General features: G+C 43.7%; 62 protein-coding genes (1 of these 62 running past the window's edge). 43 read left to right on the top strand and 19 right to left on the bottom strand.

What is annotated here, in order from left to right; all coding sequences use genetic code 11:
• The 3 genes in view from AC58QC_RS25240 to AC58QC_RS25230 are tightly spaced (at most 4 nt apart) and all read left to right on the top strand, a layout consistent with a single transcriptional unit that may run on beyond the window.
• Positions 1–144 carry the final stretch of a histidine kinase gene (locus tag AC58QC_RS25240; protein ID WP_497417805.1) on the top strand. 2,160 nt of this gene lie to the left of the window's left edge, so only the last 144 of its 2,304 coding nucleotides appear in the window; the start codon falls outside the window, past its left edge; it ends in the stop codon at positions 142–144.
• Positions 145–148: 4 nt separating this feature from the next.
• Positions 149–1,720, top strand: coding sequence for a DUF4118 domain-containing protein (locus AC58QC_RS25235; protein ID WP_497417804.1), 1,572 nt, complete (start codon positions 149–151; stop codon positions 1,718–1,720).
• Entirely contained in the window at positions 1,686–2,384 is a 699-nt protein-coding gene (locus AC58QC_RS25230; RefSeq protein WP_497417803.1) for a response regulator, read from the top strand. The genes AC58QC_RS25235 and AC58QC_RS25230 overlap by 35 nt, the downstream gene beginning before the upstream one ends.
• Before the next feature lie 68 nt (positions 2,385–2,452).
• Here AC58QC_RS25230 and AC58QC_RS25225 read toward each other — a convergent pair whose 3' ends face one another.
• Positions 2,453–2,935 carry a collagen-like protein gene (locus AC58QC_RS25225; protein ID WP_497417861.1) on the bottom strand — a complete coding sequence of 161 codons (483 nt, stop codon included), beginning with the start codon at positions 2,933–2,935 and terminating at the stop codon, positions 2,453–2,455.
• A 467-nt stretch (positions 2,936–3,402) separates the two neighbouring features.
• Here AC58QC_RS25225 and AC58QC_RS25220 point away from each other — a divergent pair, with 467 nt between their 5' ends.
• From AC58QC_RS25220 to AC58QC_RS25200, 5 genes are all read left to right on the top strand, one after another.
• Entirely contained in the window at positions 3,403–4,425 is a 1,023-nt protein-coding gene (locus AC58QC_RS25220) for an HD-GYP domain-containing protein (RefSeq protein ID WP_497417802.1), read from the top strand.
• Positions 4,422–4,724 (top strand): helix-turn-helix domain-containing protein, encoded by a 303-nt coding sequence (locus AC58QC_RS25215; protein WP_497417801.1) that lies wholly within the window; start codon positions 4,422–4,424, stop codon positions 4,722–4,724. The genes AC58QC_RS25220 and AC58QC_RS25215 overlap by 4 nt, the downstream gene beginning before the upstream one ends.
• Positions 4,725–4,924: 200 nt before the next feature.
• Complete coding sequence (locus AC58QC_RS25210; protein WP_497417860.1) at positions 4,925–7,009, top strand: right-handed parallel beta-helix repeat-containing protein; 2,085 nt, start codon at positions 4,925–4,927, stop codon at positions 7,007–7,009.
• A gap of 353 nt (positions 7,010–7,362) precedes the next feature.
• Complete coding sequence (locus tag AC58QC_RS25205; RefSeq protein ID WP_497417800.1) at positions 7,363–8,373, top strand: LCP family protein; 1,011 nt, start codon at positions 7,363–7,365, stop codon at positions 8,371–8,373.
• A 28-nt stretch (positions 8,374–8,401) separates the two neighbouring features.
• Positions 8,402–8,920: a tyrosine-type recombinase/integrase gene (locus AC58QC_RS25200; RefSeq protein WP_497417799.1), complete on the top strand. Its 519-nt coding sequence runs from the start codon at positions 8,402–8,404 to the stop codon at positions 8,918–8,920.
• Between the two features lie 195 nt (positions 8,921–9,115).
• Here the strand turns inward: AC58QC_RS25200 and AC58QC_RS25195 are convergent, their stop codons facing one another.
• Positions 9,116–9,487, bottom strand: a complete 372-nt coding sequence (locus tag AC58QC_RS25195) for a helix-turn-helix domain-containing protein (protein WP_497417798.1) — start codon at positions 9,485–9,487, stop codon at positions 9,116–9,118.
• 233 nt (positions 9,488–9,720) lie between these two features.
• On the opposite strand from AC58QC_RS25195, the gene AC58QC_RS25190 reads away from it, so the two are divergent.
• From AC58QC_RS25190 to AC58QC_RS25100, 19 genes are all read left to right on the top strand, one after another.
• Positions 9,721–10,752: an NAD-dependent epimerase gene (locus tag AC58QC_RS25190; protein WP_497417797.1), complete on the top strand. Its 1,032-nt coding sequence runs from the start codon at positions 9,721–9,723 to the stop codon at positions 10,750–10,752.
• A gap of 18 nt (positions 10,753–10,770) precedes the next feature.
• The gene (locus tag AC58QC_RS25185; RefSeq protein WP_497417796.1) at positions 10,771–12,117 is read left to right on the top strand and encodes a UDP-glucose dehydrogenase family protein; all 1,347 of its coding nucleotides are present in this window, start codon (positions 10,771–10,773) and stop codon (positions 12,115–12,117) included.
• A gap of 101 nt (positions 12,118–12,218) precedes the next feature.
• Complete coding sequence (gene galU / locus AC58QC_RS25180; protein WP_497417795.1) at positions 12,219–13,121, top strand: UTP--glucose-1-phosphate uridylyltransferase GalU; 903 nt, start codon at positions 12,219–12,221, stop codon at positions 13,119–13,121.
• A gap of 69 nt (positions 13,122–13,190) precedes the next feature.
• On the top strand, positions 13,191–14,153 hold the full coding sequence (locus AC58QC_RS25175) for an NAD-dependent epimerase/dehydratase family protein (RefSeq protein WP_497417794.1): 963 nt from the start codon (positions 13,191–13,193) through the stop codon (positions 14,151–14,153).
• Positions 14,154–14,200: 47 nt separating this feature from the next.
• Positions 14,201–15,304 carry an acyltransferase family protein gene (locus AC58QC_RS25170; protein ID WP_497417793.1) on the top strand — a complete coding sequence of 368 codons (1,104 nt, stop codon included), beginning with the start codon at positions 14,201–14,203 and terminating at the stop codon, positions 15,302–15,304.
• 133 nt (positions 15,305–15,437) lie between these two features.
• The gene (locus AC58QC_RS25165) at positions 15,438–16,181 is read left to right on the top strand and encodes a YveK family protein (RefSeq protein WP_497417792.1); all 744 of its coding nucleotides are present in this window, start codon (positions 15,438–15,440) and stop codon (positions 16,179–16,181) included.
• Positions 16,162–16,815, top strand: coding sequence for a CpsD/CapB family tyrosine-protein kinase (locus AC58QC_RS25160; protein ID WP_497417791.1), 654 nt, complete (start codon positions 16,162–16,164; stop codon positions 16,813–16,815). Before AC58QC_RS25165 ends, AC58QC_RS25160 begins: the two co-directional genes overlap by 20 nt.
• Before the next feature lie 191 nt (positions 16,816–17,006).
• Entirely contained in the window at positions 17,007–18,350 is a 1,344-nt protein-coding gene (locus AC58QC_RS25155; protein ID WP_497417790.1) for a lipopolysaccharide biosynthesis protein, read from the top strand.
• On the top strand, positions 18,340–19,599 hold the full coding sequence (locus AC58QC_RS25150; RefSeq protein ID WP_497417789.1) for an O-antigen ligase family protein: 1,260 nt from the start codon (positions 18,340–18,342) through the stop codon (positions 19,597–19,599). The genes AC58QC_RS25155 and AC58QC_RS25150 overlap by 11 nt, the downstream gene beginning before the upstream one ends.
• Before the next feature lie 19 nt (positions 19,600–19,618).
• The gene (locus AC58QC_RS25145) at positions 19,619–20,710 is read left to right on the top strand and encodes a glycosyltransferase (protein ID WP_497417788.1); all 1,092 of its coding nucleotides are present in this window, start codon (positions 19,619–19,621) and stop codon (positions 20,708–20,710) included.
• Between the two features lie 15 nt (positions 20,711–20,725).
• Positions 20,726–21,367: a sugar transferase gene (locus AC58QC_RS25140; protein WP_497417787.1), complete on the top strand. Its 642-nt coding sequence runs from the start codon at positions 20,726–20,728 to the stop codon at positions 21,365–21,367.
• A 26-nt stretch (positions 21,368–21,393) separates the two neighbouring features.
• Positions 21,394–22,359: a hypothetical protein gene (locus AC58QC_RS25135; RefSeq protein WP_497417786.1), complete on the top strand. Its 966-nt coding sequence runs from the start codon at positions 21,394–21,396 to the stop codon at positions 22,357–22,359.
• An 86-nt stretch (positions 22,360–22,445) separates the two neighbouring features.
• On the top strand, positions 22,446–22,922 hold the full coding sequence (locus AC58QC_RS25130) for a YdcF family protein (protein WP_497417785.1): 477 nt from the start codon (positions 22,446–22,448) through the stop codon (positions 22,920–22,922).
• A 48-nt stretch (positions 22,923–22,970) separates the two neighbouring features.
• A complete protein-coding gene (locus AC58QC_RS25125; RefSeq protein WP_497417784.1) occupies positions 22,971–24,332 on the top strand; it encodes a phenylacetate--CoA ligase family protein in 1,362 nt (453 codons plus the stop codon).
• Between the two features lie 34 nt (positions 24,333–24,366).
• Entirely contained in the window at positions 24,367–25,389 is a 1,023-nt protein-coding gene (locus AC58QC_RS25120; protein ID WP_497417783.1) for a polysaccharide deacetylase family protein, read from the top strand.
• A gap of 21 nt (positions 25,390–25,410) precedes the next feature.
• On the top strand, positions 25,411–26,553 hold the full coding sequence (locus tag AC58QC_RS25115) for a glycosyltransferase (protein ID WP_497417782.1): 1,143 nt from the start codon (positions 25,411–25,413) through the stop codon (positions 26,551–26,553).
• Between the two features lies 1 nt (position 26,554).
• Positions 26,555–27,718 (top strand): glycosyltransferase family 4 protein, encoded by a 1,164-nt coding sequence (locus AC58QC_RS25110; protein ID WP_497417781.1) that lies wholly within the window; start codon positions 26,555–26,557, stop codon positions 27,716–27,718.
• A 181-nt stretch (positions 27,719–27,899) separates the two neighbouring features.
• Complete coding sequence (locus AC58QC_RS25105) at positions 27,900–28,130, top strand: hypothetical protein (protein WP_497417780.1); 231 nt, start codon at positions 27,900–27,902, stop codon at positions 28,128–28,130.
• A gap of 59 nt (positions 28,131–28,189) precedes the next feature.
• Positions 28,190–29,092 (top strand): ATP-grasp fold amidoligase family protein, encoded by a 903-nt coding sequence (locus AC58QC_RS25100; RefSeq protein ID WP_497417779.1) that lies wholly within the window; start codon positions 28,190–28,192, stop codon positions 29,090–29,092.
• A gap of 146 nt (positions 29,093–29,238) precedes the next feature.
• Here the strand turns inward: AC58QC_RS25100 and AC58QC_RS25095 are convergent, their stop codons facing one another.
• Positions 29,239–29,667: a DUF2621 domain-containing protein gene (locus tag AC58QC_RS25095; protein ID WP_497417778.1), complete on the bottom strand. Its 429-nt coding sequence runs from the start codon at positions 29,665–29,667 to the stop codon at positions 29,239–29,241.
• A gap of 122 nt (positions 29,668–29,789) precedes the next feature.
• Here AC58QC_RS25095 and AC58QC_RS25090 point away from each other — a divergent pair, with 122 nt between their 5' ends.
• From AC58QC_RS25090 to ppnP, 4 genes are all read left to right on the top strand, one after another.
• Entirely contained in the window at positions 29,790–30,917 is a 1,128-nt protein-coding gene (locus AC58QC_RS25090; RefSeq protein WP_497417777.1) for a deoxyribonuclease IV, read from the top strand.
• Positions 30,918–30,952: 35 nt separating this feature from the next.
• Positions 30,953–31,852 carry a formyltetrahydrofolate deformylase gene (gene purU, locus AC58QC_RS25085; protein WP_497417776.1) on the top strand — a complete coding sequence of 300 codons (900 nt, stop codon included), beginning with the start codon at positions 30,953–30,955 and terminating at the stop codon, positions 31,850–31,852.
• A gap of 186 nt (positions 31,853–32,038) precedes the next feature.
• Entirely contained in the window at positions 32,039–34,060 is a 2,022-nt protein-coding gene (gene tkt, locus AC58QC_RS25080; protein ID WP_497417775.1) for a transketolase, read from the top strand.
• Between the two features lie 154 nt (positions 34,061–34,214).
• On the top strand, positions 34,215–34,532 hold the full coding sequence (ppnP, locus tag AC58QC_RS25075; protein WP_497417774.1) for a pyrimidine/purine nucleoside phosphorylase: 318 nt from the start codon (positions 34,215–34,217) through the stop codon (positions 34,530–34,532).
• Between the two features lie 492 nt (positions 34,533–35,024).
• On the opposite strand, the gene AC58QC_RS25070 is transcribed toward ppnP, so the two are convergent.
• Positions 35,025–35,690 (bottom strand): DNA-binding response regulator, encoded by a 666-nt coding sequence (locus AC58QC_RS25070; protein ID WP_497417773.1) that lies wholly within the window; start codon positions 35,688–35,690, stop codon positions 35,025–35,027.
• 103 nt (positions 35,691–35,793) lie between these two features.
• Positions 35,794–37,101 carry an NAD(P)-binding domain-containing protein gene (locus AC58QC_RS25065; protein WP_497417772.1) on the bottom strand — a complete coding sequence of 436 codons (1,308 nt, stop codon included), beginning with the start codon at positions 37,099–37,101 and terminating at the stop codon, positions 35,794–35,796.
• A 183-nt stretch (positions 37,102–37,284) separates the two neighbouring features.
• Here AC58QC_RS25065 and AC58QC_RS25060 point away from each other — a divergent pair, with 183 nt between their 5' ends.
• The 4 genes from AC58QC_RS25060 to AC58QC_RS25045 all read left to right on the top strand — a co-directional run bounded on the left by AC58QC_RS25060 (position 37,285) and on the right by AC58QC_RS25045 (position 40,510).
• Positions 37,285–38,640 (top strand): glucose-6-phosphate isomerase, encoded by a 1,356-nt coding sequence (locus AC58QC_RS25060; RefSeq protein ID WP_497347368.1) that lies wholly within the window; start codon positions 37,285–37,287, stop codon positions 38,638–38,640.
• 164 nt (positions 38,641–38,804) lie between these two features.
• Positions 38,805–39,446, top strand: a complete 642-nt coding sequence (locus tag AC58QC_RS25055) for a YigZ family protein (protein ID WP_497417771.1) — start codon at positions 38,805–38,807, stop codon at positions 39,444–39,446.
• A 57-nt stretch (positions 39,447–39,503) separates the two neighbouring features.
• The gene (locus AC58QC_RS25050; RefSeq protein ID WP_497417770.1) at positions 39,504–40,160 is read left to right on the top strand and encodes a TetR/AcrR family transcriptional regulator; all 657 of its coding nucleotides are present in this window, start codon (positions 39,504–39,506) and stop codon (positions 40,158–40,160) included.
• Positions 40,161–40,285: 125 nt separating this feature from the next.
• Positions 40,286–40,510, top strand: a complete 225-nt coding sequence (locus tag AC58QC_RS25045) for a DUF1128 domain-containing protein (RefSeq protein WP_497347364.1) — start codon at positions 40,286–40,288, stop codon at positions 40,508–40,510.
• A gap of 34 nt (positions 40,511–40,544) precedes the next feature.
• Here the strand turns inward: AC58QC_RS25045 and AC58QC_RS25040 are convergent, their stop codons facing one another.
• Together AC58QC_RS25040 and AC58QC_RS25035 are read right to left on the bottom strand one after the other, a co-directional pair.
• On the bottom strand, positions 40,545–40,898 hold the full coding sequence (locus AC58QC_RS25040; RefSeq protein WP_497417769.1) for a hypothetical protein: 354 nt from the start codon (positions 40,896–40,898) through the stop codon (positions 40,545–40,547).
• A gap of 15 nt (positions 40,899–40,913) precedes the next feature.
• Positions 40,914–41,438 (bottom strand): GNAT family N-acetyltransferase, encoded by a 525-nt coding sequence (locus AC58QC_RS25035; RefSeq protein WP_497417768.1) that lies wholly within the window; start codon positions 41,436–41,438, stop codon positions 40,914–40,916.
• A 166-nt stretch (positions 41,439–41,604) separates the two neighbouring features.
• Here AC58QC_RS25035 and AC58QC_RS25030 point away from each other — a divergent pair, with 166 nt between their 5' ends.
• From AC58QC_RS25030 to AC58QC_RS25015, 4 genes are all read left to right on the top strand, one after another.
• Positions 41,605–43,152 carry an FAD-dependent oxidoreductase gene (locus AC58QC_RS25030; RefSeq protein ID WP_497417767.1) on the top strand — a complete coding sequence of 516 codons (1,548 nt, stop codon included), beginning with the start codon at positions 41,605–41,607 and terminating at the stop codon, positions 43,150–43,152.
• Positions 43,153–43,275: 123 nt separating this feature from the next.
• A complete protein-coding gene (locus AC58QC_RS25025) occupies positions 43,276–43,599 on the top strand; it encodes a hypothetical protein (protein WP_497417766.1) in 324 nt (107 codons plus the stop codon).
• Positions 43,600–43,779: 180 nt separating this feature from the next.
• Positions 43,780–44,022 (top strand): spore germination protein, encoded by a 243-nt coding sequence (locus AC58QC_RS25020; RefSeq protein ID WP_477587652.1) that lies wholly within the window; start codon positions 43,780–43,782, stop codon positions 44,020–44,022.
• 17 nt (positions 44,023–44,039) lie between these two features.
• Positions 44,040–44,303: a hypothetical protein gene (locus AC58QC_RS25015; RefSeq protein ID WP_497417765.1), complete on the top strand. Its 264-nt coding sequence runs from the start codon at positions 44,040–44,042 to the stop codon at positions 44,301–44,303.
• A gap of 20 nt (positions 44,304–44,323) precedes the next feature.
• On the opposite strand, the gene AC58QC_RS25010 is transcribed toward AC58QC_RS25015, so the two are convergent.
• The 8 genes from AC58QC_RS25010 to AC58QC_RS24975 form a co-directional block, all read right to left on the bottom strand.
• Positions 44,324–44,668, bottom strand: a complete 345-nt coding sequence (locus tag AC58QC_RS25010) for a hypothetical protein (RefSeq protein ID WP_497417764.1) — start codon at positions 44,666–44,668, stop codon at positions 44,324–44,326.
• A 29-nt stretch (positions 44,669–44,697) separates the two neighbouring features.
• Positions 44,698–45,186, bottom strand: coding sequence for a hypothetical protein (locus AC58QC_RS25005; RefSeq protein ID WP_497417763.1), 489 nt, complete (start codon positions 45,184–45,186; stop codon positions 44,698–44,700).
• An 8-nt stretch (positions 45,187–45,194) separates the two neighbouring features.
• A complete protein-coding gene (locus AC58QC_RS25000) occupies positions 45,195–45,413 on the bottom strand; it encodes a hypothetical protein (protein ID WP_497417762.1) in 219 nt (72 codons plus the stop codon).
• Between the two features lie 136 nt (positions 45,414–45,549).
• Positions 45,550–45,993, bottom strand: coding sequence for an Hsp20/alpha crystallin family protein (locus AC58QC_RS24995; RefSeq protein ID WP_171631165.1), 444 nt, complete (start codon positions 45,991–45,993; stop codon positions 45,550–45,552).
• 112 nt (positions 45,994–46,105) lie between these two features.
• A complete protein-coding gene (locus AC58QC_RS24990) occupies positions 46,106–46,396 on the bottom strand; it encodes an alpha/beta-type small acid-soluble spore protein (RefSeq protein WP_497270294.1) in 291 nt (96 codons plus the stop codon).
• 20 nt (positions 46,397–46,416) lie between these two features.
• Complete coding sequence (locus AC58QC_RS24985) at positions 46,417–46,863, bottom strand: GtrA family protein (protein ID WP_497417761.1); 447 nt, start codon at positions 46,861–46,863, stop codon at positions 46,417–46,419.
• Positions 46,864–46,866: 3 nt separating this feature from the next.
• Positions 46,867–47,877 (bottom strand): glycosyltransferase family 2 protein, encoded by a 1,011-nt coding sequence (locus AC58QC_RS24980; RefSeq protein WP_497417760.1) that lies wholly within the window; start codon positions 47,875–47,877, stop codon positions 46,867–46,869.
• Between the two features lie 135 nt (positions 47,878–48,012).
• A complete protein-coding gene (locus AC58QC_RS24975; protein WP_497417759.1) occupies positions 48,013–48,111 on the bottom strand; it encodes a YjcZ family sporulation protein in 99 nt (32 codons plus the stop codon).
• 227 nt (positions 48,112–48,338) lie between these two features.
• On the opposite strand from AC58QC_RS24975, the gene AC58QC_RS24970 reads away from it, so the two are divergent.
• On the top strand, positions 48,339–49,172 hold the full coding sequence (locus tag AC58QC_RS24970) for an AraC family transcriptional regulator (RefSeq protein ID WP_497417758.1): 834 nt from the start codon (positions 48,339–48,341) through the stop codon (positions 49,170–49,172).
• A 157-nt stretch (positions 49,173–49,329) separates the two neighbouring features.
• On the opposite strand, the gene AC58QC_RS24965 is transcribed toward AC58QC_RS24970, so the two are convergent.
• Entirely contained in the window at positions 49,330–49,935 is a 606-nt protein-coding gene (locus tag AC58QC_RS24965) for a DUF2087 domain-containing protein (protein WP_497417757.1), read from the bottom strand.
• Between the two features lie 145 nt (positions 49,936–50,080).
• On the opposite strand from AC58QC_RS24965, the gene AC58QC_RS24960 reads away from it, so the two are divergent.
• The gene (locus AC58QC_RS24960) at positions 50,081–50,719 is read left to right on the top strand and encodes a futalosine hydrolase (protein ID WP_497417756.1); all 639 of its coding nucleotides are present in this window, start codon (positions 50,081–50,083) and stop codon (positions 50,717–50,719) included.
• Between the two features lies 1 nt (position 50,720).
• Positions 50,721–51,563: a 1,4-dihydroxy-6-naphtoate synthase gene (locus AC58QC_RS24955; protein ID WP_497417755.1), complete on the top strand. Its 843-nt coding sequence runs from the start codon at positions 50,721–50,723 to the stop codon at positions 51,561–51,563.
• 359 nt (positions 51,564–51,922) lie between these two features.
• Here the strand turns inward: AC58QC_RS24955 and AC58QC_RS24950 are convergent, their stop codons facing one another.
• The 3 genes from AC58QC_RS24950 to AC58QC_RS24940 form a co-directional block, all read right to left on the bottom strand.
• On the bottom strand, positions 51,923–52,879 hold the full coding sequence (locus tag AC58QC_RS24950) for a D-2-hydroxyacid dehydrogenase (protein WP_497417754.1): 957 nt from the start codon (positions 52,877–52,879) through the stop codon (positions 51,923–51,925).
• A 75-nt stretch (positions 52,880–52,954) separates the two neighbouring features.
• Positions 52,955–53,959, bottom strand: a complete 1,005-nt coding sequence (locus AC58QC_RS24945) for an RluA family pseudouridine synthase (protein ID WP_497417753.1) — start codon at positions 53,957–53,959, stop codon at positions 52,955–52,957.
• A gap of 202 nt (positions 53,960–54,161) precedes the next feature.
• Positions 54,162–55,193, bottom strand: a complete 1,032-nt coding sequence (locus tag AC58QC_RS24940) for a LacI family DNA-binding transcriptional regulator (protein ID WP_497417752.1) — start codon at positions 55,191–55,193, stop codon at positions 54,162–54,164.
• A gap of 160 nt (positions 55,194–55,353) precedes the next feature.
• Here AC58QC_RS24940 and AC58QC_RS24935 point away from each other — a divergent pair, with 160 nt between their 5' ends.
• Positions 55,354–56,697, top strand: coding sequence for an FAD-dependent oxidoreductase (locus AC58QC_RS24935; RefSeq protein WP_497417751.1), 1,344 nt, complete (start codon positions 55,354–55,356; stop codon positions 56,695–56,697).
• The last annotated feature ends 974 nt before the right edge of the window (positions 56,698–57,671 follow it).

Below are 57,671 nucleotides of genomic sequence, written 5' to 3'. Positions count from 1 at the left end.
AAAGCAAGTAACGCCGGAGCTACGCAAATCATCGTTTGGAAAGACGATATCGTCAAAAAGCTTTTGCCTCATGCAAGCACAATGGATGTGCTCATTGTTGCCGATTATGACTCGTGGCAAACTTCGAGAAATAAGGTAAAATAAGCCTATGGAAACTCAAAAAAGTGAAAATGCAAACTGGCAATCGTATGGTGTGACTGCTCTTTTTATCGTCCTGTTGACGATATTTTTAAAAGGTTTTGAATTTTTCTTCGACCTGGTCAATATATCGCTTCTTTACTTATTCCCTGTTTTGTTTAGTGCTGTTCGATGGGGGAGGGGGCCCTCTTTCTTTGCTGCGGGACTAGGTGTGTTGGCATTTGACTTCTTTTTTGTCCCACCTACCCTCAGTCTAACGGTTACTGATTTGCGTTATGTCCTAACCTTTGTTGTGTTCTTATGCGTGGCTGGCCTTACATCAAGCCTTGCTTCAAAGCTTCGTAGTCAGTTCCATCAAGCGCATCAGAAAGAAGCGAATACCGCTGCCCTGTATGCGTTAAGTCGCAAGATTACAGCGATTTCAGATTTAGACATTTTGCTGGAGCAGATTGTTCAACATGTTTCCGATACGCTTGATGCGAAGGCTGCTATCATTTTGCCAAACCAAGACGGTGAACAGCAGGTAGAAGCTTTTTCGAAGGCTAGTGGAGATTGGGCTAGCGATGAAGCCCACCTAACTATCGCCGGATGGGTGAATCGTAACAATACGATTGCGGGTCGAGGGACTCGAACTTTGAGTGAATCATCGGATCTGCATGTCCCCTTAGCTACAGACCAGCAGGTACATGGTGTGCTCGCTGTACAAGTTGGCGATCGATTAATGTCCGATATGCCAGAGCTTATTCGGATCATCGAAGCGCTCTCAGATCTTGTGGCTGTTGCAATATCTCGGGTTAAGCTTGCGGATGAGGCCAAAGTAGCGCAATTGACGGCCGAGTCTGAGAAGCTGCGCACAGCCTTGCTAGATTCGCTCTCTCATGAATTGCGCACGCCGCTGGCTACGATTATTGGCTCGGTCACGGGTTTACTCGAGGGAGAGGACGTCTTTAGTCCAGATGATCGACGAGAGTTGCTGCTGACGATTCGTGAGGGTTCCACACGGATGAATAGACTCGTTGGGAATTTGCTCGGTATGGTTCGAATTGAAAGCGGTATGTTACGTTTAAATAAGATGTGGTGCGGAATCGAGGATGTTGTAGGTGTTGCTTTAACACAATTGAAAGATTCTCTGCAGAATCGAGTAGTGAGCATAGCACTTGATCCGGAACTTCCATCCGTACCGTTGGATGAAGTACTTATTGAGCAAGTACTGATTAATGTGATTAGTAATGCCATCAAGTATTCGCCTGAAGGAAGCGAAATCCGTATTCAGGCGGTGGTGAAGGATGGCGTTATGCTGAGTCTAACAATTGCAGATGAAGGTATGGGCATTATTCCAGCCGATAGGGAGCGGATATTCGAGAAATTCTATCGGGGAAATCGTACCAAGCATATCCCCGGTACAGGGCTTGGACTCGCCATCTGCAAGAGCATCGTAGAAGCGCATGGCGGTTCGATTATCGCAGGTGCGAGGAGTGACGGTAAACAGGGTACCGTTATTGAACTAAGCTTGCCTTTACAATTCGCTGAGAAAGACGGGGAAAACCATGACAACCACAGGGGCGAAAATTTTAGTCATTGATGACGAGGCACAAATACGGAAATTGCTGCGAGTCACCTTAACCGCACACGGATTTGAGACGTCGGAGGCGGCAACAGGCCAGGAAGGCCTGCTGCAGGCTGCGATGTTCCGGCCAGATCTGATTGTTCTAGATTTGGGGCTGCCGGATATGACCGGCATGGAAGTGCTGGATGGGATTCGGGAGTGGTCGCAGGTTCCCATCATCATTCTGACCGCGCAAGATCAGGAGACGGAGAAAGTCTCCGCCCTAGACCGCGGCGCGGACGACTACGTGACGAAACCGTTCGGCATGGGCGAGCTCATGGCTCGGATGCGTGTTGCCCTTCGGCATATCGCCAAAGCACCTGATGAGCCTGTGCTGAAGCTCGGGCAATTGGTCATTGATTTGGCGAAACGCAGCGTCGAGCTCCAAGGTGAGAAGCTGAAGCTAACGCCAACGGAATATGATTTGTTGAAAGTGCTCAGCGTCAATGCGGGCCGTGTCATGACGCACAAACAGCTGCTCAAGCAGGTTTGGGGCGGTCAGCAATATGAATCTGACAGCCAATACCTTCGGGTGTATGTTGGACATTTGAGGAAGAAGATCGAGACAGATCCGACGAGACCTCAGTATATTTTGACGGAGCCGGGGATTGGGTATCGATTTGCTTGGCAGGAAAATTGAAGTCGAGGAGCGCCAAAAAGCTTCCAACCCCACGATGGCGTGGGTTGGAAGCTTTTTGGTATGCGGAATTAACAAGTAAACGAGTCGATAAAGCGTAAATCAACGCCAAAGAACATCCAAGAGAATCCAGTCCAACGGAAGCCAGCAATCGAGGTCCGCCCAACGAACACTGGATAATACCAGTATTGTTGTCCGTTGCTTTGCCATATATACGTGAATCTGAATAAGCAACGAGAGATGCCGCCTGGATCTACAGCGTATACACCTGGCGCTTTAAGCGGCTTTTGCGGTGTGTGTCCTGGTGGCGCAGAAGTTGGCGGTTGATATCCGCCAGGCCCTGGTCCGGGACCACCTGGGAAACCACCAGGTCCGCCCGGGAACCCTGGTCCACCTGGGAAACCGCCTGGTCCGCCTGGTCCGCCTGGAAATCCTGGGCCACCTGGGAAGCCGCCCGGTCCGCCCGGCATACCCGGCATACCCGGCATACCCGGCATGCCCGGGAAACCGCCCGGTCCACCGAAACCACCTTGTTGACCCGGGAAGCCGGGCATCATGCCGCCAGGGAAGCCGGGGATACCAAGACCGCCCAAGCCGCGTGGATCATAGGCAGGCACCCAACCGTAATATTGCGGTACTGGATAGCCGTAAGGGTATGGCGTATTTTGCGGATAATATGCAGTTGGGTAGTCCGAGTCCGTTGCCGCGCTTTGTGAAATCGCATTATCAAGCTCTACGTCGCGCAGTTCTTGTTTTTTATTCGAAGCCATTCGTGAAGTCCTCCTTAGGTAAAAGCGGATAGTCGATACTTACTATATGCAGAGGGGTAGACGGATGTCACGAATTGCAAATAACAAAAGTAAGAGGAGCTAGACCTATAAGAAATGATATATCAAGAGTGTCTGGGAAATTTAACCTAGATAAATTGTCGAAATATAGGTTAAATATCCCATATAAATGAAGAGATATGTCGTATATAATTGAAAATGGAACGATTTTGAAATTATTGGAGCGGGATTTCTTGAGAGACCTACTGGGTAAAAGATTAAGATATGATGTGACAACAAGCTATGGGCTAGTCTTAGTCCCCAATCATACCGTTCTCAATCAAGAGCACTTGGATTTATTTAAGCAGCATCGCATTGATCCCATGGATATCGTAACAACGAGCATGTCTGATCACCAGATTGAACCCGCACCCTCTCAAGACGCTAATCGTCTTGTTCAAAAAGCGACACAATATGCCAAAGACTTATTCGAGCGTATTCAGACGCAAAAGAAAATACCGCTGCTTGAGATCAAGAACGAATTAATCCCAATCGTCCAACAGGCGGCCGAGAACCCTGATCTATTTCAATTATTTCAAGCCGTCAAAGCCAAAGATGAATATACCCATCAACATAATATCGGCGTAGGCATACTATCGACACTGATTGGTAAATGGATGGAATTAGCGGATGCAGAAGTAGCTTTATTATCCTTAGCAGCTACCATGCATGATGTGGGTAAAATCAAGGTTTCCCAAGAAATCCTAATGAAGCCAGGGAAATTAACGACGGTAGAGTACGAAGAAATTAAAAAGCACACCATTCTTGGTTATAATATGCTGCGTGAGACAGTAGGCATTAACTATCGCGTTGCTCTGGTTGCCCTTCAGCATCATGAACGAGCAGACGGCACCGGATATCCCCTGCAACTACAAGATAGTCAACTGGACAAAATGAGTCGGATCGTCGCTGTTGCAAATGTCTTCCACGCGATGTCATCCAAACGTCCCTATCAGGAAATGCTGCCTTTTCACGAGGTAGTTAGCCGCTTAAGGAAAGGTTTCTTCGGAGAATTAGATCCACATATTGTTTCCGTCTTTTTACAAAATATCATCTACAATCTAGTAGGCCGGCAAGTGCTACTTACGGATGGTCGTTGGGGCGAAGTCGTCTATATTAATCCAACAGATGATACGAATCCACTTGTGAAAATCGAAAATTCCTTTCTTGATCTCAGTCGAGAGAGACACATTCATATAAAGGAAGTTGTCATATGAAGCCAATGATCTCAGATAAGCCAGATGTATTACTTCAATTTTATTCCAATTACGGTCTAACCCAACGTGAAACAGAAATTCTTTCGTTACTAGCGACATATGGATACACGAACAAGGAAATTGCCGAAAATTGCTGTATTAGTGAGAAGACAGTGAAAATACACCTTGCCAATATCATGAGTAAAATCGGCATTGGCTCCATGCGAAAGCTGCTAGCTTTGCTGTTGCAGCAGGCGCTGTTGGTCTCTAGGCTGGGTGCGAGTGAGTCTGTTCGAGTTGCGTCGGTGGGGATTAGGTAGGGAGTGTGGAAGATAAGAGGAAGGCCTTCTAATCATAGGAGGTCTTTTTTTATTTGGACAGCGAACAAGGAAATGATAAAAATAATATGATTGGATATACGAGAGAGGGTATTGAACCCTTACAAAATTTGTTGTCTATGCATATTTTATATTATTTGATAATCAATAAGTTCAAATAGAATATAGGAGGAGTGAATAGAATGGTTTTTAATCCCAATATACCCATGAAACGAGATTCGGCTGGGAACCTTATCCCACAATTTTGGAATGATGCAATTCAAGATTGGGAAGTAACGCAAGGATCAGACGGTGCTTTAAGAGTGTTGATTGCAGGGGCACCAGGCTCACAAGGACCAACTGGGCCAACTGGACCTATCGGACCAACCGGCCCCCAAGGAATTCAAGGATTAAAAGGTAGTACAGGTTCTACCGGACCACAAGGAATAAAGGGTGACCAAGGAACTGTTGGACCGCAAGGAATAAAGGGTGACCCAGGAGCCGTTGGACCGCAAGGAATAAAGGGTGACCCAGGAGCCGTTGGACCACAGGGAGCAAAGGGTGACCCTGGAGCTACTGGACCTCAAGGAGCAAAAGGTGATACAGGAGCTAACGGTTTACAAGGGCCACAAGGTATCTCTGGTAAAACGGGAGCGACCGGACCAATGGGGCCAACTGGTCCATCGAGCTCTCAAAGTGATTCAAGTGTGATCAATGTTAAGAATTATGGGGCTGTTGGAAATGGAACAACAGACGATACAGCCGCTATTCAGCGAGCAATTGATGCTGTTCCAGCCACAGGTGGCACGGTTTATGTACCAGATGGTACTTATTTGATCACCGTTGCAAATCCATATACATCTAATCCTGGTAGTTTACGTCTTAAGAGTAATATGACATTTAGAATGAGTAAGAACGCGATTCTTAAAGCAATTACAAATGCGCTAGATAACTATGATATTTTAAGGGTTAGAGCCATCGACAATGTTAATATTGAAGGTGGTATATTGGTCGGCGAGAGGTATACGCATACGGGGAATCCAGCAGGTCAATGTGGCGTTGGGATTTGGCTAGAAGGTGCATCGAATGTTCGCATTATGGGGATTACTTGCAAAGAATTTTGGGGAGATGGCATTTATACAAGATATCATGACACACTAGGGAATAATGAAAATATTTGGATCTCAGGCGTTCTAGCTATTGATAATCGCAGACAAGGCATCTCAATATGTGCTGTCGATAAGATGACAGTTACCAATAGTATTTTCGAGAATACGCAAGGTACCGACCCTGCAGCCGGTATCGATATTGAGCCAGAGCTTGGAGGCTCCGTTTCAAATCTAACGATCTCTGGATGTGTATTCTCTGGTAATAAAATTGGTATACAGGGACTTGGTATTGCATCCTCAACCATAGTGGGTAACACATTTGCAAACAATACAACATATGGTATATACCTTGGAACTTCTCAATACTACACTATAACAGGAAATATTATTTACGGAAGCGGGTCGCATGGCATTTATCTCAATTTTGCTACGGATAACATAATTGCAGATAATGTCATACATGATAATGTTATGCATGGTATATACCTCTTAAACAGCTGTTTTAGAAACTCTATTACCGGAAACAGATGTGCGAAAAATGGTGGGAAAGGGATACTACTTGAAAAAGCACATAACAACGCGGTAGGAGAGAATCACTGTACAGAAAATAGCAGCAGCGGAATTAGTACGGAGAATTGTAATAATACCAATGTAGTAAATAACCATAGCTGTAATAACATACAAAACGGACTTTATATCTATGGAGGAAAGTTAAATAATGTATCAGGTAATCTCTGCAACCAAAATGGTCAACATGGTATACGTTTAACGGATAGTAACGACGCTCAAATTAATAATAATTTTTGTTCGGAAAATAGCCAAACGACAACTGTAACGTATGATAATATTTTTATCTCTGGTGCTAGTAACAACTGTGTTGTCCAGACGAATACTTGTAGAAAGGGAACAACAACTAAATTACCGCGATATGGAATCCGAATTGATTCAACAAGCGTAATTGGTACACTACTTCAAGATAATGATCTCAGAAGCGGTGGACAGACTGCTGATTTAAATGATCTTGGTACAAACACAATTGTGCCAACAAAAACGGGAACAGTGGCACCAACTGCAAGCGCTAACTTCATTGGACAAGAATATATTGATACTAAGTTAAAGAAGATCTATATAGCAACAGCGCTAGGTACTGGTGCAGCTGATTGGACGGTAATCAATTAAATCGTGTTCCATTTATTAAAAAAGAATAAGTGCCATCAGGTTCTCCATTTACCAACAGATAATTATGTTGCAGGAGATCCTGATGGTTTTTTGCATTTAGAAATGATATTACATAGTTAAATCTGAGATGAAGGAAAAATAAATTTTAAAGTATTGACAAAATACATTTTGTATCATAGATTATTAAAATAGATACATATTGTATCTATTGCTTGCTTGTTAAATTAAACGAATTCTAAAAATAGAGAGGGAGTGATAGCTAAAATATATATGAGTTCCAAAGTACGCTAAGATTTCATTTTTGATTACTTTATAACGGAAGACAGCAAAGGAAACCTTAAGGATGTGTCTGCATGAATCGTTGGACCATTTACGTGACAGGTTTCATCCTCGTTGGATTGATTAGTGTAGGCGGTTATTTATATTTGAAATTCGAGCCTAAACATCATTTCAGTCAATTGGAAGTACCTGTTTTGAGTGAACCACTTCCTAGCACGGAACAAATACTGAAAACAAGTGAGAAAAGCGCTGTAGAAGAGCAAACCGAACAGAAATCAACCTCTGCTCAAGATAAGGTTTTTAAAGCTTTTAACGTTCTGGTTCTTGGCATTGACGCGAGAGGTAAAGAAAACTCTAGGACAGATGTCATGATGGTTCTTCATATTATACCGTCGGAACGTAAGGTCAATATCATTTCAATACCAAGAGATACGCGGGTCCATATTGATGGTGTAGGTTATACAAAAATTAATCATGCTCATATATTGGGCGAAATGAAGGGAGGGAATGAAGAGGGAACAAAAGCTGCAATCGATGCCGTGAGTAATTTCTTAAATGTACCTATTAATTATTATATGAAAACAAATTTCGAAGGATTCGAGAACTTTATTGACACGATTGGCGGCGTAGATGTTCAGGTAATGAATGATATGTATTTGTCCGATAGTCAAGAAACAATTCCTAAAGGGTTACAGCATATTAACGGAAAACTAGCACTGAGCTTGGTGAGGGAGCGTTATTCCAATCCAGATGGGGATTTTGGTCGTCAATCAGAGCAATCTCAAATATTAAAAAATGTAGCTCAACAAATATTGAAACCAGAAAATATTGGAGAAATTGCTAACCTGCTTACCAAAGTGAAAAATGATATCGTGGATACGAACTTTCGTGACGATGATCTGATAAGTCTAGCTTGGCTATTTAAAGGAATGAGTATGGATGAGTTTATCTATAAACAAATTCCTGGACAAAGTGGCTATGAGTTGGATCCGCTTGTTCAAATGCGCTTATATTACTGGATCCCTGATAAAGATGAAGTGAAAAGGTTAAGCGATTATCTACTGAAAGATATACCTAGAAATTAATATGTATTCGCAAAGGAGCGTTGTCGTAATGCAAGTTGTTCAGCCTATTCGCGATCAAGATAAAATTGAGCAAATGCAGGACATATTAATTAGACAATCCCACAGAGATTGGCTCTTATTCACAATCGGAATTAATTCAGGGCTGCACTTGAGTGATTTACTTACCCTAAGAGTGCAGGACTTAAAAGGAAAACATAGGGTTACATTGAAGGAAGAAAAGACGGGGAAAGAAAAAACGTTCACTCTCCATAATCAATTAATGGAGTCCATTTTTGAATATGTTAAGTATATGAATGATGAAGATTATGTATTCCGTTCGCAAAGAACCGGTAAACCGATCAAGCGCATTCGCGTTTATCGTATATTAAATGAAGCAGCGAAACAGGCGGGGCTTAACGATATCGGGACACATACACTTCGAAAGACATTTGGGTATCACTATTATCAAAGAACAAAAAATATATCAGTGCTTCGTGATTTATTTAATCATTCTGCTCCATCTGTAACTTTGAGATATATTGGTGTGAATTCGGTAAAGCCAGGTTAGATGTGATACATTTTGTATCTAAAATGTAATGGCAAAAAGATCATGCTGTGAAGCAAACATGACCTAGAAAGGAGTTATTTATGGAGAAGAAATTACCAATCTCGCTTGAGATTTTAACAATTCTTAAACAAGTAGGAATCGATCCAGACAAATTTTCATTTAGGAATAAACACCATGTAGAGGTGGAGTCGTTTTCTAGTCAAGAGAACGTTCAGCCCTAACAAAAGCGATAAAGCGCCGTGCTTCTTCAGAAGATAACTTCTTTCCGTCAATGGTCAAAGCAAATTTCTCTAAAATCTTTTCGTCGGATAGTTCTAAATTATCTACGAAATCTCTAATTTCCTCATCTAGTGTTTTTTCAAATTCATTCGTTCGACCCAGCAAATAGTCTATAGAAACGCGGAAAAATGAAGCGATTTTATTGATTGTATTGTAATCCGGTTCTCTGCGAGAAGTCTCATAGTGAGATAATGCAGCTCTTGAAATCCCCAGCTTGTTGGCTAGATCTTCTTGGGTAAGTGCATGCTTTTCCCTCAGAAAGGCAATTCTGTCCCCGTGTTTAGTCATTTAAATTCCTCGCAATTCAATAAGAATATTAATATTATTACCTTTAATCATGATGTTAGACCTATTATAACAGTGTTCCGCTAGATATGAAATGCTAAATACCAAGATTGAATTCGTTTTCATAACTTCTCGTAGATTCGAATTAGAAATTCAGCTTGACATGTTACAAAACGTATCGTAAATTAAAGATACAAAACGTATCTAACATTAGAGGGACGGAGCGTGAAGAATGAATGCGTATCCTAATAACTGGCTCCGCTGGTTTTATAGGCTTCCATTTAAGTAATAAGCTCTTGGATCTGGGTTACACCGTCGTAGGTGTAGACAATCTAAATGCCTATTACGATGTAGAGCTGAAGAAGGCTCGGCTTAATTTATTAACCCAACGTGATCAGTTTCATTTTGTGAAGGAGTCGCTTGAAAATCGTGTAAAACTGGAAGAGATATTTGCGGAACATGAATTTGATGTTGTTATTAATTTAGCAGCACAAGCTGGTGTTCGGTACAGTCTGGAATATCCCCAAACTTACATCGATTCAAATGTGACAGGGTTCCTCAACATCTTAGAATTATGCAGAACGTATCAAGTCAAACATCTTCTTTACGCATCATCAAGTTCAGTCTATGGTGCAAATCGTAAAGTGCCTTTCTCAGTTGACGATACTTCCGATCACCCTGTTAGTCTGTACGCGGCTACCAAAAAAGCAAATGAAATGATGGCACACGCTTATAGTCATATTTATCGTCTACCGGTGACGGGACTAAGGTTCTTCACCGTTTACGGACCGTTCGGTCGTCCAGATATGGCTTATTATTCTTTTACACAATCTATTATGGAAGATAAGCCGATTAAGGTATTTAATGAAGGAGAAATGTGGCGTGACTTTACATATGTTGATGACGTTGTGAATTCAATCGTTCATTTAATTCCGCTAGCACCAACGGTTGATGAGACCTGGAATGGATTGGATCCTGTTTCTGGTAGCAGTAACGCACCGTATCGGATACATAATATTGGAAATCATCAGCCAGTCAAATTAACTGATATGATTGATCTCCTTGAACGATATTTAGGTAAAAAAGCACGCATTGAATATCGTCCGATGCACCCTGGGGATGTGGAAGTAACATATGCGGATACTATGTCATTGGAGAAGCTTGTTGGATTCCGGCCGGAAACGACGTTAGACTCAGGCTTACTCTCATTTGTGGCATGGTATAAGGAGTATTATGTGAAATCAACAATGAGTACCGTACATGGATGAAAATAGAGGGGATAGAATATGAGTAAAATTGCCATGATTGGTACGGGGTATGTTGGACTTGTGAACGGCACGTGCTTGGCACATATTGGTCATAACGTACAATGCTGTGATGTGAACAGAGACAAAATTGAACTGCTTCAACAAGGCAGAATTCCCATCTATGAACCGGGTTTGTCGGAGTTAGTTCTAGAAAATGTGGATGCTGGCAAATTGACATTTACATCTGATCTCCCATCAGCCATAGAGGAGTCTGATCTATTATTTATAGCTGTTGGTACCCCTATGGCACCGACTGGAGCAGCAGATCTAAGCTATGTTCAAGCAGTAGCAGAATGCATTGGCCGTCACTTAACAAGTGACAAGACTATTGTCATTAAAAGTACTGTTCCTGTTGGTACTGGACAAATGGTGGACACTTGGATTAGATCACATATGCATGATCCCAATATCAAATTTGAGGTTGTGTCTAATCCTGAATTTTTAAGAGAAGGCTCGGCAGTTTCTGATTTTATGAACATGGAGCGATGCATTGTTGGATCGACAGATGCTGAGGCTGCCCAGAAAGTAGCTGTTTGTTATGAAGCACTTGGGATGAAAACGTTCATAACAAGTCGTGAAAGCGCCGAGATGATTAAATATGCTGCGAATGCATTTCTTGCAACAAAGATTTCATTTATCAATTCGGTCGCTAATTTATGCGAGAGATTTGGTGCAGATATAGAGGACGTGGCCGAGGGGATTGGCTCGGACAGTCGGATTGGTCGAGCATTCCTGCGAGCAGGCATCGGTTACGGGGGATCATGTTTCCCGAAAGATACACACGCGTTAAGTTGGATGTCGGAGCAAGCAGGTTACGACTTTGCTTTGCTGAAAGAGGTTATGAACACAAATGAAGAGCAGAAATATGTGATATTACGCAAATTGTCTCATGTACTAGGAGATTTGTGTGATAAAACGATTGCTGTATTAGGTTTGTCTTTTAAACCAAACACGGATGATATGCGTGATGCGCCTTCACTAGCCATCATTCCAGCCATGATTAGCTCAGGGGCAAATGTACGGGTATACGATCCCGTTGCTATGTCCGAAGCTCATAAATGGTTTGGAAGTAAGGTGACTTACGGTGACGGGATTATAGATACAATTATGGGCAGCGATGCATGCGTCATTTTAACAGAATGGCTAGAGTTTGTTTCAATTGATTTAGTTAAATTAAGACAATTACTAAAACGACCGATTGTTATTGATGGCCGAAATTGTTTCGACTTGGAACGCATGCGACAACATGGATTTGAATATCATTCCATTGGCAGGGCTGCCGTATGTATGACGGAGCAATCTAATCAGCACTATTTAGTAAAGTAGTTTTGGATGGAAAGTATCTAAAGTGATGTAATTATTGATACAAAACGTAACACTCACTAGTTTCAATCATACTGTGATTGTCAAAAAGGAGATATACGATTATGCAAGTAAAAAAAGCAATTATTCCGGCTGCGGGACTAGGCACTCGTTTTCTACCAGCTACTAAGGCTCAGCCAAAAGAAATGTTACCGATTGTTGATAAGCCAGCCATTCAGTATATCATCGAAGAAGCTGTCCGGTCAGGTATTGAGGACATCATGATTGTAACGGGTAGGAGTAAACGGGCTATTGAAGATCATTTTGACCGTTCGCTTGAATTAGAAGAAGCGCTGCTCTCAAAAGACAAACGAGCGGAATATAACGAGATTCGTCGAATTTCCGATCTTGCCAATTTACATTACATTCGTCAAGGAGAGCCTCTCGGTCTCGGCCATGCCATTTGGTGCGCAAGAAAGTTTATCGGCAATGAACCATTTGCTGTACTCCTAGGCGATGACATCGTGAAATCGGATATTCCATGCTTAAAACAGCTAACAGATGCCTATGAAAAATATGGAACGTCTATTGTTGGCGTACAGAAAGTTCCAGAGAAGGATCTTTCAAAATATGGGGTTATTGCACCGGTAAAACACATACGGCATCTCCATGAAGCGATGAAAATTCAGGATCTAGTCGAGAAACCACCACTGGGCACTGAACCTTCCTCTTATGCAATAATGGGACGCTATGTTTTGGAGCCAGAAATATTCGGGCATATTGAAAAGTTAAGGCCTAGACCTGGCGAGGAAGTTCAGCTCACGGAGGCTCTGCGTTTATTAAATCAGGAAAAGTCGTTACTGGCATATCCATTTAAGGGTGTACGCTATGATGTTGGCGATAAAATTGGATTCTTGAGAGCAACCGTCGATTTCGCTCTCGATCGCAAGGACCTACGAGACGAGACACTTGTATTGCTACAAGAAGTCTGGCAAAGAGAAGATGTTGCGAAGAGAACATGGGTATGAATCTATTTTCAAGTTACGTAATTCTATGCCAAGTTGGCTTAATACGAAAGAGAGAGGTTGTAGAAACACATGAATCCTAAAAAAGTTCTTGTCTCAGGAGGAGCTGGCTTTATCGGCTCACATATCGTAGAACGATGCTTAATGAAAGGTTGGGAAACCATTGTTGTCGATAATTTATCGAATGGAAAAATTGAGAACGTACCTATCGGTGCCAAGTTCTATCAGGCGGATATTAGTTCGCACGAAATGGAATTAATTATCGCCAAGGAACAACCAGATATCATTGTGCACCAAGCTGCACAGACTGACGTTCAATACTCCCTTCATGAACCGCTTAATGATGCAAATACGAACATCCTATCTACAATTCGATTGCTTGATCTCTCCGTGCAGTATGGTGTTCAAAAGTTTGTATATGCATCCTCTGCAGCTATCTATGGCATGCCAGAAGAAGTTCCAATTGTTGAATCTCATCCCAAAAAACCAATGTCATGCTATGGCATATCTAAGTATGTTCCCGAGATTTATATTCAGACCTATGCGAAATTGTATGGTTTGAAGTATAGCATTTTACGCTACGCGAATGTATATGGGCCGCGACAAGCCTGTGATGGAGAGGGAGGGGTTGTGGCAATATTCGTCGATCGCATGCTGCGTGAAGAGAAATTAGTCATTTATGGCGACGGGGAACAAACGCGGGATTTTATATTTGTCGAAGATGTAGCTGATGCCAATATTGCGGCCATCCTTGCAAAGCAGAATGTGTTGGCAAATGTAGGTACGAGGAATCCTCTAACCGTTAACGCACTTGTGGCAACACTCAATGATTGCTGCGATGTAAAGGTTATGGTTGAGTACCGTCCGGCTCGGTCAGGTGATATTATGCACAGTTGCTTGGATAACAGACAGGCGATTGAAGTGTTGGAATGGGAACCCAAAGTTCGAATGGAAGAGGGGCTCTGGAAAACATACGCTTATCGATTATCACTTATGACCCAAGAACGTGGACTCAAACCCGCAGCACATAGTTGAAATTTCTAAGCTAGTGAAATAGACAAACAAACGCAAGGGTGAGAGCGATGAAGGATCAGTCCAAAGTAATCAAAGAGGTGTTCATATTAAGAAGTATTGCATGTCTTGGCATTGTATTGTTCAATTCACTGGATACAGCAGCAGCTCACTTCAATCTATCAGCTTCAGCAGGATCGGTGACATCAGAAGTCATTCATACCATTCAGATGCTTCTGTTATTCTCGACACCCCTGTTTGTGTTTATCTCCGAATTAATACTAGCAAGATCGTACAAGGATCAGGTATCAAGTGGATTTATTAAAAAGAGAGCTAAATTTATATTAATCCCTTATGTTACAATGGCAATTTTGTTTTCAATTGTTGATGTATATGCCGAAAGCTCATCTCCTACCCTTAAACTCTATTTCATTGAATTCGTTAAAAATTTATTGCTTGCTGATTTTTTCGGGTATTTTCTCTTGGTGATATTTCAATTTTATTTACTACATGTATGGTTTATCAGGTATGTATACAACAGATTTAATATGAAAACAGTGCTTGCATGGTCCCTCGCTATTAATCTCATCTACCTCAGTTTGTTTAATGTATTTGACCTCTCATCACTGCCATTTGCGAATTATTATTTCATTAATTTTCTGAATAAGGTACCCGTATTTGCATGGGTTTTCTATTTTACAATGGCGCTATATGCGGGTAGAAATTATGAAAGTTTTGTAGCGTATCTTAACAAAAACATTAAATGGGTGTTTGTACTGGTCATTCTCTCGGCAATTGTGGAGTTGACATTATACCATACAGGTATATTAGACCATATGTACTCAAAGCGAATGGATGTTTTATTTTATACGACTGGTGTCATCTCAACGATGCTTTATTTTTTTAATAAAATTCAAAAGGTACCAAAGGTACTTGTTATAATAAGTCAGTACTCCTTTGGGATTTTCTTGCTCACACGATTTGTTTTATTCGGAGTCAGTAAATTGGCTCCAGCCGAGTACTCGCCTTTACATTTATTTGTGTTTATCGTCGGAGCATTCAGTGTTGCTATTGTTGGATCCATTGTAGTTATTCATTGGTTAAATAAATTCCGATGGGGCCCTTTTATCGTTGGCAGGATCGGAATTGGTGTTGAAGATCGACAATCACGGTAAGCGAAAGTGATTGTAATCAACGGAAGAAAGGAAAAAAGTTGCGATTGACAAGATACGTTTTGTATCATAATATTTAAATGTAGGGACAATTAGTTACCTTTTGTAACATATGACGGTTGAAAAGAGGATATCTATGGAACTCAAACAAGTACTTAAAGTGCTCAAGTCAAGAATTTGGTTCATGATCATTTTCATATTACTGGGAACGACAGCAGTAGGAGTGTTAAGTGTATATTTCATAAAACCTGTCTATGAAGCATCAGCAAAATTAATTTTGAAGTCTAATGGAGCAGTTGACGGTAAATTAATTAACTATGATGCACTCTTGGCAAATGTCATGTTGATAGAAACGTATCGTGATATTGTAAAAACGCCAGGGCTTATGGAAAAAGTTGTAGAGTCCTATCCAGAGTTAAAAGTGACACCGGAACAGTTGATTTTAAAAGTGAAGGTAAACTCCTCGAATAATCAAATTATGTCAGTTGTTGTAAAAGATGATTCTTATGACAAGGCCGTACAAATCGCAAATGCAGTTTCGAATATCATGGTTCAAGAAATACCCAAAATCATGAATATTAATAACGTATCCATTCTAGATAAAGCAGCTACAATAGATAAACCAGTACCCGTCACTCCTAATCATGTAGTCAACTTATCTATTGGCTTTATCGTTTCGTTTTTACTAAGTATTTCGCTGGTGCTAATCGCAGAATTCCTGAATGATACAATGAAGTCAGAAGAAGTTATTGAGCGTGATCTGGGACTTTCTGTCTTGGCAGTTATCCCTAAGATGAAGAAAGAAGAGGTACTTCCAATGGTAAGCGTGATATCGGAAGAGAGAGTAGGTGAGCGTTCTTATGTCGCAATTAAACAATAAAAAAGCAAATAACAGACAAACATCACCTATATTCGAAGCTTGTTGGAAAATTAGAACAAGAATTGAATATTTCATGTCAAGTGAAGCATGCCAGGTACTGACCATCACGTCAGCAGGAAAGTCTGAAGGTAAGACGACAACTGCGGTGAACTTAGCTTGTTCCTATGCTCAAAAAAATAAGAAAGTGCTACTCATTGACGCAAATCTCAGAAAGCCTACCCTACATAAGATATTTGGTTTATCTAATGGAAGTGGACTATCGAACGTATTGACCGATCGTTATGAAAAAAATGATCTTGTCCAATATACCATGATCGCTAATTTGTTCTTGATTTCATCTGGTGCGAATACAGTTAATCCAATCGAGCTGCTCACGTCAAACCAAATAATCTACTTCCTTGAGAAGCTCAAAAAGGAATTCGATCTGATCATCATAGATACGCCCCCGGCCTTAGATTGGTCTGATGCGCAGATCCTATCATCGTTGAGCGATGGCGTGTTGTTGGTTATCAAGGATGGGAAAGTTAAAAAGGAACAGGCTATGAAACTTAAACAGGTGATTGAGCAGGTCAATGCAAAAATTGTTGGTGCGGTACTAAATGACGTCAATCGTCGCAAAGTAGCACGATACTAAATGTAAGCAGCATGATTTGCAACGTGGGAAATGGAATTATTGCGCCACTAATGATACATTTCGTAACTTAATAAAACATAATGTATCAGGGTAATGTCTACTGAACCCGTATAACTGTAGGCACTCGACCATGCTGTGGGAAGGTCATCCTTAGACATTAATCGTCAAGGGTGTGGTGTGAGGAAGGGTTAATGCCAATCATCATAAACATTGAGGAAGAGAATATGAAAATAATGCGGTCCGCGACTAATCCACTTAAACATGGATTATTAAAAAATGAATTTATTCGAAATGTGTCTGTTGTGATGTCTGGAACGGCAATTGCACAAGTGATAGCCATGATCATAGTGCCCATTTTAAGCCGATTGTATAATCCTGGGGAGTTGGGTGTATTTTCACTCTATGTATCCATCGTTACATTATTTTCTGTAATAGCAGCATTTAGATATGAGGTAGCCATCGTATTACCCAAGGAAGAAGATGAAGCAACACGTATTTTTATCATCGGCTGCATCATTATTTTTCTATTAAGTTTCATTCTGTTCGTCATGAGTCTCATTTTTGATGATGCCATTGCTCTTTTACTTGGTTCACCTGAGTTAAAGCCTTGGTTGATTTGGGTACCATTAAGTGTTTGTGCGACTGGTATTTATCAATGCCTAAATTATTGGAGTACAAGACAGCAGATGTATAAAAGAATGTCGGTGTCATTAGTTGTACGTTCAAGCAGTGTAGCAACAACGCAAATAGCAGCGGGGTCTTCTGGTTTGATGTCAACTGGTTTGATAGGAGGTCAGATTGTTGGCCAGCTCCTTGCATCCTTCATATGGTCTATTAGGACCTGGAAAGAGAATGCAACGATGTTTAAACAGAATTTCAAGCTAGACGAGTTGAAACAAACGGCTAGAAGATATTCGGAATTTCCCACGTATAGTACACCTCAGACATTAGTGAATTCATTGTCTCAAAATTTGCCCATTTTTATGTTGAGTTATTTCTATGGTTCTGCCGTAATTGGTCTCTATGCGCTGGGATTAAGGTTAATCCAATTTCCAGTCACCTTAGTTGCTCAATCCGTGAGACAAGTTCTTCTCCAACGGATTAGCGAGGCTAATCAAGGTGAGATCAACCTAAATAACATGTATAAAAAATTTACCGTTACACTAGCTTTGATTGCATTAATACCATCACTTATTATCATTTTTTTCGGGCCTCAATTATTTGAAATCATTCTTGGTGCTGAATGGATGGAAGCCGGCATTTATGCCAGTTGGATGGTCGTATGGATGTTTATGTCATTTATTAGTGCACCTGCTTTGGTATTAATGACAGTATTCGGGTTGCAAAAGAGGTTATTAATCTATGAAACTTTACTATTGGTGGGTAGATTCGGCGCTTTGTATTTAGGAGGCTCTTATTTTTCAGTAGTGGAGTGCATAGCCATATTTACTATGGTAGGTGTCATATTCAATGTGTATTTAATCGCATCCATGCTTAAAGCGAGCAAAGAGAGAGTGAGGAAATATGGAGGCTAATCTTCAAGCAAATATGAAAGTTCATTTAATTTTCACAAATATTTTTCTGGCCATATTTGTTTTCACTATTATTTTATTTTCTTTCAATCCTAGTTTGACCTGGATTCCACAAGGTTGTGCATTGTTATTGGTTACCACGTTTGCATATGAGGTTCTCCTAAAAAAGGGGGATTTTAAGTTTATAGTGCCACTTCCCTTGATCATTTATCTTGTATTCATCATCTATGCTTCGTTAAGTTTACTTTGGACGAATCAGAGTGTCGACATGATGTCCACCTTACTTCAGCTGTTCTTTATCTCATTTATTATGATCAATATTGTTAATTACCAGGGTCATTTTTATGCAATTACATATGGTTTTTTGGCTGCATTATTAGTAGCTACCATTGATTTGTGGAAAGAAATGGGGGGGCTTGTAAATACAAATGAATCCATTCGAGTAACGTCGTTTTTAGGTAATCCGAATACATTTGCTATCGCGTTATTTATTGGCATGCTGCTTGCAATGGAAGGTTTGCTCAAAAAATCAACTGGTAGCCGAATTTCAATTGGGGGAAAAATTATCAAAGTCTTTTTAGCTGTTCTATTACTACTTTTCTCCTATGAGATTATTTTTTTGACAGGCTCTCGCAAAGCAATGTTATCCGTATTCATGTTAGGATTCATGATTTTTTTGAAATATCTAACTAAAGTGAAGTTCTTACAAAAAATCATGATTATCGGATGTGGCATTGGATTATTAACAGAGCTGTTCTTTCTATTAAAAGAATCGGTTTTTTTCGTAAGATTACAAAGAGTATTCGACATGTTAGCAGGAAAAGATGTTCGAGACGGTAGTTTAAGTGAAAGATCGAGCATGATCAGTGATGGGTGGGCTCTATGGAAAGAAAAACCTGTAACTGGTTGGGGAACGGATCAATTTAGATACCTCACAGATTATCAAACGTATTCACATAACAATTTTGTGGAGCTATTAAGTAACAATGGTCTTATTGGGTTGATGCTTTATTATTCCATATTTATCATCATGTTAATTGCTGGGATCAAATTGTTGTTGAGCAGCAAAGACGAAGAGAAGCATACTGGCTTTTTTAGCGTAGCTACACTTCTAATTTTTATTTTTTGGGACTTGGCACATGTATCTTATTACAGTAAATTTCATTGGATCATGTTATCCATTCTTATGGGGATCACCTGTTACATCAAATCAAATCCGGTACTGAAGCAAACCAAGGTTGCAAAACAGTAGAGCGAAAGGGGTGAAGTTAGTGAAAACTAAGCTGATGTTGATGACGCCTAACTTACTGGGAGGCGGGGCAGAAAAGGTTATGGTTAATTTATTAAATCATTTTGATAGGGAACGAATTGAGCCCGTATTTATCACAGCAAATTTGGTTGGGCCTTATACTAAATTGTTGCCTAAAGATGTCGAGGTCATTGATCTTGGTGTAACTAGAGTGCGATATGTCATCCCTAAGCTATTGGGTGAGATTAATAAAATCAAACCAGATGTTATCTTGTCTACGTTAGAAAGATTAAATTTTGCCTTGCTACTTGCCAAGCCATTCATCCACAAGAAAACTAAAATTGCAATTAGAGAAGCAAACCTCCCTTCCAAAACAATCGACTTATATCCTTCTTATCAAAAATTCATTTACCAAAACATGTATAGAAAACTATATCCTCATGCTGATCATATCATTACACAATCAGATCGGATGAGACAAGAAATATTGGATTTAACAGGTGTCCAAGAGGAAAGAGTAATTACGATTAACAATCCAATTGATGTCTCGTTAATTACAGATTTAGCGAGTAAGTTTCACCCATTTGTTGGGGCTAACGGGAAAACGATAGTTTCAGTGGGAAGATTAGAGTATCAGAAGGGATTCGATATTCTAATAAACGCATTCAAACTTGTAAATAACCGCTATCCAGACTCGAATTTGTATATTTTGGGCGAAGGCAGTTTGCAGGATGAATTACTTCATCTAGCTAGATCCTTGGATATTGCAAATCAAATACATTTTATTGGTTTTCAGGAGAATCCGTATCCATATATGAAGCATGCGGATCTATTTGTTTTATCATCGCGTTTTGAAGGATTTCCTAACGTGTTATTGGAGGCCTTAGCGTGCAACGCAAAGATTATCGCTACGGATTGCCAAAGTGGTCCAAGAGACATATTGATTAAGCCGGAGTATGGTTTGCTTGTAGCTGTGGAAAATATTCAAAACTTAGCTAATGGAATGTTACGAGGATTAAATGACACAGTGCTTGGAAGTAAAGGGTATACCAGAGCTTTGGATTTTGATTGCCGAAAGATTACTGATTTATACGAAAAAGTTCTTATTAGCTGATGAGGTGAATAATCGATGATGAGCGAAGAAGTTGTAAACAATCTGTTTGTACTCTCAGGTACACGTTATAAGCAAAATTTATATTACCAATATGTAAAAAGAGTTTTGGATGTTCTAATCGCGGTATTTGGATTAATTCTTACGTTACCGGCTTTAATCATTTTCGCTCTAGCGGTCATCATCGAGACACCAGGCTCTGCTTTTTACCTGCAGGAAAGAGTGGGGTTAATGGGAAGAAGTTTTAATGTCATCAAATTGCGGTCTATGGTCACGAATGCAGAAGCAAATGGGTTGCAATGGGCTGTGAAGAATGATTCGAGAGTTACGAAAGTTGGCGCATTCATAAGAAAAACAAGAATTGATGAACTTCCTCAACTTTTGAATGTCTTAAAAGGTGAAATGAGCATCATAGGACCTAGACCCGAAAGATCATATTTTACTTATCAATTTGACAATGAAATACCTGGTTTTGTGAATCGATTGGTTGTGAAACCTGGCCTAACAGGTTGGGCACAAGTAAATGGCGGTTATGATATTACGCCAAAGCAAAAGTTAGAGTTGGATATGCAGTATATAGAAAAACTATCCTGGTGGTTTGATATCAAAATATTATTGAAAACAGTGAAAGTCGTTATTACCGGTGAGGGTGCCAGATAAAAAAACGAATTCAGCGGAGCGGAAATATGAATAAGAAAAGAAAATATCTGGGAGCATTTATTATCATCATTGCCATCATCATTGTATATTTTCAATTACAAACCCGCGACAATGAGGCAGCATCTACAAAGCCCAATGATAATGGCGCAAAGACATGGAGTCCAATTGAGAGTAATGATACGGGGAATCATATCGGAATTGATATACAAAGTTTAATTGACCAAACCGCAGCACAAGGTGGGGGAGATGTTAATATTCCTTCGGGTAAATATTATTTGACCAAAACGATTATCGTAAAACCAACGATTACCTTAAAACTAAACTCTGGTGCAATGTTAATCCCAACTAAGGATATAAACGTAATTGAGCTAAAAAGAAACTCGGCAATAAATGGAGGCATTATCTATACCTATGATTTTGAAGGATACACCCAATCAGCCATTTACCTGGATGGATCTGAACAATTTTCTGGAACGCTAAAAACGGCGGCTATTTCTGATATTAAAATTGTTGGTCGACAGGGCTTTGGGAATGGTGTTTATTTACATGCTGCCAAGGGAAATGACCATGTTAGTTGGGTAGAAGCTCATAATCTAAACATTACCGGTTTCGAGAAATCTATTTATTTCAAAACGGAGTCTGTAGATAAACCAAGTAAAATATGGATCAACGGTAATAACTTTTCCCAAATTTTCCTGAAGGACTCTTATTATGGAATCTATCTGGATGGGCATAGTGATTTGCCTAACGAAATTTCTGGAAACAATTTTACTAGCGTACAAATTCAAACTTCTGAGAAGACAAAGCAAGCTATCTACGTAAAAGGAACAAAAAACTACATTCAAGCGATGATATGGGATTATCATCTAGGTGCAGAGGCTATTCATTTCGATAAAGATTCCCTTCGTAACCAAATCCAATCGAATGTCTCGGTTAGTGATCGTGCTTTTATTGATAAAGGTAAAGACAATTTGTCTGTTTCGGCCGAATAATTATGGCTAAAAAGATCATTGTTATCCTGCTGATCTTCATCTTAGTGCTAATCATTGTTATATGTTTTTTTGGAAGATTTCTCGTCGTGAACGAAACACCTCATAAAGCCGATGTCATTATTCTGTTGAGTGGTGACGAAGGCAGATTGGAAAAAGGTGTTGATTTAATGAATGAGGGTTATGCGAACCGTATGATCGTAACGAGAACTAATGGTCGAGGGTACGGAGAAATTAAGTTAGGCTCGGTCATAAAAGCGGGTGTCCCATTGTCATCGATTATTCCGGAATATCAAGCAACAAGTACATACACCAATGCTGTGTTTTCTAAAGAAATTATGTTACAGCAAGGATTTAAAACAGCAATTGTCGTTTCTAGCAACTACCATATGCGCCGAGTTAAATATATTTTCCAGAAAATATTTAAACAAACGGACATTCACTTAACATATTCATCCGCGCAAAGTCCAAACTTTGATCCCGTCTATTGGTGGAGCCAAAGGAAGTATACCCAATATGCCATTTCAGAATATATCAAATTAATTGGTTACATGATCAAATACTAAAGCAACAGTAGGATTTGTGCTTGTAAATGTATAGATGGGAGAAAAAAGATGATTAATATTAAGCGGAAAGCTTGGGAATTAGAGTTAATGGTTAAGGGGAATACATTAAAATATAAGCAGAAATTAGATGAATGGCAGTGGCTGAATAGAGAAGGTATTTTGAATCTGCAAAATAATAAGCTTAAGGCTTTATTACAGCACGCTTATAATCATGTTCCGTATTATCGGAATATTTTGAAAGAGTCAGGGACAATAGATAGAAATGGAAATATCCATTTGGAGCATTTTACAAAGATTCCTTTGCTGGATAAAGAAAAGATCAAGTTACATTATGAATCGTTAAAGTCAGATGATTTACATTCACGTTCCTGGTTTGAAGAATCATCAGGCGGGTCAACAGGCGCACCCATTACGCTTATTCAAGATAAGGAGTTTATGGATTGGAGCAGCGCTGTAAAGATCCTAGATGATGAATGGACAGGCTTGACGATGGGCTGCAGACGAGCATATGTATGGGGGTCTGTCAGAGATACTTTGGTCGGCAAAGAGACGGTAAAGACGAATCTAGGAAGATGGATTAGAAACGAACGTTGGTTAAATTCCTTTCGAATGACACAGGATCGCATGGAAGAGTTTGTGAATGAACTTAATGAGTTTAAACCTGTCCAAATTACGGCATTTGCAGAGAATTTGTTTGATTTGGCTAAATTCATCGAGGAAAGAAGATTGTTTATTTACACACCCAAATCAGTGTTGACCTCAGCTGGTGTACTTTATCCTCATATGCGAGAAATTATTCAGCGCGTTTTTAAAGCGCCGGTTTTCAACCGCTACGGATCTCGAGAAGTTGGAGATATTGCCTGTGAGTGTGAACATCACAAAGGTCTTCACCTTTCAGCTGCGACTCATTATATCGAAATACTTAATGAAAACGGTTTGCCTGTTCAGCCTGGTGAATATGGAGAAATTGCTATTACATTGCTGACGAATTACTCAATGCCTTTAATTCGGTATCGGATTGGTGACTTGGGAGTTATGTCAGAAGAGGATTGTACATGTGGTAGGGGAATGCCATTAATACTAGATTTAATTGGTAGAACTACGGATATTTTCATTAATAAAAATGGTGATCGGATTGATGGAAGGATGTTTATCCGTTTGTTAATGGCATGCTCTTTTATTAAGAAGTTCCAGGTTAAACAATACGAATACGAGAAAATAAAGATTATCGTTGAACCGGCGGTAAAAGAGATAGATCATTATAAGGTTTATATGAGAGAAATAACGGATTTGATTGCAGATTCCAAAATTATTATGGGTGGTCAATGTGAAGTTGAATTCGAATTTGTTGAGTACATCGAAACAACGGCCTCAGGCAAATATCGATTTACCATTTCACAAGTACATTAAGTTGATAAATATTAGAAAAAGGATGAATTCAAGTATGACCACTAAAGGCCATTTTATTATTTCACTTGATTTTGAACTATATTGGGGAGTCAGGGATCTGTATCCGATTAGTTACTATCGTAAACAAATGTCCGATGAAAAGAAGGTCATCCCCAAGCTGTTGAAACTGCTAGAGGAACATAGTATACATGCAACTTGGGCAGTTGTAGGACTAATGTTTTTTGAGACTGTGGAAGAGATGAAGGACGGAATCCCCGATGTACAACCAGAGTACATAAATACGAATTTATCACCTTATCCCTATATTGTGAGTGGCAAGATGGGGGAAGATAGGTCAGAAATTTCTGATTTCTTTGCCCCAAAATTAATTAAAGATATCCAAATGACCAAATTCCAACAAGTCTCTACACATACATTTTCACATTATTATTGCTTGGAATCGGGGCAAGATATCGCTCATTTTAGAGCAGATTTATTAGCGGCTGTGCGCATTGCAGAAAAGAAAAACACAAAAATTGAAAGTATCATTTTCCCGAGAAATCAATTTAATGAAGCTTATGTGAGTGTACTAAAGGAACTCGGCATTCGATCCTACCGCGGGAATCCCTCTCATTGGATTTATAAGAAGGGAAATAGCGATCACGATTCTCTCTTCAAAAGAGCACTCAGATTAATAGATACGTATTACAATGTGTCAGGTCACAATTGTTTTTCTTCCAATGATGTGGAACTGATAGCACCCATCAATTTACCTGCTAGTCATTTTCTTAGACCATATTCAAAAAAATTACGCGTATTAGAACCACTTCGTCTTAGAAGAATTCTCTCTAGTATGACATATGCTGCTAAACATGGACTTGTCTATCACTTATGGTGGCACCCTTACAACTTCGCTAGTGATCAAGAAGAGAATATGGATTTTTTCAAGAAAATAATAGACCATTACAATCTGCTTAATAAGCGCTACGGGATGATAAGTACTACCATGGAGGAATTAGCAGATACTCTCCTTCCTTTCGAATACGAGGAGAAATCACTATTAAGGAACGTTCATTAATTGTATAAAAGGAGACTCTTCATGAATAAAGTACTGTTTCTCATAACAGGATTAGATCACGCAGGAGCTGAAATGCAAGTCATAGAATTGGCAAGAGGTTTGTTCCAAAAAGGGTGGTCAATATTAATTATATCGCTAGTTACTCCTACACTTGATATTGAGGAATTAAAGAAAGAAGGAATAGATTATAATACTTTGGATATGAACAAAGGTTTTCCGGATCCACGTGCAATATTGAAGTTAAGACGGATGATTAAAGATTTCAAGCCTGATATTGTCCACAGCCATATGGTTCACGCAAACTTATTAGCTAGAATAACTCGTCTGTTCACAACCGTTCCAGTGTTGGTATCTACAGCTCATAACACGAATGAGGGTGGTAAGTTAAGAATGCTACTGTATCGTGTAACTGATAGATTGTGTGATTTAATGACTAATGTTAGTCAAGAGGCAGTGGACAGTTATATCAGAAAAAAAGTAAGCCCCAAAAACAAATTAATATTAGTGCCGAATGGGGTTAATTTAAAAAAGTTCAGTAAAAATATTGACGACTATAAACAGATTCGACAGGAGCTTGGGCTTGGAGATGAGTTCATTTGGCTTGCAGTAGGGAGACTATCAGAAGCTAAGGATTATACTACATTGGTTAAATCTTTTGATCAGGTTTTAAAAACAGACAGTAATTGTATATTGTTAGTTGTTGGCATTGGCGAGGAAAGGGAAGCACTGGATAAGTTAACAAAATCACTTGAATTAGAAAATAAAATAAAATTTTTGGGTATTCGCAACGATATCCCAAGCTTAATGAGCGCCTCAAACGCGTATGTAATGTCATCCCTATGGGAAGGTATGCCCATGGTCCTGCTCGAAGCTTCGGCTTGTGAGCTTCCGATGGTAGCCACAGATGTTGGTGGAAACCGTGAAGTAGTCAAAGAAGGTATTTCCGGTTATTTGTCAAGGTCAGCGGATAGTAATCACTTGGCAACCAGAATGCTTTCCATTATGTCACTTTCACGCGAGAACAGAGAGGAAATGGGGAAGAATGGTCGCAAATATGTTATGGAGCATTACGAAATGGAGAACATAATTGCGAAATGGGAAACTCTCTACAGCCAGTTATTCAAAACTAAATTTCGAATCGGCAATGTGCAAAAGGGGGATTAAAGTGAGTAATCCAAAAGCGGCTTATATAGCAACCGTTTATTCTCATTTATCTGTATTTCATATTCCTTTTATGAAAATGTTGCAGAGCCAAGGGTATGATGTACATGCTTATGCAAATCCAGATCATTGTAAAAAAGACGTCGAAAAAGCCTTCATAGAATGTCATGATATCCCGTTCAGTCGTAACCCATTTTCCATGCGGAATGCCAAAGCGTTGAAGCAATTAATCTGTCGCTTTAAAGCAGAACAATATGATCTAATACATGTACATACTCCTAATGCTAGTGTCGTATGTCGTGTTGCTGCCAGACTAGCCGGTTGTAAAAATGTTGTCTACACCGCGCATGGGTTTCATTTCTTCAAAGGCGCACCATTATTGAATTGGTTAATGTATTATCCCGTAGAATGGCTTTTATCAAGATGGACGGATGTTATTATCACCATCAATCGAGAGGATTACGAAAGAGTTCGGAAATTTCCAGTTCGTAATAAGGCTTTGTATATCCCAGGAGTTGGTGTAGATGTTAAGTCATATCAACACATTGAGAAACAGAAAACGGATAAGATTCGGAAGGAATTGGGGATAGAAGATGGTCAGTACGTCGTGCTCAGTGTCGCGGAGCTGAATCGTAACAAAAACCACGAACAATTTATTTATGCCCTTCATTCCATGATTGGGCAAGGAATACCTGTAGTTGGTTTGATTGCTGGAGTCGGGAGTCGAGAATCTATCTTGAAATCGTTGGTCCACGATCTGAATTTAGAAAAAAACGTTAAATTTCTAGGCTTCCGCAAAGATATTCCCGAACTGATGAATACTTCGGATGTTCTGGTTCTAATGTCAGAACGTGAGGGCCTTCCTAAAGTATTACTTGAAGCCATCGCAGCAGGAAAACCGATGGTTGTGACAAATGTTCGTGGAAATCGAGAACTTGTGACCAAAGGTGAAAATGGTTATATTGTTTCGGTAGGAAATGTGGCAGAAACTGCAAAAGCGTTGACTGAACTTTATTTTGACCCGGCACAACGTGAGAAAATGGGAAGAAATAGTTCAAACAAAGCTAGTGCGTACGATATAAACAATATTGCAAATGAATTGAATAAACTCTATCAAAATGAAATTAAAACTCCCGTACATATTCCGCAAATACCCATTAATACATGAGCTACCCCCTAAATCAGACAACCTTCCGATAATCTACATTTGATCATTTTTCGCGATTAATTTCCAAAAACAACTATGAAATAGTAAAACTGCTTGCCAAGATACATTTTGTATCATATAATTAAGTAGATACGAAACGTAACTATCTCGAGAGGAAATAGAGCTTTGAAGGAGTGATAAAATGAATTACTCAAATGTAGTTTTTTGTGTTGAATGTAAATCAATGATATTGAAAGATAGTGCTCACAAAGTTTTCAAAACAGGATTTTATAAAACAATAATTCCTCTTGCACACTGTGAGGCTTGTGCTAATATCGTCAGCAAGAAATCGTTAGAAGATATTATTATCACACAAAAATGTTATTATGACATTGAAATTAATCAAGGTGAATATGTTTTTAGCCATATATAAAATGAAGGGAAGATTGTGAGATATTTGGGTTTAACAATACCTAATTACTGAGGTGTAAAATGAATATAAAGGAAGTAATGAAAAGAAACTCTTTTGTTGTTGACGTGGTTAGAAAAACAAAAAATAGTTTCAATAATTTCTATCAATTAATACCAGACGAAACTTATTTGAAAATGCAATACAAAAAATTAACAGGAAAAGAATTAAATATTGACAATCCTAAGACTTTTAATGAAAAACTTCAATGGCTAAAACTTTATTGGAAAATACCTATCTTGAATACATGTGCTGATAAATATGAAGTTAGGAGTTATGTTGAGGAAATATTAGGCGTAGAAGTATTAAATGAACTATATGGAGTTTATGATAAAGTCGAGGATATAGATGTTTCGACTTTACCGAACTCATTTGTGATAAAAGTAAATCACGGAAGTGGACAAAATATCTTTTGCAGAAACAAAAATGATTTAGATATCAAAAAAGCGTTTTCGGAAATTAAGAGATACTTAAACTCTAACCATTACCATTATGGTAGAGAGTGGTCATACAAAAATATTAAGCCATTAATAATAATTGAAAAGTATCTTGACGATGCAGGAAATCCACCGAATGACTATAAGTTTTTCTGTTTTAACGGGAAACCAGAGTTTATTCAAATGGACTTAGGTCGATTTGGGAATCATACAAGAAATATATACGACCTTAACTGGAACTTAATGAATTTTCGTTTTCATTATGATAATTATTTTGAAGAAGTACCCAGACCATCTAACTTAGATGAAATGATAATCTATGCTTCAAAACTCTCTCAAGGTTTCTCTTTTGTGAGGGTCGATTTTTATAATTTTAATAGTAAAGTTTATTTTGGAGAGATGACATTTTATCCTGAAAATGGAACTGGACGATTTTATCCTGAAGAGTATGATAAAATTATAGGAGACAAAATTATACTACCTAAATAATTTGTTCTATTTTCTATCCAGATCGAATCGACATTCGAAAATTTTTTCTCCCTCGGGGAGAAATCTTTTTAAAGAGTTCACATAAATGAATTGACAGACCTGAAGGGGTTCTTCTCAAGTTTATAAGCTTGAGAAGAACCCTTTTTCTAACTCAACAAATGCTTAAACGCACTATAATCAATCTGCTGCTTCTCCAGAAAGCTCGTCAAACTCCGATAATCTCGCTTCGGCGTTGCTAATATATATCCCTCGATACAGTGCTCTCTTGTAACTTCCTCCGCGTTCGCCTCTAATGCAACTTGTCCAATTCGCGCTGCGATGGAATGCTTGGCAATATCTCGAAAGGCCGTCGGTACAGGTGAAACCAATTGATCTAAAAACGCTTTGGATTCCGCGGTCCATAGATGCCTTGAACTGTCTACATAATGATTTTGCCAATCGAGTTTCGATTTGCCATCTTCTTTCGGGAGTACCTTGATAAACTTGCGAAACATGAAGTATCCGCCTACGGACATGAAGAAAAGCAGCACGCATACCCAGAAAATGATGAACCACATGAAAAAATCATTTGCCATTTATTTGTCACCTCACTAATTGCTTCAAATCGATAGTAAGAATTATACCTTATTTCTAGATTTCTTGCGACAATACGAGTAAAATGGGAAGGTAGCAGCTACTAATAAAGGAGTTATGGACTATGCCCAAAATTGGATCACACGTTTCGTTCTCAGATAAAGGATTACTAAATGCAGCAGAAGAAGCCGTTTCCTACGGATCATCCACGTTTATGATATACACAGGCGCACCGCAGAATACGCGTCGTAAACCCATTGAAGAGCAATATATTGAAGAAGGTAAAGCTTTGATGGACAAGCATGCGATGAATGAAATCGTTGTCCATGCGCCATATATTATCAATTTGGGTTCTTATAAGGATGATACCTTTGAACTCGCGGTGCGTTTCCTTCAAGAAGAAATCCGTCGCACGGATTATATTGGTGTACGCAATATCGTGCTTCATCCAGGTGCTTACACGGACAAAGATGCGGACTATGGGATTGCCAGAATTGCAGATGGTTTAAATGAAGTGCTTGCTGGGGTCAAAGATACGAACGTTAACATTGCTTTGGAGACCATGGCTGGCAAAGGTACGGAAATCGGCCGCAGTTTTGAAGAAATCGCGGAAATCATGGAGCGCGTGGAGTTCAACAATAAATTGACTGTATGTATGGATACTTGCCATATTCACGATGCTGGCTATGATATTGTGAACGATTTGGACGGGGTTTTGCGCCATTTTGATCGTACGATTGGGCTCGAGAAGTTAGGCGTTATCCACTTGAACGATAGTAAAAATCCACGAGGAGCCAGTAAGGACCGCCACGCACCACTTGGATCTGGTTGGATTGGCTTCGAGGCTATGAACAATATCGCGAATCATGAGAGCTTGCAGCATTTACCGATGATTCTCGAGACGCCATGGATTGGGAAAGAAGACAAAACACAGCGTCCGATGTACGAAGCGGAAATTGCTTTGCTCTCCAGTAATTTAAGTGGTCGTTTTGGCGGCGAGTTCCTGGATCATGTGGAGAGAATCGACTTTTTGATGAACAAAAAGGATATTCACTTCCGTGATTTCGTTCTAAAGACATGGGAACTGCTCAAAAACGATGCCAAAGCGAAGAAAGCGGATGGACGCGAGCCGTTGGAGCGCTTGTACGATATTCTTCACGAAGAACAACTATTCGCTGATCTTAGCGAAGAACAAATTAATCAACGTTTGATTGTCTGGCTTGCTGGAAATGACATCTTGAAGAGGGCTTAGCCTTCGCTCAGACTGAAATCGCTAGGGGGATAAACATGGAAGCGGGAACCACGAACAGCTCGATTCGCCGGGAGAGCGAATTGATGAATAGAGCAAGAATGCTAATTTCTTGCCCGGATCAGCCGGGGATTGTTGCAGCTGTATCGCAATTTTTATTCGAATATGGTGCGAATATTGTGCAATCTGATCAGTACACGATGGATCCTGAGGGCGGAATGTTTTTCATCCGAATTGAGTTCGATTTGGCTGAGTTGGCGAGTCGAGTAGAGAAGCTAAGAGCGGATTTCTCGATTGTTGCGGAGAAGTTCTCGATGGACTGGAGCCTTTCCCTTGCAAGCCAGAAAAAGCGAATAGCGATCTTCGTATCGAAAGAAGACCACGCATTGCTGGAGCTGTTATGGCATTGGCGTGCCGGCGATCTTAACGCGGACATTGCGATGGTTATTTCGAACCATAACGATATGCGATCACTGGTAGAGCCGTTCGGGATTCCCTTTCATCACATTCCGGTTACCGCGGCTACCAAAGCGGAGGCAGAGCAGCGCCAGCTTGAGGTCATTGGCGATAGCGTCGATGCGATTGTGCTTGCTCGCTACATGCAGATCGTTTCACCTTCGTTCATCCAGCATTATGCGAATCGTATCATCAATATCCATCACTCCTTCCTACCTGCTTTCGTAGGTGGAAAGCCTTATGCCCAAGCGCATAACCGTGGGGTGAAGATTATTGGAGCTACGGCGCACTACGTGACAGACGAATTAGATGGCGGACCGATTATCGAGCAGGACGTTCAGCGCGTTAGTCACCGTGATAACGTCGAGGATTTGAAAAGAATCGGTCGCCATATTGAACGGATTGTACTTGCGAGAGCAGTAGCTTGGCACGTTGAGGATCGGATCATTGTTCACAATAATAAAACGGTTGTTTTTAACTAGAGTGAAACGGGTTGTATCCGATTATGGGTACAGCCTATTTACATATAGGAGAGAAGTATAACGTTTTAACGGGTTATTGTGGCAAAGCTTTAAAGCAAATGGTACAATAATGCAAGCGAGAAAAGTCACTTGTATGTACAAGTTAAAGGCTGACGAAAATACAGAAATCATGGAGGGAATTATCGAATGACTGTATCAAACAAAACAATTGAACAATTAGCCGTCGACACGATCCGTACACTCGGTATCGACGCGGTTGAGAAAGCTAAATCAGGCCACCCAGGTATGGTAATGGGAGCTGCTCCAATGGCTTACGTGCTGTGGAAGCAGCATATGAAGCACAATCCTTCGAATCCTAAATGGGTAAACCGTGACCGTTTCGTTTTATCTGCAGGACACGGATCCATGCTTCTATACAGCTTGCTTCACTTGTGTGGATATGATCTACCAATGGAAGAGATCAAGAACTTCCGCCAATGGGGAAGCAAAACCCCAGGTCACCCAGAGTATGGTCACACAGCTGGTGTTGACGCAACTACGGGCCCACTTGGACAAGGCGTTGGTATGGCCGTAGGTATGGCAATGGCTGAAGCGCATTTGAGAGAGACGTATAACAAAGAAAACTTTCCAGTCATCGACCACTACACGTACGCGATTTGCGGCGATGGAGATATGATGGAGGGTGTTTCTTCCGAAGCAGTTTCCCTTGCGGCTCACTTGAAATTGGGCAAATTAATCATGATGTACGATTCAAATGATATTTCGCTGGATGGCGAATTGAATATGGCATTCTCTGAAAATGTTCAAGCACGTTTTGAAGCTTACGGCTGGCAGGTTATTCGCGTAGAAGAGCAGAATGACCTTGCTGCGATTTCCAAAGCGATTGCAGAAGCGAAAGCTGACACAACGCGTCCTACGTTGATTGAAGTGAAAACGACAATCGGCTTCGGCAGCCCGAACAAAGGTGGTAAAGGCGGACATGTTGGTCCTCACGGTTCACCACTTGGCGGCGACGAAGTGAAATTGACGAAGCAAGCATACGGTTGGCCGGAAGAGCCGGATTTCTATGTTCCGGACGAAGTACGTGCTCACTATGCTGAAATTCAACAAGAAGGTACTGCCGCTGAAGAAGCTTGGAGCAACCTGTTGAACGATTACATCAAAGCTTACCCAGAGCTTGGCAACCAATTCAGCGCTGCTGTCAATGGTGAACTTCCAGCTGGCTGGGATGCTGATCTTCCTAAATACACAACAGAAGACAAACCGATGGCTACACGTGTTGCTTCTGGTAATGCAATCAATGCTGTTGCAGGTAAATTGCCGCAATTAATCGGGGGTTCCGCGGATCTAGCGAGCTCGAACAACACGATGATCAAAGGCGAATCCAACTACAGTGCTAGCAACTATGCTGGACGCAACGTATGGTTCGGTGTTCGTGAATTCGGTATGGGTACAGCAATGAACGGTATGGCACTTCATGGTGGGGTCAAAGTATATGGAGCAACGTTCTTCGTATTCTCAGACTACCTGCGTGCATCTATCCGTCTTGCAGCGCTTATGCAGCTTCCTGTGATCTACGTGCTAACGCATGATAGTATCGCAGTTGGTGAAGATGGACCGACGCATGAGCCGATCGAGCAATTGCCGGCGCTTCGCGTTATTCCGGGCATCACAGTAATTCGTCCTGCTGACGGTAACGAAACGTCCGAGGCTTGGCGTTATGCGATTTCTGAAGCAAAAGGACCAGTTGCTTTGGTATTGACTCGTCAAAACCTGCCGATTCTGGAAGGTACAGTTGAAGGAGCCAAAGCGAACCTAAGCAAAGGTGGATATGTAGTATCCGACGCTGCAAATGGTAAACCGGATGCTCAAATCCTGGCAACGGGTTCAGAGGTTCAATTGGCTGTCGCTGCTCAAAAATTGCTGCAAGCCGAAGGCATCAACGTTCGCGTTATCAGCTTGCCGAGCTTGGAGTTGTTCGAGAAACAATCCAAAGCTTACAAAGATTCCGTTATCTTACCTGAAGTGAAGAAGCGTCTTGCTGTTGAGATGGCTTACCCACTTGGCTGGGAGCGTTACACAGGCGACGAAGGTTCCATCCTTGGTATCACGACATTCGGAGCATCCGCACCGGGGGATACCGTTCTGAGAGAATACGGTTTCTCACCTGAGAACGTTGTAGCAAGAGTGAAAGCATTGTTGGGCTAAAATATCGCAGAGGCCTCACTTAGGTGAGCTTCGGTTATTTCATAAGAAATACGTCCACGTGGGTCGGGATGGGAGACGTTACTTTCCGTTTGCTCATCCCACTTACGTGGACTTGCACTTATTCGTAGTCATTTTAGAGGGGGAAATATGAATCATGTCCAGCTTTGAAAATGTAACCGTACTTACGAAAGCCAATGTCTATTTCGATGGAAAAGTAACGAGCCGCACTGTGCAATTCGCTGACGGCACGAAGAAAACGCTTGGCATCCTGCTTCCAGGTGAATACGAATTCGGAACAGATGTGAAAGAAATCATGGAAATCCAAGCTGGTGAGCTGAACGTATTGCTTCCAGGCAGCAACGAGTGGATTACAATCAGTGGCCAAGGTGAATTCACCGTGCCAGCTAACACGAAATTCAAGCTCGAAGTGAAAACTGTGAGCGACTATATTTGTTCGTATATCAGCGAGTAATCGGTGATTATCTAAACACTCTCGCCTTCTCTCGGTGTAAACCGGGGAAGGGCGGGAGTGTTTTTGTGTTTGGGAGGTGGGGAAGAGCAAATGTGAGTGAATCTCGCGAGGCCCGTCGTCTACACACCTTATAATCTTGGCCCCACCCGCCAATCCGAAAGGCGTTAGCACAGTAACCTCTGCCAGCGCTCGCTCTAGCGGGAGAAGTGAAGAATAAGAGTGGTCAACCACTCTTATTCTGCCCTAAACCGCGTGAAACGCGGAAATAAGAGCGGTCTACCGCTCTTAAAGTGCCTGCCAGCTCTCGAACTGGCGAGATAAGAGAACAATAATAGTGGCCAACCACTCTTAATCTACCCTAAACCGCGTGTAACGCGGAATTAAGAGCGGTCTACCGCTCTTAAAGCGACCGCCACAGCGCGCTCTAATTCCCGCCAGTCGTCCCTGCGCCCACTTGATCTCAACCCACCAGAGTGGCGCTCCCCAATCACACTACAACAAATACGGCTCCGCAGACATATTAAGTACGTAAGATCTTATCCGACGCTCCCCACTTGCCGGACGCAGTAATCCCTTCGCGTGGAGCCGCCGCAACCAAACTCGAGCCGATTCAGGCCGTATGCCGAGATGCTCGGCTACGCTCCCTGTTTTAAGCGGCTCCGCCTTCATAGCCGCTAGCCTAATGATTTCTTTTTCCCGGTACTCCAAGGAAATGGACTGATCACTTTCACCATACCAACGCCCTAGCATGTGTAGGATCATTTGCTGACAGCGGCGCTTTTTATGCGTGAGATCGTCGTAGGAAAAACGGATGATTTTCCAGCCATCAAAGACGAGCTGATTTTGCCGCATCAGATTATCACCAAAGCGCCCACGGTCAATGTCTCTCGCATGGGGACCAAATCCATCGATTTCGAGGCCGATTCGATATGGCGGACGAAGAAAGGCGAAATCGATGAAACGAGTTCCATCTTGAAAGTCTTTGACCTCATACTCGGGGTGCAAGTGCTGGAAGTGCCCGATAATTGGCCACCATACGCCTTGAAGGAATAATTTTTCTGCGTGACCGTGTCCTTCCTGAAGTCTCCTTAACCGATCTCCTGATCTTCTCTCTTGATGCCATTGCACGAAAGATTCATAGGCCACTTGAAATTCCATTCACTTTACCTCCTCCAAAATAAAAACACCGCCTCTCCCATTGCTGGAAAAGACGGTGTACTTCACACGTCATAGTCATGTATGTTTAAAAAAGTAAGATCCCCTACACCGCACTAGCAATATGATCCTCAATATACTGCTCCAGCTTAATCCGCACGTATGGCGGCAAGCCTGACAGCATGCAGCCATAACGGTAGCTGCGCCCTTCTGTCACGATGCGAATCACGCGTCCCGTGATAGGAGGTAGTCCCGCCTCCTGCGGGAAGTGGATGACGACGAACATATCCGGCGCAAGCAGCACATTGGTTGTGATCTGCAGTCCGCTCTCCGATAGATCGAAGAGGGTACCGTCGATGTTTTGTCCGGAGAAAGAGCCTTCTTGCTCCCATTGATAAATGGACAGCTTCAGGTTAATGTCCAGCTGCACACGTGTATTTTTACGACGTTCGCGGCCCGAGAGCGGAGAGGCGGCTTTCACCGGTTCCGATACAACAGGCTCGCTATGTTTAACAACCTGCTGCCCCATCCATTCCTCATAGCACTTAATAACAGCGCTGAGATCCTCTTCACCTAAGCCTTTGCTTAGGCCGATTTGGAATAGATTTGTTGCGGATTGCAGCATCGGCGTTGGTAATTGGAATTTGCTCGTAATTTCTTGTGCGAGCAGTAAATCCTTCAGCATCAGCTTCAATGAGAATTGGTTGCTGAAATCACGATCGAGAATTTTCTCACCTTTGAGCTCGACTTGCTTGCTATTAGCTCCGCCAGAGCGGGCGATTTCTAAGAATTGACTTGGGTTAATTCCTGCCTTGGTTGCGATAGACAAGCCTTCTGCAAGCCCTGCAAGGTTAATGCCGACCATCGTGTTGTGAGCAAGCTTGGCATAAGAGCCAGAGCCGCTCGGCCCGAGGTAAAGTGCTTTGCTGCCAAGTACTTGGAACAAGTCCAACTGCTCTTCAAATACTTCTTGGCTGCCGCCGACCATGAACGTAAGCGTACCTGCTTCAGCAGCAGGCTTCGTGCCGGTTACAGGCGCGTCGAGAAAGTCGACGAAATGCGCTGCAAGCTCTTCCGCCAGCTTTTGACTTGTTTGGGGAGATACGGTACTGGAGTCAATAATGGTAAGTGCCGGGTGGATACCGCTCAGAATACCTTGCTCACTGTAAAAAGTTTCGAGAAGCGCAGCATCGTTGCTGAGCATCGTAAATAGGACGTCTGAGTTACGAGCGACTTCGGCAGGCGTATTGCCAGCTTCAGCCCCCAGATGCACAAGCTCGTCCACTTTTTCAGCAGTGCGATTATATACAGTTACCATAAACCCTTTTTGAATAAGGTTAGCAGCCATGGGCTTACCCATTGTGCCAAGTCCAATAAAGCCTATACGTTTCATGTCCCTCACCTCTGACTTCATTTTAGCATGGGAGTTAATGCCTGTGAATTACTTTGTAGGACTTTTGGCCTCCGACCAAAGTCTCTCTGCTTACGTGATCGCTCATCGCCCGAATGTCATTCAATATAGGATCGCTCACTTGCTTTTAGACAAGCAAATAAGTATGCTAGAAAAAGGTAAAAAATAGAGATGGAGGCGAACCTAATGAGTAAAAAGCTACAATTTGATTACAGTAAGGCATTATCTTTTTTATCCCAGCATGAGGTCGATTACTTGGCAGCTCAAGTCGAGCTAGCACATGATCAGTTACATAACAAAACAGGTGCAGGCTCTGATTATTTAGGCTGGGTCGATCTTCCTGAGAACTACAATCGTGAAGAGTTTGCCCGCATTCAAGCATCCGCGAAGCAAATTCAATCGGATTCCGACGCGCTTGTCGTGATCGGTATTGGCGGTTCTTATCTAGGTGCACGTGCTGCACTTGAAATGTTGTCTCATTCTTTTTATAACATTTTGCCAAAAGATAAACGTAAAACACCTGAGATCTATTTCGTGGGAAATAATATCTCCTCCACATATGTCACGCATTTGCTTCAATTGCTAGAGGGGAAAGATTTCTCCGTCAATGTGATTTCCAAATCCGGTACGACAACTGAGCCAGCGATTGCTTTCCGTATTTTCCGCGAACTATTGGAGAAGAAATACGGTAAGGAAGCGGCTCGCAAACGGATTTATGCAACAACGGATCAAGAGAAAGGCGCGCTCAAAACACTAGCAACAGCAGAAGGCTACGAGACTTTCGTTATTCCGGATGATGTTGGTGGACGTTACTCCGTTCTGACCGCGGTGGGCTTGCTTCCAATTGCGACAGCGGGCATTGATGTTGAAGCGATCATGAAAGGTGCGGCAGATGCGCAGCAAGAGTTCTCTAATCCGAAGCTAAGCGAAAATCAAGCCTACCAATACGCAGCAGTGCGTAACTCCCTGTATCGTAAAGGGAAAACGATTGAAATCCTCGTGAACTATGAGCCATCCTTGCACTTCGTTTCGGAGTGGTGGAAGCAATTGTTCGGGGAGAGCGAAGGCAAGGATTACAAAGGGATTTACCCTGCTTCTGTTGACTTCTCAACAGATCTTCACTCCATGGGGCAGTTCGTTCAAGATGGCAATCGCATTTTGTTCGAAACGGTTATCCAAGTTGACCAAGTGGCTGATCATATCACCATCGGTACGGACGCGGATGATCTGGATGGACTGAATTTCCTTAGCGGCAAAACGATGGACTTCGTGAACAAGAAGGCTTTCCAAGGCACGATGCTTGCGCACACAGACGGTCAAGTACCGAACCTGATCGTAACGCTGCCGGATATGACGCCTTACTCTTTCGGATACATGGTCTACTTCTTTGAAAAAGCCTGCGGCATCAGCGGTTACTTGATGGGTGTGAATCCGTTCGATCAGCCGGGTGTTGAAGCGTATAAAAAGAACATGTTTGCCCTTTTAGGCAAGCCTGGCTATGAGAAGGAAAAAGCGGAGCTTGAAGCTCGCTTGCAACAATAATTTTCAACGTAAGCGAAAAACGATCAATCCTATCGGATGGGTCGTTTTTTTGCACCTTTTTTACATTATTTGTGTGGTAAATTTTCTTTCCATATTGTCGAAGTCCAAGCATGTGTGTAGAATATAGTGAAACAGTTGTTTCCTTCTACCGAGAAAGGTCGGCTATGCTAGCATATTATAAAACAATCCATTCGTATGGCTCGTCTGAGATTATCATCAAGAAGTCACGTTTCATCGGTCATGCTAAACCCGTTGAGTCAGAAGAAGAAGCAATCCAGTTTATTGAAGCGATCAAGAAGGAACACAGGTCGGCGACGCATAATTGCAGTGCGTATGTCATCGGCGAGCGGGATCAAATCCAGAAGCAATCCGATGATGGTGAACCAAGCGGTACTGCAGGGAAACCGATTCTGGAAGTGATGAAGCATCAAGGGCTCAAGAATACCGTTGTCGTAGTTACTCGTTATTTTGGTGGCATCATGTTGGGTGCTGGAGGACTCATTCGTGCTTATACGGATGGAGCTGTGGCAGGCATAGAAGCAGGAAAGCCGATTTATAAAGTAAATCATCAGCTCGTGCTGATTGAAGTCGATTATACATGGTATGGCAAGCTGGAAAATGAACTGAGAAATCAAAAGATGCTGCTAGGGGACATCGGGTTTACGGACAAAGTAACCGTTTCTTGTTATCCTTTGGCTGCTGAAGCGGAAGCATTCATGAATTGGGCAACTGATATTACACAAGGTCAAAGCTTGATCGTCGCTGGAGAGAACGAATACATCGATCATGAGAGCTTGCCTGAATAGGCAGGCTCCAGAAAACCAAACAAATTACATATGAGCTGAGGATGCGGAGGGATTGGAATGGCTAGGAAAGCAGTCGCGCAAGAGCTTAGCAGAGAACGAATTCTTACAGAGGCGCGGGAATTATTCGCTTCTTTCGGTTATCGCGCTTTAACGATGCGAAGCATTGCTAAAGCAATGGGGTACAGTCATGGGGCGTTATATTACCATTTTAATGAGAAAGCTGAATTATTTTATGCACTAATTAAAGAAGATTTCGCCTTGCTGCTGCAGCGTCAGCGGGAAATGATTGTTCGTGAGCATGGGTTTAGCGTGAACTTGCTTCAGAAGTTAATGATGGAATTCGTCTGGTTTGGATTAACTAATCCGAATCACTACGAAATGATGTTTATGATTAACGAGCCAGAACTACAGCAGTACTCGCGTACCGAACAAGCTCAGTGCTTGGAGATGTTTGCTATTGTGATTCGTGAAGTCTTGGCAGATCAACCAGGAGCTGAGAGTCGCAAGTTTACGCTTCCGTGGAATTTGTTTATGTCTCTACATGGCTTTATCTCCTATTGTATTCAGTTTAAGCTATCATACGAGGAAGCACGCAAATTGGCAGATGAGCATATCCGACTGATCTGTGTTAGTCTGGATGTGGATTCGATTGAATTACAGCGTCCGCTAGTCAAAATGGTTGGGCCGAATGTACGGAAATCATTCGTCATATAGAAGAAATGAAGGAAGAGAGACGATCTGTCTTTGCTTCCTTTTTTCATACTAAGACAAACTGTATTTTACATTACTCAGCCTGTGCTTTAAAATGATGAAAAGACACCGATGGAAGGATGATTACGATGGATTTGAATATATGGTCGGAAGAGAACGTTGAATTTATGTTTGAAGGCATAACGAGAAAGCTGCGCATGGCAACAGGAGGTTCCATTAAAGCCTCCAATGTGAAAGAAGAGATGTACGAGGATTTGAAGGATCTTTATGATATGGTTACTAGCAAGGACCGCTTCAGCATCAGCGAGATTGATGCGATTACAACGGAGCTTGGGAAAATTCGTAAGGCATAATACAAGCACCCATAAGCATGCCGCTGTTTCTGACCTAAGTCGGAATGGCGGCTTTTTTGTGGTATCGTTTTCTCATTTGAATGGCAGATACAAGGTACAGAATAAGCGTCACACTAAATAGATTCCAGACACTGGGTATAGTTGCTACGGATAGATAGAGCCCGAAGGGGAGTGACCAGAGAAAAGTTACCAACATGAGTTTCCAATTTCTCACTAGTGAGCTGATCAATCCTAGTCCGGCAGGTGCAACCAACATCACACTCATGATTAGAATTGTATCCTTACTAGCGACAGTTTCTGAATAGGGATTCCCGAAAAGGAACCAACAGCAGAGTAGCATGCTGCCTAAAGAAGCGCCAACGCCAACGTAGAAATATGTCCATTTCAAATAAAGGCCCCCTTATTAATTACCAGCAAGCTCCAATCGCCAATCATTACATTGCATGAAATGTCCTGGGGGGTACTCAAATTCACACTCACGCATCAGCGAAAACTTAAGCTTTCGACACACAGTATTCGATGCTGGATTGTGAATCGAGGGAAAAGCATGCATCCATCCAAATTTAGCCTCTACACTTGCATGAGAAATAGCTGCCTGTAAGGCGCTACTAGCTATCCCTCGTCCTTGATAGGCGGGAAGCACACTCCAACCGACTTCGTAGATGTTTTCCTCTTGCCATTGGCTATCCCAGTATCCGATACTACCGACGACTTCACGGTTAGGCAGCATAACGATGCTAAACATATGCCCTTTACCTTTTTCGCTGATTTCAAGATACCGCTTATGGCGAGTCCGAAGCTGCTCCTCCGTTTCCGGTCCTCCAAGATGCTCCATCATCTCAGGAGCATTGATGAGCCGCAGAAGTTCGAGATCCGTTTCGGACCAAGGCACGATGGTAACCTGTGGCAAACTCACTTTCTCTGACATCTTCTCACTCCTTTTTAACTAGTAAACTTGCAATTTAATTTCTTACCGTTATCCCCATCTTAATAGAACGTACGTTCCGTGGCAAGGCGTATCTACTCTCCTATACATACTAACACACGAACAAGGACAAAATAGGTAGAAATTGGAACAAAAGGAGAGCGCGAAATTGACTCAACACGGAGAGGGTTCCCCTGTTACTTTACCACAATTTCCACAATCATTCTGGCTCGACTCTGTGGACAAGATCCCTCAGTTTACCAGCCTGACAACTGATCTGAAAACCGATGTAGTCGTCATTGGTGCAGGTATTACTGGGATCACAACGGCGTATTTACTCGCCAAGAGAGGCGTTAAGGTCATTGTTCTAAATGCAGGTCCTATCCTCGAAGGTACGACAGGACATACCACCGCTAAAGTTACCACGCAGCATGGACTTATTTATCATGAGTTTCTTTCCCATTTTGGAGAGGAGAAGACTCGCCTCTATTATGAGGCAAATCACGAAGCACTGATGCTCATCAAACAAACGGTTAATGAGCTCGGCATCGAGTGCCAATTTACCGAAGAAGATGCTTATCTATATACGAGTGATGATGCTTATTTAAAACAACTACAAGACGAATACATGGCATATGGGGAATTGCACATCATTGGTGATTATCTGGAATCAACCCCTCTGCCTTTCGAGACGAAAGCAGCCATCAGAATAAGGGCGCAAGCTAGGTTCAATCCTGTGCCCTATCTGATCCGACTCATTCAGGAGATTACCCAGCTGGGTGGCCAAATTTATGAAGGAACTACAGTCGTGGGTGCAACTCATGATAAGCCATCTATTGTCACAACAAAGCAAGGACATCAGGTCACTTGCAATTATGTGGTCACAGCTTCCCACTACCCATTCAACGATTTCAAAGGCGCTTACTTTACTCGTCTGCATGCAGAGAAGTCGTATGTGATCGCTGCACGCACGGAGAAAGCTTTCCCTGGCGGGATGTACATCAACGTGGAGCAGCCAACTCGGTCTCTCCGAGCTGTCACCATTCATGGGGAGCCTGCGGTTCTGATTGGCGGCGAGGGGCATAAGACGGGGCAAGGCTTATGCACCCATCAGTATTATGAAAATCTACAGAAGTTCGGTGAGGAGACGTTCGGACTCCAAGAGATTCTGTACCGTTGGTCGGCGCAAGATGTGTTCACATTAGACAAAATGCCCTATATAGGGCAGCAATTCTCTGATGCGCCTCATCTCCTCATGGCGACTGGCTATCGCAAATGGGGGATGACGAACAGCATGGTAGCGGCAATGCTGAATACGAAATTAATCCTCGGGGAGCAAAGCCCCTACGAAGAAGTATTCACACCGCATCGTTTCCATGCTGATCCAAGCATCAAGACATTTGTCATGCAGAACGCGAATGTCGCGAAGCATTTTGTAGCTGGAAAGTTTGATTTGCTGCATAAGCAGCCAGAAGAGCTGTCGCCAGATGAAGGCTCAGTCGTTCGCGTGAAGGGCAAGAGAGCTGGCGCTTATCGAGAGCCGGGTGGGCAGCTTCACGTGGTTGATACGACTTGTACCCATTTGGGGTGTGAAGTCGAGTGGAACGATGCGGAGCGAACATGGGATTGCCCATGCCATGGCTCCAGATATTCCTTTCAAGGTGATGTGATTGAAGGGCCTGCGAAAAAGGCGCTTACCAAACTGCCAGTAGAGTAATTAGTCCCCTCAGGACATGAGCGTATTTTTGCATGAAAATGGACAGCTATCCATGCGATGTTCCCCCAATAGCCATACACTGTAGAGCAATGTATCTCTGTTGGGTGAAGGAGGTGGACGTTCGTGGCATCCAGAATTCGTAAAGAAGATGTTCGTAAATTGATCGGGAAAGACATTTTGGCTGTTAAGAAAGATGGTACACAAGTAACAGGCAAATTGGTGCGGATCAGCGGTAACACGTTGATTGTTGCTCCTCAAAAGGGCAAAAAAGTGCAAGTTAAAGCGATTATCCCGTTGGTACTATTTGATCTGTTGGCGATTGGCACAGCACCTTATGCATATGGTGGTTTCGGCGGTGGCTTTGGTGGTTATGGCTTTGGCGGCGGCTTTGGTGGTTATCCGTATGGCGGTGGCTTTGGCTTCGGTGGTCCAGGACTCTGGTTCTGAGAATGATCGAAATCGAAAACTCTTTCCTTCTAGGGAAGAGTTTTTTGTTGTTTTAGAAACAAAATAAAGAGGCCCGCACCAATCGGCAGCCCCCTGAATAGGCTAACATACAGGTTTACAGATGATGCCCCGTACATCGGGGAGAAGCTCTGGAACCAACCGCGGACAGGAGTGAGCAGCATGCCGAGTTCCATCGTGTTTAACATGATCAATATTAATAATCAGAATACGAATGCAACGATCGGGATCGGAGAGAATGCACAATCCAGCTGGGATTCTCATAGTAAAAACAATTACGGCACCGGCGAATTCATCGGTAATTCGATCGCCTGCAACTTCGTCAATACCATCTTTGATAATGACTTTATCGATGCACCAATTAATGATCAGGACTTCAAACCAGCCGTGACCAATCAAGTTTAGGTGAAGGGGTGTAGGCGATGCAGAAACTGCTGCCCGGTCCGTTAGACCCGCCACTGATACAATTTGATGCTATTCACGTGATCTCGATATCCAATGGGTCAGGCATTTTCATTGGCACGAATGCTCAGGTGAATTGGACAACAAGCAGTAAAAGCAATAGCGGCATTGGTGAAGTGAGTGGTGAACATAACCTGGTGTGGAACAATATGAACACCGTTTACGATAACGATATTATCGATGCGCCGTATACCAAGGGTGATTTGATCATTGGTCGTGTTTGAAAAAAAGCTCCGCGACAGTCTTAATCGGCTGTTTGCGGAGCTTGTGTCGTTGTTTCTGTCGGAGCTGCTGCTGTCCCGACTGATGACGTAGTGAAGCCCGATGTCTGTGCTTGCGAGGTAATCATCTCCTGCAGCCACTCCGGTGTTTCGTTATCACCCACATTGAGCATATCAAGGAAATCCGAATCGTTCAGCATGGAGCGGGTACCCACCAACTGATTATGATCCCCTTCGACGGCGCCAAAGCCTTGAACCGTTTTTTGATTGCTTTGAAAATCGGTTGGCCAATTATTTCCCATATTGATGCAGGAGGCACTTTCCACGGACCCAATACGGATGGAGCCAATAATAAATGTCGGAGACATGAAAGAAGACACCGTAAATCACCTCATCATTACGCTTTTGTTTGGGGCGGTGTGTAGCGGTAGCCGGTTGAGGTTCGCTCAGGTCCTGTACCTTCTTGAGCTGGCGATGAATGCGAGAGACCGTTTGTAGAGCTCTTTGGTTGCGACTCTTTCGTCACCTGTGAACGCTGGAAAGCCTTATCTACAGCTTCATCCTGCGTTTTACCATTTGGCTTAGCGCCGAAATTGTTTCCTAAATTCAATGAGCCGCTCAGTTCCTTAATATCGAGCTGATCGAGTCGAAAGGTCAAATTTTCGAGAACAGGCTGATGGACGTGAAGGTTATCGATATGAATGCGCGGGTGCTTGGCAGTAAGGTCGGCCAACTGATCTTCGAGCTTTCGCAGCCGTTGTTCCAATAAGTGGACGGTTTGCGTATGTACGGAAGACGAAACAGTCTCGTTTCTTATAGGAGATGACCCTTTTGGAGGTATGGAAGGTGATCCAGGCGGCGACGCTTTCTTTTTTTGAAACCACATAGGCAGAGTCAGCTCTTTCGTGTATTCGGTTTAAAATCAAACGTATCATTATCTAGAACCGTATGCTTCCCGCCCAACACCGCATTGTGATCTCCTGTCAATTCACCGATCCCTTGATTCGTCTTGGCTGAATGCCGCCTTCCGCTGATCCGATTGGTACCCTTGTTTACGCTGGCGTTCTGGCTTATGTCATCGATATGAATGGATTGAAATTGAATCCGAACCATCGTCATTCCCTCCAAATCCTCAATTTCGCAAAGACCTCCCTTTATTTATATGGGGACAAACGCAGAATCATTTCTTTTTTTGCAAAACAAAAAGATCACCGTGCTCCCCATGAGGTGGAATCGGTAATCTTTCATGTTACGTAAACTGTATAGGGATGACCTTCTCGCCATCTGGAGGAGCAAGCGGTATGCGGATAATAAGCAAACCATTATGATACTGCGCTCGCATCTGATCAGTCAAAGCTCTGCCAGGTAAGCGGATCGCTCGCTCAAATGTGCCAAAATAACGCTCAGACAGCCGCATTTGCTCATCACTGACCTGATAAGGACGAACGAGCATGCCTCGGATGAGGAGGGATTGGTCGCGAAAAGAGAGCTGAATGTTCTCAGGGGACGACAGTCCTGGCACCTCAGCGACGACAACGAGCTCCTGTGGCGTCTCATACATATCAACTCTTGGTCCGGTTAGCGGAATAATACTGGCAATGTCCTGCCAGAACTCGGGGCCCAGCACATCGCCGGCTTGCGCCGAGAGTCCTTTCCAATCGGGCTTTGACGAACGGTTGCCTGGAGGATTCATCTGCCATCATCACCTGACTTCACCATTAAAAGTAGAGCTGCAAGCAGCTTGCTACTAGTTTATGTGCTCACGAGGCGGATTATGGCTGACTCATTCATTCAGGACATGTTTACTACTGTGGAGGCCGCTGATTCGCTAGCTGCTGCTGCGCCATGCGTACGAGCTCCTTCACCATGGCTCCTCCGATTGGACCGCCGACCCTGCCTGCGTCTTCTGAGCTAAGTTGCCCATTATAGCCTTGCTGCAAGGGAACTCCGAGCGTGCGTGCTACCTCATATTTCACTAGATCAGGTCGTTCTGGATTAACGGCATAACCTTGGTTTTGCATGACGTGAGCTTTAAGAAGCCCTAAGCCATGCTCGGATCCGGGCACCATGGCCCGGTTTCTTCTTCTTCGTGACATCGTCTATCACCTCTTAGGCGTTAGGATGCCCTGTCACTTTTCAGATCATGAGTACGGAAAGTGAAATATTTATGCCCGACATAATTGCCAATCGTGTACAAGCCATTGCCAACCAGAATAGCACCATTATGGAGCCAACTCGTACTGGCATTGGTCAGGTAGGATCCTAGAGCTTCGGCAAGAAGCCAGCTGATCCCATAGGAGAAACCGTAGCAGACAAGAATGACAAGTCCGAACTTCCACCAACTGCTGCCAATGCTCGCTTTCGAGCGGAAAGTAAACGAACGATTAAGCACGTAACTCACCACGGCACCGATTGTATTCCCTCCAAAGGTCGACACCCAATAGTTAAGATCCAATAAGTTAAAGAGAGCAAAGCTGGCGGACAAGCCAACCAAGGTATTCAACACGCCAACGAGTAAGAAACGCGCGAAGCTGCCTGTTAATAAGGATGTTATGGAAGTCATCCGTTACCGCCTAGCTTTGGCAGGTTGGATCGTCTGCAATGTGACAGCTTCCGTATTCTGAGCCTGCTCCGTCAATTCCTTTTCGATAACAAATAGGGGACGCTGCTTCACTTCTTTATAAATTTTACCTATGTATTCGCCGATCAAACCGATAGCAAGGAGCTGCACTCCGCCAATGAACCAAACCGAGAGTACCAGTGATGTCCAGCCGGTGACGTTCGCGCCTAGGAACTTGCCTACAATCGCATAAATAGCAGCTACTACGCTCAATGCGAAGAGGAGAAAGCCCATGACTGTGACGAAACGTATCGGAGTTACACTGAATGAGGTGATACCATCGAAGGCAAAAGCCAGCATTTTGCGCAGTGGATATTTGGATTCACCAGCAAATCTTTCTTTTCGGTCATAATAGACCTGTGTGGAGGGAAATCCTAGCAGAGGGACTAAGCCGCGGAGGAATAAGTTAACCTCTTGAAATTTCTCCAAATTATCCAGCGTGCGTTTGCTCATTAAGCGGAAATCTGCATGATTGTAATGTATTTTCACACCGAGAGATGTCATGAGTTTATAGAAGCCTTGCGCTGTAGCTCGCTTGAAAATGGTATCTGCTGAGCGATCCTGACGAATGCCGTAGACAATGTCGTAGCCTTCATGGAATTTAACGAGAAATTCACGAATGACTCCTGTATCATCTTGAAGATCAGCATCGATGGAAACGACACAATCCGAATACGCTTTCGCTTTCATTAGCCCGGCAAGTAAGGCGCTTTGATGACCGGCATTTTTCGCAAGCTTAAGCCCCGAAACGAATGGATTGGAGAGGTGGAAACGCTCAATCAGAGGCCAAGTTGCATCTTTACTGCCATCGTCAACAAAAAGCACGGTACTACCCTGGGCAATCAGTTGTTCCGTAATTAAAGAATCTAACACTTCACTAAGCTGAAATACCGTTTCCGGGAGTACTTCTTCTTCGTTATAACAAGGGACCACAATGGTCAAAATCGGTTTAGACACAATACCTCGTCTCCGTCCTGAATAGGTAGTAGATGAAATTATATAGCTTAAGATTTAATTATAGCTAAAAGGGCTAAAAAAAGTAAGCGGCCGGGACAGAAATCATCGTCCCAAGCCGCCATGATGCACTATATATTACCAACCAAATCCGAAAGTAGCAAGAACGATAACCAAGAGGACGTATAGAACGAGGACTACAGCAGCGCTAGAACCAGTACCGTAACCACAACTCATGTTAATCCCTCCCTTCACAAAATTACTATATGTCATTCATCTAGAGGTTGTATGGATGAATGCCCTGTGTGCGTAATAATTATTGGGCAACGTGTCCAACTTGCAGCACCCCTGCACCACAGGCGCCCGACAAAGGCACTTCATAGGACCCCAAACTCAGGTTTTACTAGTTGGCAGAACGAACGAGATAAGGAGTTCACATTCAAAGGGAGGAGGCAATCAAACACATGCGTTACGATGAACGTCAACCGGATGATACCTTACAACGATATATTAAATGTTATTGGTACTTGGAGCGGGATTACAGCGCGGCGGAAGAGGGAGAAACCATGTGGCCAGATGGCTGCCAAGAGCTGATCTTCCATTTTGGAGCCGATTATTCCACAGGTGGACAAGTGATGCCGAAGGCGTTTTTTATAGGTACGCTTTCGCACTATCATCTGCTATCGGCAGAAGGTCCCATCCGTGTATTCGGTGTACGTCTGCTGCCTTGGGGGTTGCATGCATTCAAAGAGATGGATAATAGAATGCTCAGAGACAGATTTCTTCCGCTAGCTGACTTATTTCCCGAACATGAGCTTATGGAGCTAGTTGCTAAGTTGGCAGAAGCAGATTTTGACGAGGGTATCGCTATTTTGACGGCCTATTTGTATCGTCATCTTCAACCAGAAACCAAACATGCTGCGATGATTAATATTTTGTCCAAGCTATACCGAACACCGATGGAGCAGGATGTTCCCGTCAGCGTAGCCGAGAGCGGTTACTCTCAGCGGCATTTTGAACGGATCTGTTCGGAGCTCGTTGGCATGTCTCCAAAGCGATTAAATTCCGTGTCCCGATTTAATTTGGCTCGGCTCCAAATTTTCTTCAATCCGACGGTGGACATTCCGAGTTGTATGGCCCAGTTCGGCTATTATAATTATGCGCACTTTTCCAAGGAATTTAAGAGGTGCCTCGGCATTACACCGACAGAATACAAGAAGTGGCTGTTGCGGCTTGCCGAGCACAAGGGTAGACTGCAGGAGAGGAACGTCATTATTTTATCAGATCAGGAAGGTTAAGTTTTCGATTACCGAAAACTACTTTCTGCTTGGCGAAAGACCTTCTATTTGGCAATCATCTGGCATTTAACTGGATTTTTTCCATTTATAGGCCAAAAATGCGAAGGAATGCCCGAAATAGCTGGAATTTTTCCAGTTAAAGTTATTCGGGTGCTATCTACGATAAGGTTTCCCACTTCGCCCACATTTCCCTAGGGTTCAACTCGTAGACTTCACTTTCTCGAAACATAAACTGGTGCATAATCAACTCACGGCGCAAAGTAGCAAAATCCGGATGTAAGTTTTTGAGGAAGGTGTTAAGGTCCTTTTCAGCGTAGGAGCGCCCTTTTTCAAGCTCGTTAACCAGATGCTCGAGAACAATAAGCTTTTTCTTAAGCTGTGCCGGAATGTGCTTGAGCTTGCCCTCGTGGGTAAAAAAGTTCCTTAGAACGGACTGCTTGAGACTTGAATTTTTGTCTGCTGTTTCCATAGAAGCGGGAACCTCCTTTTTATTTTTGAAAATGAGGTCAGCAGTTGCCTGACCATGACTGCGTATGAAGGCACCATTTAATGTGAAATAAATTGTATTTTTGTCTCGACGCTCATGAATCAAGTTGGCTTCGCGAAGTTTGGAGGCGTGATGGGTAATGGTTGCAGGCGTCACACCCAGCTTCTCAGCGAGAGCTTGCCCATTAGACTCGCCGTCCGCTAACAAGATGAGCATACGAATACGCGTCGCATCGGACAGTGCTTTGTGATAGGTGATGATTTTATCCAATTGCATGCAGTGAGCTCCTTTATAAAGTGATTAGATAACTATTTAATTAGATGATATTTAAATTAGATGAACGTGTCAAGTACGAAAGTTTCCTTCTGGACAGTGGTCATGTAAAATATGAGTATAGAAGTCAAAGCTTAAGGGGAAAAAGATGCGAATACTTGTCATGACAGCAGTCGCTCCTGAACGAGATGCCATTCAACGCGGTATTGGTCAGGATAGCAGATTCGAATATGCATTAGCTGGCGTAGGTCTTGCCGCTGCAGCAGTGAATGGAGTCCTAGAGTTGGCTAAAGCCGACTATGACTTATTGATCATCGCCGGCATTGCAGGCGGCTTCGTGGGTCAAGCGAACGTCGGCTCGCTTGTTATCGCGAGCGAAATTATCGCCGCCGATCTTGGCGTCGAACTGCTGGATGGCTTCAGCAGCTTGGACGAGCTGGGCTTCGGCTCAACGCGTATCAGCGTTGCTGCCGACTTAGCCCAGCGGGTGACGGCGGCACTGCAAGCCGCCGGCCTGCAGGCGCAAGCGGCGCCGGTGCTCACGGTGGCCACGGCCACCGGCACAGCGGCAACCGCCGCTGCGTTGGCTGCGCGCGTGCCTGGCGCTGCCGCCGAAGCCATGGAAGGCTTCGGCATTGCGACAGCTGCGCAGCAGCGCGGCGTGCCTGTATTGGAGATCCGCGCGATCTCCAACGCGGTCGGGCCGCGAGACCGAGACGCCTGGCGGATCGGTGATGCATTGAAAGCTTTAGAAGCAGCAGGTTCAGTCTTAGCGGAGGTGCTTTAAAATGAAAATAGCGTTCTCACCATGTCCGAACGATACCTTTGTGTTCCATGCCTGGGCACATGGCTTAATCCCAGGCGCACCAGAGCTTGATGTCCTCTATGCGGACATCGATATAACAAACCGTCTGGCTGCCGAAGGCAGCGGCCCCGACGTGCTCAAGATCTCCTACGCAGCACTCCCATGGGTGCTGAAGGACTACGCCCTGCTGCCCTGCGGCGGCGCCTTGGGCCGTGGCTGTGGACCGCTTGTGCTGACGCAGCCAAGCGACGGCTTTACGGCTGACCCGGCTGCCCTTAGCGGCCGCCGTGTCGCCGTGCCAAGTGAGCGCTCGACCGCGTACTTACTGTTCCGCCTATGGGCGGAACAGAACGTGCCCGGCGGCGTAGGCGAAATCGTGGTCATGCCGTTCCACGAGATCATGCCCGCTGTGCGGGACGGCCTCATCGATGCCGGCCTGGTCATTCATGAAGCGCGATTCACTTACCCGTCGTACGGGTTGGCGCTTCTAACGGATCTAGGCAGCTGGTGGGAGTCCGACACCGGGCTGCCAATTCCGCTGGGCGCCATCATTGCTCGGCGCACCATGGATCTAGAGGCGCTCGCTGGCTGGGCTCGCGCCTCGGTTGAATACGCGTGGGCGCATCCGGAAGCTTCGCGCGACTACGTCATGCAGCACGCGCAGGAGATGGACCCACAGGTCGCGCGGCAGCACATCGACCTGTACGTCAACGAGTTCACCGCTGATCTCGGCGAGAGCGGCTATGGCGCCGTCTTGACCTTGCTCCAGCGGGCTGCTGAGACAGGTCTTGTGCCGCAGATGGATTATGCGGCCTTACTGAAATAGCTTTGGATATGGAGTATCCGAAGGAACACAAAAAGCTGTCTATTCCGTAGATGAAATCTACACGGAAAGACAGCTTTTTTTGTAACCTTATGATAAGTAAGCATACCCGATTTTCCCCGCCATAGTGATGAAAAACATCACTACAGCGGCTTGGAAGAGAGATTTGATCGCTGTAGTGATGAAATGCATCACTACAGTCACGGAAAAGCTCAAAATCCACGAATTCTCAAGCTTTAGTGATGAAAAACACCACTACAGCGGATTGTAAGTGATTTTTCCCTGCTGTAGTGATGAAATTCATCACTACAGATATTTAAAAATCCCAAATCCACGAATTTCAAGCCGGCTCTCTCCCAAACCTACCCAATCACATTCACCGGCCGACCTTCTACAAACCCACGCGCATTACTGCTCGCAACAGCCATCAACCTAGCTCTCGCTTCCTTCGTGGCCCAAGCAATATGCGGCGTAATAATCACATTCTGCGCATGCAGCAAAGGATTATCTGGCTTCGGCGGTTCAATCGTCAGGACGTCAAGTCCTGCCCCAGCGAGGCGACCTTCATTCAAAGCTTGCGCCACGTCCGCCTCGTTAAGCAGTCCACCTCTAGCTGTATTGATCAGAATGGCAGACGGCTTTATCAAAGCGATCCGCTCCGCGTTTATCAGCTCATTCGTCGCTGGTGTCAGCGGACAATGGAGACTAACCACATCTGCGCGCTGTAGCAGCTCCTCAAGTGATACCCATTCAATACCATCCACAGGCTGTGGCACACTACGTCCGCTGCCTGCAGCAATGACCTTCATGCCCATCGCTTGTGCGATGATTGCCGTTTGCTTACCGATTTGACCTAGTCCGACCAGTCCCATTGTTTGACCGCTTAACTCCACGAGCGGGGACCTGCTGTAGCTGAAATCGATCGACGTCGCCCAATCCCCCTGAAGCACACTGTCGCTATGGCGCTGCACCCGATGGCAGAATTCCAACACCAGAGCAAAAACCAACTGAGCCACGGAATGCGTGCTGTAAGCAGGAACATTCGTAACGAGAATGCCTTTCTCCTTCGCAGCTTGAACATCTACAATATTGTAGCCAGTCGCCAAAACACCGACATATCGCAGCTTGGGCAGCAGTCCAAGGGTTTGAGCGGAGAGAGGCGTTTTATTCGTCAGCACGATGTCTGCGTTAGCGGCACGCTCAATGATTTCGGACTCAGCGGTCCGATCGTAGACCACTAGCTCACCCAAACCTTCAAAGCCGCTCCAATCCAGGTCACCCGGATTTAAAGTGTAACCATCAAGTACAACAATGTTCATCGATTTACTCCCTATTTTTCACTCATAATAAATTTGTAAATGAAGGCGCGTCCCAGAAGTTGATGCTACTCTTTATTATTTCTTCACACCGGGCTCTTTAAAAGGGTTTAAAAACACCTTCGGAATATGCGTCTCAAAACGCATTAACTTGCCAGTCGTCGGGTGCAAAAAGGCTAGCACACGCGCATGCAAACCAAGTCGATTGATCTCCTTCGATTTGGAGCCGTACTTTTTATCGCCAGCAACCGGATGTCCGATATCCTGCATATGTACACGAATCTGGTTTTTACGGCCAGTCTCCAAGTTCACCTCAAGCAGTGAGAAGCTCTTGTTCGCTTGCAGCGTTTTGTAATGCGTGACTGCATGCTGTCCATCGTTAGGGTACGGTGTGGAGAACATTTTGAGCGATTTGGCGTGCTCCTTGAGCCATGAAGAAATCGTACCCTCTGGCTTGCGCACCATACCTTCCACTAGCGCAACGTACGTCCGCTCCTTGACGCTCTCTTGCCAAGTATTTTGCAGATGCTGCTGTGCTTGTTCGTTTTTGGCAAACATCATGACGCCAGATGTATCCCGATCTAGTCGATGAACAACGAAAATCCGCGCCTTCGGATCATGATTCCGCACATGCGCCGTGAGCTGGCGATAGGCTGTAATCTGATTTTCCTGCGAATCCGTCGCGATGGATAGTAGGCCAGCATCCTTTTGAATCACAATAACATCGTTATCTTCGTGCAAAATCGTCATGCCTGCCAGCGGGATATCCTCTACGACTTTATCCTTGTTAATCGTGACAGTCATCTCAGGTTGTAAAGGGTAATTATAAGCAGTTACCGCTTTGCCATTCACTGCGACTTGTCCGCGAGCGAGAATCGCTTTTACAGCATTCCGGCCTAAGCTCGATAGCTTTTCTAACAAAAAGGGCAGCAGCTCGATAGGCTCCTTCACCGTATACTGGCGGGTGCTCGTCTCTTGGCTCACTTTTGCTGTTTGCGCTGGCTGGCCCTGTGGTTTATGAGAACCGAATTTGGGTTTATGGCTAGGGTTGGATTTTGGACGTGAACCTGGTTTCTTCTGCATTTAAAAAGACCTCCTCTTGCGATCGCTTACCTTCCGGTCAGATCATTAGACCTTCAATATACCACGTTCGTAAAAGCAAATGAAATGCTTGGAGCGAAGCTCCTTCAAGAACATTGTTCGTCAAGAGTCGTAAAAGTCTGCCCTCTAGGTTCCCTCGGCACCGGTTGGGGCTAGGGGTTTCTCTGAACTACGCACTAGACGCCTAACCCTGCAACCTCTGAATCGTACTGCCCGTAAAAAAATCTCCCTGCAGCCGTACATGCTCAAAAGGTAAATGCGGATTCGCAATCCGCCATAGCATGCGATCCGCTGCGCGATAGCCAGCCTCTCGAATCGGCAGCAGGGGGCGAGAACAGAGCGGCAGCGTGTTGCTTTGCTCATTCAGCAGCGCAACCAGCGAGCATTGCTGTGGTACGTTCACACCTAAGCGGCGAAGCGTATGATAGACAGGCGCAGCTTCCTCATCAATGCCGCAAATCACTGCCGTTGGCTGACGCAGCAGATATTTTTGCTCAAAATCCGCCAACCACCCCTCCGAACCGTCTCGCTCTATCGCATGTTCCTGTGTAACAACCGCCACCCCAGCTTCTTTCATCGCTTCGGTGAAAGCCTGCCAACGGATAACGAATCCGCGTTGATCCTTCGTATCACCTACATAAAGGATGTTCCTGTGGCCCATTCGAACGAGCCTTCGCACTGCTTGATGGACAGCCTCATATACATCCCAAATGACACTGTCGACCTTGGACTCCGGCGGCGGAAAATTCAACAAAATCCGTGGGAGCTGCAGCTCTAACAGTTTTTGCTCCAACAGATCCCAATTCATCCTAGGTGCTATAAACACCCCCTCAGCATATAACAATCCTTGCTCCTCCGCCCAGTCGTCAAATTGTGATGGCTTAAGCTTGGGCGGCATAAGTAGAGGTTGTACGGTGTGACCAAATTCCATGAAGCGTTCATGCAAGCCTTGCAGCAGTAGGCGATTGAAGTTCAACGATTGCTTGTTCTGGACGAGCACGAATCTGCGCTGCTGGGTGGGATAAGGAGAAATGAGATCCTGCTGCAGCGTTTGTTTCTGATCTTTGGTCATATAGCCAAGCTCGCGTGCCAGTTTGAAAACTTCACTTCGTGTCTGCTCTGACATGCCGGGCAGTCCACGCAGCGCTTTGGACACCGTTTGTATCGTTAAGCCTAGCTGGTCAGCCAAGTCGTGGAGCGTAATTCGTTTGCGCATACGTCTGAGTTGTCCTCTTTTCTTGAACGTTCTGTACCTCCAATTTTAAACTAAATTTAAACTAAAAAGAAGGTTGTTTTTAAACTACACTATAGAGAGAAGCAAGGCATGGAAGAGGCAAGTGAGACACAAAACAAATTAGCTAAGGGAGCGAAGTCAGATGATCAAACAAATAGAAGCAGATGTGGTTGTTGTAGGGGGAGGGCCGGCGGGTGTTAACGCAGCGATTGCTGCAGGTCGAAGCGGGGCCAAAACCGTTTTAATAGAGAAATACGGCTTTATTGGCGGGATGTCGACCGCTGCGCTAGTGTATCCTTGGATGACGTTTCATACAACAGATGGCAAGCAAGTCATTGCGGGTCTCGCGCAAGAAATCATTGACCGCCTCATGGCGATGAACGCATCCCCAGGACATCTTCGGGATACCGTCGGATTCGTGAATACCATTACGCCTTACCACCCAGAGATTTATAAGGTTTTGGCAGTCGATATGTTGAAGGAGGCGGGCGTTAAGCTGCTTTTCCATAGCTTTGTAGACCATGTTGAGACCGTGGACAATCGCATTCAATCAGTGCAGCTAACGTCCAAGTCCGGCAGAATTGATGTAAGCGGCAAAGTGTTCATTGATACGACAGGCGACGCTGATTTGGCTTACTTATCGGGTGCTCCGTGCTTGAAAGGGCGCGATGGCGATAAAGCGACACAGCCTATGACCATGAAATTCAGAATGCGCGGTGTGAATCTGCCTGCCGTGAAACAATACATGATCGATCATCCGGATGAGTTTTATAAAAAGACGCCTTTCTCCGAGCTCGCTGATCTCCCTCTATCTGGTGTGCTAGGCTATTTTAAACACTGGAAGGAAGCGAATCTTCCGATCAATCGCGATCAAGTGCTGTTCTTCACAGGTCCTGAGGACGACGAAGTACTGGTCAATACCACGCGTGTGCAGGGGTTGGATGGCACCAATGTCGAGGATTTGACTGTGGCTGAGGAGCTTGGTCGTAAGCAGGTGTTGATGGTCGCTGAGTTTATGAGAAATAACTTACCCGGCTTTGAAAAAGCCTCCATCTCCAACGTCGGCGCACAAATTGGTATCCGTGAAACGCGCCGGATTGATGGCCAGTATGCGCTGCAAGTGGATGATGTCGTGCAAGGCCGTCATTTTGATGACGTTATTGCGCGCAGCGGCTATCCGATCGATATCCACGATCCTTCCGGCAAAGGCGTAACCGCAGCCTGGGTCAAAGGCGACGGCGCCTACGACATCCCTTACCGCTGCCTGCTGCCGCAAAAAATCGAAAACCTGCTCACCGCAGGTCGCTGCATCTCCACCACGCATGAAGCGCTCGCGACTACGCGCCTCACGCCAAGCTGCATGGCTACGGGCCAAGCCGCAGGTTCCGCAGCAGGGCTCGCTGTTAAGCACGGCGTGCTTCCAGCTGAGATTAACGTTGCCGAGCTCCAGGCCGTTCTCGAGAAGGATGGGGCTTTGTTGAAGTAGATAGTAGAGAACCCCAGCGTCCTGCGTGACGCTGGGGTTTTTCAATGTGAGTTCCCCCAACCTGCCCTCCAACCGTACCTTCCCACGAACTCAGCAATCCACCAGCCCAGCAAATCATCAACCCATCAACCCAGCAACTCAGCAACTCAGCAACCCACCAGCCCAGCAAATGAGCAACTCATCAACCCATCAACTCAGCAATCCACCAGCCCAGCAACTCAGCAACCCAGCAACTCAGCAACTCAGCAACTCAGCAACCCAGCAGCCCAGCAGCCCAGCAGCCCAGCAGCCCAGCAGCCCAGCAACTCAGCAACTCAGCAATCCACCAGCCCAGCAACTCATCAACTCATCAACCCATCAACCCATCAACCCATCAACTCAGCAATCCCCCAACCCAGCATCAACTCAGCAACTCAGCAACTCAGCAACCCAGCAACCCAGCAACTCAACAACTCAGCAACTCAGCAACTCAGCAACCCATCAACCCATCAATCCACCAGCCCAGCAACCCACCAGCCGACTAATAATCCACCACCATCCACACACCACTAACTGACCTCACACGCTCCTCATTGGATAAATCCAATAGAATGCTCTGAAAAGTAGCTGAATTTTGTGTTTGACTGGATAAATCCATTCAAATCCCCAAAAAAGTTATTTTTTCTGCCTTAATTGAGCCTCTCTATTGGATAAATCCAATAGAATGCTCTGAAAAGTAGCCGAATTTTGTGTTTGACTGGATAAATCCATTCAAATCCCCAAAAAAGTTATTTTTTCTGCCTTAATTGAGCCTCTCTACTGGATAAATCCAATAGAATGCTCTAAAAAGTAGCCGAATTTTGTGTTTGACTGGATAAATCCAATCAAATCCCCAAAAAAGTTATTTTTTCTGCCTTAATTGAGCCTCTCTACTGGATAAATCCAATAGAATGCTCTGAAAAGTAGCCGAATTTTGTGTTTGACTGGATAAATCC

It is taken from the genome of Paenibacillus sp. J22P51 (genome assembly GCF_059692215.1).
The sequence above is the reverse complement of the archived record's forward strand: the minus strand, read 5'-3'. Positions and strand labels throughout refer to the sequence as shown.

Coding starts and splice junctions, on each gene's coding strand:
- AC58QC_RS25235 (WP_497417804.1), top strand. CDS start 149: ATGGAAACTCAAAAAAGTGAAAATGCAAACTGGCAATCGTATGGTGTG.
- AC58QC_RS25230 (WP_497417803.1), top strand. CDS start 1,686: ATGACAACCACAGGGGCGAAAATTTTAGTCATTGATGACGAGGCACAA.
- AC58QC_RS25225 (WP_497417861.1), bottom strand. CDS start 2,935: ATGCCCGGCTTCCCGGGTCAACAAGGTGGTTTCGGTGGACCGGGCGGT.
- AC58QC_RS25215 (WP_497417801.1), top strand. CDS start 4,422: ATGAAGCCAATGATCTCAGATAAGCCAGATGTATTACTTCAATTTTAT.
- AC58QC_RS25210 (WP_497417860.1), top strand. CDS start 4,925: ATGGTTTTTAATCCCAATATACCCATGAAACGAGATTCGGCTGGGAAC.
- AC58QC_RS25205 (WP_497417800.1), top strand. CDS start 7,363: ATGAATCGTTGGACCATTTACGTGACAGGTTTCATCCTCGTTGGATTG.
- AC58QC_RS25200 (WP_497417799.1), top strand. CDS start 8,402: ATGCAAGTTGTTCAGCCTATTCGCGATCAAGATAAAATTGAGCAAATG.
- AC58QC_RS25195 (WP_497417798.1), bottom strand. CDS start 9,487: ATGACTAAACACGGGGACAGAATTGCCTTTCTGAGGGAAAAGCATGCA.
- AC58QC_RS25190 (WP_497417797.1), top strand. CDS start 9,721: ATGCGTATCCTAATAACTGGCTCCGCTGGTTTTATAGGCTTCCATTTA.
- AC58QC_RS25185 (WP_497417796.1), top strand. CDS start 10,771: ATGAGTAAAATTGCCATGATTGGTACGGGGTATGTTGGACTTGTGAAC.
- galU (WP_497417795.1), top strand. CDS start 12,219: ATGCAAGTAAAAAAAGCAATTATTCCGGCTGCGGGACTAGGCACTCGT.
- AC58QC_RS25175 (WP_497417794.1), top strand. CDS start 13,191: ATGAATCCTAAAAAAGTTCTTGTCTCAGGAGGAGCTGGCTTTATCGGC.
- AC58QC_RS25170 (WP_497417793.1), top strand. CDS start 14,201: ATGAAGGATCAGTCCAAAGTAATCAAAGAGGTGTTCATATTAAGAAGT.
- AC58QC_RS25165 (WP_497417792.1), top strand. CDS start 15,438: ATGGAACTCAAACAAGTACTTAAAGTGCTCAAGTCAAGAATTTGGTTC.
- AC58QC_RS25160 (WP_497417791.1), top strand. CDS start 16,162: ATGTCGCAATTAAACAATAAAAAAGCAAATAACAGACAAACATCACCT.
- AC58QC_RS25155 (WP_497417790.1), top strand. CDS start 17,007: ATGCCAATCATCATAAACATTGAGGAAGAGAATATGAAAATAATGCGG.
- AC58QC_RS25150 (WP_497417789.1), top strand. CDS start 18,340: ATGGAGGCTAATCTTCAAGCAAATATGAAAGTTCATTTAATTTTCACA.
- AC58QC_RS25140 (WP_497417787.1), top strand. CDS start 20,726: ATGATGAGCGAAGAAGTTGTAAACAATCTGTTTGTACTCTCAGGTACA.
- AC58QC_RS25135 (WP_497417786.1), top strand. CDS start 21,394: ATGAATAAGAAAAGAAAATATCTGGGAGCATTTATTATCATCATTGCC.
- AC58QC_RS25125 (WP_497417784.1), top strand. CDS start 22,971: ATGATTAATATTAAGCGGAAAGCTTGGGAATTAGAGTTAATGGTTAAG.
- AC58QC_RS25120 (WP_497417783.1), top strand. CDS start 24,367: ATGACCACTAAAGGCCATTTTATTATTTCACTTGATTTTGAACTATAT.
- AC58QC_RS25115 (WP_497417782.1), top strand. CDS start 25,411: ATGAATAAAGTACTGTTTCTCATAACAGGATTAGATCACGCAGGAGCT.
- AC58QC_RS25105 (WP_497417780.1), top strand. CDS start 27,900: ATGAATTACTCAAATGTAGTTTTTTGTGTTGAATGTAAATCAATGATA.
- AC58QC_RS25100 (WP_497417779.1), top strand. CDS start 28,190: ATGAATATAAAGGAAGTAATGAAAAGAAACTCTTTTGTTGTTGACGTG.
- AC58QC_RS25095 (WP_497417778.1), bottom strand. CDS start 29,667: ATGGCAAATGATTTTTTCATGTGGTTCATCATTTTCTGGGTATGCGTG.
- AC58QC_RS25090 (WP_497417777.1), top strand. CDS start 29,790: ATGCCCAAAATTGGATCACACGTTTCGTTCTCAGATAAAGGATTACTA.
- purU (WP_497417776.1), top strand. CDS start 30,953: ATGGAAGCGGGAACCACGAACAGCTCGATTCGCCGGGAGAGCGAATTG.
- tkt (WP_497417775.1), top strand. CDS start 32,039: ATGACTGTATCAAACAAAACAATTGAACAATTAGCCGTCGACACGATC.
- ppnP (WP_497417774.1), top strand. CDS start 34,215: ATGTCCAGCTTTGAAAATGTAACCGTACTTACGAAAGCCAATGTCTAT.
- AC58QC_RS25070 (WP_497417773.1), bottom strand. CDS start 35,690: ATGGAATTTCAAGTGGCCTATGAATCTTTCGTGCAATGGCATCAAGAG.
- AC58QC_RS25065 (WP_497417772.1), bottom strand. CDS start 37,101: ATGAAGTCAGAGGTGAGGGACATGAAACGTATAGGCTTTATTGGACTT.
- AC58QC_RS25060 (WP_497347368.1), top strand. CDS start 37,285: ATGAGTAAAAAGCTACAATTTGATTACAGTAAGGCATTATCTTTTTTA.
- AC58QC_RS25055 (WP_497417771.1), top strand. CDS start 38,805: ATGCTAGCATATTATAAAACAATCCATTCGTATGGCTCGTCTGAGATT.
- AC58QC_RS25050 (WP_497417770.1), top strand. CDS start 39,504: ATGGCTAGGAAAGCAGTCGCGCAAGAGCTTAGCAGAGAACGAATTCTT.
- AC58QC_RS25045 (WP_497347364.1), top strand. CDS start 40,286: ATGGATTTGAATATATGGTCGGAAGAGAACGTTGAATTTATGTTTGAA.
- AC58QC_RS25035 (WP_497417768.1), bottom strand. CDS start 41,438: ATGTCAGAGAAAGTGAGTTTGCCACAGGTTACCATCGTGCCTTGGTCC.
- AC58QC_RS25020 (WP_477587652.1), top strand. CDS start 43,780: ATGCCGAGTTCCATCGTGTTTAACATGATCAATATTAATAATCAGAAT.
- AC58QC_RS25015 (WP_497417765.1), top strand. CDS start 44,040: ATGCAGAAACTGCTGCCCGGTCCGTTAGACCCGCCACTGATACAATTT.
- AC58QC_RS25010 (WP_497417764.1), bottom strand. CDS start 44,668: ATGTCTCCGACATTTATTATTGGCTCCATCCGTATTGGGTCCGTGGAA.
- AC58QC_RS25005 (WP_497417763.1), bottom strand. CDS start 45,186: ATGTGGTTTCAAAAAAAGAAAGCGTCGCCGCCTGGATCACCTTCCATA.
- AC58QC_RS25000 (WP_497417762.1), bottom strand. CDS start 45,413: ATGGTTCGGATTCAATTTCAATCCATTCATATCGATGACATAAGCCAG.
- AC58QC_RS24995 (WP_171631165.1), bottom strand. CDS start 45,993: ATGAATCCTCCAGGCAACCGTTCGTCAAAGCCCGATTGGAAAGGACTC.
- AC58QC_RS24990 (WP_497270294.1), bottom strand. CDS start 46,396: ATGTCACGAAGAAGAAGAAACCGGGCCATGGTGCCCGGATCCGAGCAT.
- AC58QC_RS24985 (WP_497417761.1), bottom strand. CDS start 46,863: ATGACTTCCATAACATCCTTATTAACAGGCAGCTTCGCGCGTTTCTTA.
- AC58QC_RS24975 (WP_497417759.1), bottom strand. CDS start 48,111: ATGAGTTGTGGTTACGGTACTGGTTCTAGCGCTGCTGTAGTCCTCGTT.
- AC58QC_RS24970 (WP_497417758.1), top strand. CDS start 48,339: ATGCGTTACGATGAACGTCAACCGGATGATACCTTACAACGATATATT.
- AC58QC_RS24965 (WP_497417757.1), bottom strand. CDS start 49,935: ATGCAATTGGATAAAATCATCACCTATCACAAAGCACTGTCCGATGCG.
- AC58QC_RS24960 (WP_497417756.1), top strand. CDS start 50,081: ATGCGAATACTTGTCATGACAGCAGTCGCTCCTGAACGAGATGCCATT.
- AC58QC_RS24955 (WP_497417755.1), top strand. CDS start 50,721: ATGAAAATAGCGTTCTCACCATGTCCGAACGATACCTTTGTGTTCCAT.
- AC58QC_RS24950 (WP_497417754.1), bottom strand. CDS start 52,879: ATGAACATTGTTGTACTTGATGGTTACACTTTAAATCCGGGTGACCTG.
- AC58QC_RS24945 (WP_497417753.1), bottom strand. CDS start 53,959: ATGCAGAAGAAACCAGGTTCACGTCCAAAATCCAACCCTAGCCATAAA.
- AC58QC_RS24940 (WP_497417752.1), bottom strand. CDS start 55,193: ATGCGCAAACGAATTACGCTCCACGACTTGGCTGACCAGCTAGGCTTA.
- AC58QC_RS24935 (WP_497417751.1), top strand. CDS start 55,354: ATGATCAAACAAATAGAAGCAGATGTGGTTGTTGTAGGGGGAGGGCCG.